The sequence below is a fragment of the Synechococcus sp. J7-Johnson genome (assembly GCF_024345795.1).
Lineage (GTDB): Bacteria > Cyanobacteriota > Cyanobacteriia > PCC-6307 > Cyanobiaceae > Regnicoccus_A.
The window spans coordinates 1-53959 of sequence record NZ_JAGQBU010000017.1 but is presented as its reverse complement, the minus strand read 5'-3'; the positions used below and the strand labels follow the sequence as shown (position 1 = coordinate 53959).

Below are 53959 nucleotides of genomic sequence, written 5' to 3'. Positions count from 1 at the left end.
CGCTCGCCCAGGTGGGTGAATTCTCCCTGGTGGCCACCAAGGCCGGCGTGAGCACCGGCCTGCTCGGGCCAGACATCTTCCAGATCGTGCTCGATGTGGCCGTGCTCAGCATGATGCTCACCCCGGCGCTTGTGGCCGCTGGTCCCAGGCTGGCAGCCTGGGTGGCCACCACCCCACTGCGGCGGCTTGAGCGCCGCCGCCTGGTGCCGGTCAGTTCAGGCAGCACCGATGGCCTCAGCGGCCACATCCTGATCGTGGGCTTCGGCGTCACCGGCGCCAACCTGGCCCGCACGGCCCGCCGCTGCGACATCCCCTATGCCGTGCTGGATGTGAACGCCGCGATCGTGCGCGATGCCCTCAGCGCTGGCGAGCCGATTCACTACGGCGATGCCAGCCAGGAGCCGATCCTGCGTCTGGTGCATGCCGATCAGGCCCGCGCCATCGTGGTGGTGATCGATGATCCCGCCGGTGCCCGGCGCATCGTGGAACTGGCGCGCCGCTTTGCTCCCGACGCCTTCATCCTCGTTCGCAGCCGCTACCTGCGCGAGGTGGAAACCCTGCTGGCCCTTGGGGCCGATGAGGTGATCGCCGATGAACTCGAGGTGTCGATCGAGGTCTTCTCCCGCGTGCTGGCGCGGATGCTCGTGCCCCGCGACGACATCAAGCGTCTGATCGGTGAGGTGCGCGGCGACTGGCGCCAGATGGCTCGCAGCCTCTCGCCGGAGTCAACGGCGGTGAGCGACCTGCGCGTGGCAGTTCCCCACCTCACCACCCACTCCCTGCGCCTGGGCGAGCAGTCACCGCTGGTGGGCCACACCATCGCCAGTTGCGGCCTTCGCGCAGAGCACAATGTCACGATCCTGGCGATCACCCGCACCGGCGAACCCATCACGCATCCCCACGGCCACACTCGCCTGATGGCGGGCGACATCCTCTTCGTGATCGGTCCCGAGGCGTGGGATCCAGCAGGTGTGCGCTGAAGTCGCGACATACGGGATCAACGCATGGAATGGAGCCCGATCGGATTGCCCTCCGTGTCGAGCACCACCGAGATGAAGCCGAATTCGCCGATCGCCATTTTCGGGCGGCAGACCTGACCGCCGGCGGGCACCACGCGGCTTTCTTCCACGGCGCAGTCGTCGCAGCTGAAGTACACCATGGTTCCGCCCTTGCCGGGCTCGCAGCCGGCCATGCGCATCAGCGCGCCTCCGGCGCCCATCTGCTTGTCGTCCATCGGAAAGCACCAGTAGTCCATCTCAGGGTTCGACATGTCCTGGAACTCCACCTGGAAAACCGCGGCGTAAAAAGCCTTGGCACGTTCGATGTCGTGCACGTTCAGCTCGAACCAGGTGACGGGATTGATCGGCATCTCTCGTCTGGCCAAGTGCAGGACCAGCCTAAGCGGCGTTGTGAGACCCTTTGGTCCCAGGTGCTGTCCGCCCTCCCGCTGGGCCGGGTTCACCAGGGCGCTGGCGGACCGTTTGTCAGCATGATTCGGCTTCTGGTGGCACGTGGCATCCGATGAACATCGACGGCAAGGCCTGGCGCACGATCTGGCTGGAGCAGGGTGGCCGCTCGGTGGGGGTGATCGATCAGACCCAGCTGCCCCACAGCTTCAGCATCCGCTCGCTCGCCACGCTCGATCAGACCGCCGAGGCGATCGCCACCATGGTGGTGCGCGGCGCCCCCTTGATCGGTGTCACCGGCGCCTATGGGCTGATGCTGGCCCTGCAGGCGGATCCAGGCGATGCCTCGCTCGCTGCCGCCTTTGAGCAGCTCAACGCCACCCGCCCCACCGCCATCAACCTGCGCTGGGCGCTGGAGCGGGTGCGCGATCGGGTGGCGCCGCTGCCGCCTGCCGAGCGGGCCGCCGCGGCGGCGGCGGAGGCTGCCGCCATCGCCGATGAGGATGTGGCCATGTGCGAGGCGATCGGGGATCACGGTCTGGCCCTGTTGCGGCAGCTGGCGGACGAGCGGCCTCCCGAGCGGCGACAGGAGCCCCTGAATGTGCTCACTCACTGCAACGCCGGCTGGTTGGCCACCGTCGACTGGGGCACCGCCCTGGCCCCGATCTACAAGGCGCACCGCGCCGGGCTGGCCATCCATGTCTGGGTGGATGAAACGCGCCCCCGCAACCAGGGTGCCAACCTCACGGCTTTCGAACTCGGCCGCGAGGGGGTGCCCCACACCGTGATCGTCGACAACGCCGGCGGCCACCTGATGCAGCACGACCTGGTGGATGCGGTGATCGTGGGCACCGATCGCACCACCCGGACGGGTGATGTGTGCAACAAGATCGGCACCTACCTCAAGGCCCTCGCTGCCTTCGATAACGGCGTGCCCTTCTACGTGGCCCTGCCCGCCTCCACCATCGACTGGACCCTCGCCGATGGCGTGGCCGAGATCCCGATCGAGGCCCGCTCCTCCGAGGAGGTGACCCACATCCAGGGGCTGTCCTCGGTTGGATCCGCCGCTGGTGAGCTCGTCACGGTCCAGCTCTCGCCTCAGGGCAGCGAGGGCTTCAACCCCGCCTTCGATGTGACGCCGGCACGGCTGGTGACGGCATTGATCACAGAGCGGGGCGTGGCCCCGGCGAGTGAGGAAGGGCTTCGAGGGCTGTATGGCGAGTTTGTACCCCCACCCACCACATCCGTGCTGCGCCGTCACAGCAGGCGTCGGCGAATACATGGGAGTGGCGCGTGATCGTGTCGGGTACGAACGCCCGGATCGCGGCCGGCGGCATCCGCTTGGCGGCATCGATCCGAAAGCCCCGCACCCCCAGGTTGTGAGCGCTTGCAGGTAGGCCCGCCGCTGCGTGTTCACCCAGCTGGGCCCCGAGGCGGTATTGAGCAGGCCGCCAGCGAAGCCAGGGCGCAACGCTATGCCCTCAGAGCCACTTCCGACGTTTGAAATACATCACCAGTACTGCCCCGATCAACAGCATCACGGCCAGGATGGCGTGGTATCCGAGCGGCCACTTCAGTTCCGGCATGTTCTCGAAGTTCATGCCGTACACACCGGCGATGAACGTGAGCGGGATGAAGATCGATGACATGATCGTGAGGGTCTTCATCACCTCGTTCATCCGGTTGCTGATGCTGGAGAGGTAGGTGTCGTGCATGCTGCCGAGAATATCGCGGTAGGTTTCCACCATGTCGATCACCTGGATGCTGTGATCGTAGAGATCACGCCAGAACACCTTCGTGACGGGCCGAAGAATCGTTGATTCGCTCTTCTCAATCGCTCCAAGCACTTCGCGGCACGGCCAGGCGGCCTTGCGCAGGCCCAGGATGCCGCGTTTTAGATGGTGAATCTCATTCATGTCACCTTTCTGCGGATTATCCAGGATCCGGTCGTCGATCTCCTCGATGCGATCGCCAACGCGCTCAATCGCCAGGAAATAGTGATCCACGATCGCATCCATGAGGCTGAAGGCGAGATAGTCGGCCTTCATCAGGCGCACCCGCCCCTTGACAGCGCGCAGACGCTCCCGCACGGAATCGAACACGTCCCCCTCGTCTTCCAGAAAGGTGAGCAGATAGTTGCTGCCTAGGACCATGCTCACGTTCTCTGTAGCGATCGTCTGGCTTGCCTCACTGAACTCCATCATCTTGAGCACGATGAAGAGATAGTGAGGGAAATCTTCGAGCTTGGGGCGTTGTGCCGTGTTCACGAGATCTTCCAGCGTCATCGGATGGAGGCCGAAGTGCTCTCCGATTGCCTGGATCACGCCGATGTCGTGAACTCCGTTCACGTTGATCCAGACCACGCTGCTCTCATCGATGTTGAGGTCGAAGCAGTCATGTAGCCCGACATCCGGAAGTTCTTTAAGCGTCTCTGCGTTGAAGTCGAAGATCTCGATCCGCGGTCTGGCGAGCTTCTGCTCGCCGATGAACACCATCGTGCCCGGGGCCATCCCGGCCTTGTGGGAGCCTCGCCTGATCGTCTGCGCGATGCTCTCGCCTCGCACTTTGCGCTTCTGGTCTCCAACTGGGCTCGAACGTTTTCGCGAGGAACCTGGCATGGCGTGTTCTCCGGGTTCAGCTTTCATTCGAGACCACCAGCTTGCCGATGGTGGATCCGGTTTCGAGCTGGGCGTGGGCCCGCCTCAGGTTGGCGGCATCGATCGGCCCGAGCACAGAGGTGAGTGTGCTGCGCAGCTTGCCGCTGTCCGCCAGGGTGGCGATGGCCGCCAATATCTTGCCCTGCTCCGCCAGATCGGGAGTGGCGTAGAGCGAGCGGGTGAACATGAATTCCCAGGCGAAGCGCACGCTCTTGTTCTTCAGTTGGTCGAGATTCACGGGCTGGTTGCAGCTCACCAGTGCCGTGATCGCCCCCTGCGGCCGGATCACCTCTGCCATGGCGTCCCAGTAGGCAGCGGTGTCGTGGAGGTTGGCGATCGCATCCACCTGCGGCAGGCCTAGCTCTGCCAGTTGCGGCGGCAGCGCGGCGTTGTGGTCGATCACGAAGTCGGCCCCAAGTTCGCGCACCCAGGCCTGACTTTCGGGTCGCGAGGCGGTGGCGATCACGGTGAGGCCGGCCTGCCTGGCCAGCTGGATGGCGATCGAGCCCACCCCACCGGCCGCGCCGATCAGCAGCAGTGAGCGGCCAGCGTCGCCGCCGTCGGGATCCAGCCCCAGCCGCTCGAACAGCGCCTCCCAGGCCGCCAGGCCCGTGAGCGGCAGGGCTGCCGCCTCGGTGAAGGAGAAGGAGCGCGGCTTGCGGCCCGTGATCCGCTCGTCGACCAGCGTGAATTCGGAATTGGTGCCGGGCCTGTTCAGGGCTCCGGCGAAGATCACCGCATCACCGGCCCGGAAGCGGCGCACCGCCGGACCCACGGCCTCCACAACGCCGGCTGCATCCCAGCCGAGCACGCGCGGTTCAGGGTTGCCGCCGGCGGGCAGTGACACCCGCACCTTGGTGTCGATCGGGTTCACGCTCACCGCCGCCACCCGCACGAGCAGGTCGTGCTCGCCGGGCACCGGCAGCGGCAGTTCCAGATCGATCAGGCAGGCGGGATCGCCGCTAGGCAGGGATCGGGTGGCGGCGACGGCTCTCATCGGCTCAGCTCGAAGGCCTCCGGGCCTGACGGCGCGAAGTTGACGCTACGCCCCCCGGCCCGGCCTGCGGCGGCAGCCTCCGTAACCTCTTGGTCGCCCTCCACCGCTTGCCATGTCCGTGCTCGATCGCTGGTCGGACGCCGAGGCCGCCGCGGCGGTGACGCGCTACGCCGCCGAGGGCGTGGGGGAGGACTTGGCTCTGCGCACCTATTCGGCCCGCCTGCTCGGCGCCGACCCTGCCCTGGTGCTGCATGGCGGCGGCAATACGTCCGTCAAGACCACCGTCACGGGGCTCCTGGGCGAGACGATCCCGGTGCTGTGCGTGAAGGGTTCCGGCTGGGATCTGGCCACGATCGAGCCCCCCGGCCACCCGGCGGTGCGCCTCGAGCCGCTGCAGGCCCTGCGGGCCCTGCCGGCCCTCAGCGACGAGGAGATGGTGGCGGCCCAGCGCTGCAACCTGATCGACCCGGCGTCCCCCAACCCTTCGGTGGAGGCGCTCCTGCATGCCTTCCTGCCCCACAGGTTCGTTGACCACACCCATTCGATCGCCCTGCTGGCGCTGGCCGATCAGCCGGACGCCGCCGAGCTGTGTCAGGCGGTGTATGGCGAGCGGGTGGCGCTGGTGCCGTATGTGATGCCTGGCTTCGATCTGGCCCTGGCCGCGGCCAGCGCCTACGAGCAGGCCGCAGACCGGGCCCGCTCCGCTGGTGTGGAGCTGGAGGGGATGGTGCTGCTCAAGCACGGCCTCTTCTCCTTCGGCGCCACTGCGAAGCAGAGCTACCAGCGGATGATTGCGCTGGTGAGGCAGGCCGAGCGGCGCATCGAGCAGGCGCGGTGCGCCGGGGGCTTCAGCCTGCCGCCGTCCGTGCTGGAGCCCGCGGGTGGCGCGGCGGCGGTGCTGCCGCTGCTGCGCGGGGGGCTCAGCCGGGCCGCCGAGGCGGAGGGGGCACCAGGCCGCTGGCTGCTGGCGCTGCGTGACACGCCGCTCACCCGTGCCGTGAGCGACGATCCCCGTCTCAGTGACTGGGCCGGCCGTGGTGTCGCGACCCCCGACCACGTGATCCGCACCAAGGCCCGGCCGCTGGTACTGCCTGCCGGGCTCGGGGCTGGCGCAGGGGCCGCGATCGAGGCGGCGCTCGCGGCCTATGGAGCCGACTACAGCAGCTATTTCGCGCGCCAGAACGCCCGCGCCGGAGGCCAGAAGAAACCGCTTGATCCGCTGCCGAGACTGGTGGCGATCCCCGGCCTGGGGCTCGTCGGCATCGGCAGATCAGCCGCTGAGGCGGCCGTGGTGGCCGACGTGGCCGAAGCCTGGGCGCAGACCCTGCTGGCTGCCGAGGCCGTCGGCCGTTTCGAGCCGGTGAACGAGGCCGACACCTTCGACATGGAGTACTGGAGCCTGGAGCAGGCCAAGCTCGGCAAGGCAGCTGAGAAGCCCCTGGCCCGCCAGGTGGTGCTGGTGACAGGCGGGGCCGGCGCCATCGGCGAGGCCACCGCCCGCGCCTTCGCCCAGCGCGGCGCCGATGTGGCGGTGCTGGATCGCCAGGGGGAGCAGGCGGAGGCGGTGGCCGCCGCCTGCGGGCGCCGCTCCCTTGGTCTGGCCTGTGATCTCACCGATCCCCAGTCGGTGCGTCAGGCGCTGGCGGCGGTGGCGGCCCACTTCGGTGGCCTCGACATCGTGGTCAGCAATGCCGGTGCGGCCTGGAGTGGTGCCATCGCCGAGCTCAGCGACGCCGACCTGCGCGCCAGCTTCGAGCTCAACCTCTTCGCCCATCAGAGCGTCGCCCAGGCGGCGATGGCCATCTTCCGAGCCCAGGGCATGGGTGGTCAGCTGCTCTTCAACGTCAGCAAGCAGGCGCTCAACCCCGGCCCCGGCTTCGGCGCCTACGGCATCGCCAAGGCGGCCCTGCTGGCCCTGATGCGCCAGTACGCCCTCGAAGGTGGCAGCGAAGGGGTGCGCGCCAATGCCATCAATGCCGATCGCATCCGCTCCGGCCTGCTTGATGAATCCATGATCCAGGAGCGGTCGGCCGCCAGGGGCGTCAGCGAGGAGGCCTACATGGCCGGCAACCTGCTGGGCGAAGAGGTGCGGGCCAGTGATGTGGCCGAGGCCTTCGTGGCCCTGGCCCTGCTGGAGCGCACCACCGGCGCGGTGCTCACCGTTGATGGGGGCAACGTGGCGGCGATGGTGCGCTGAGGGCCTCAGCTGGCGCTTCGGGAGCCGGCCATCAGGCCCAGGCCCAGGCTGACCCAGATCAGCACCAGGACCAGGCAGAACCCGGTCCAGGCCGGCAGGCCCCAGTTACTCACCGCCAGCGGAGCCACCACGGTGATCACTCCCCCGGCCACGAACGGTTGCAGCATCAGTTGCTTGATCGAAAACGGCTGCAAGGCCTCGCTCTGATCCAGTGGATCAGCCATGCGCAGCAGCAGCAAGCCGCTGGCCGCCACGCCGGTGGCCTGGCCGAACTCGAGGATCCCCCGCTCGAACCAGGCCGAGGGCAGGATCCGCGGACCCAGCAGCAGCACGACCCCCAGATTCCAGGCCAGCCCTGCTAAGGCCAGGGCCGTCAGCGACTTCCAGTCGTGGGCCAGCAGGGACAGATCCAGGCAGGCCGTGGCCGCCGCGATCAGCAGATCAGCCGACACCGTTGCCAGGCGGTTCTGCACCCGGGTCGAGACCCAGTGGTCCTTGCCGAAACGCTCCAGCAGCCAGCGCACCAGCAGCGATCCCACCAGGGCCAGTGGAAACACAGGGAACACATCGACCACCAGCGCCAGTCCACCGCCCACGTGGTCGGCCACCAGGCGCAAGCCGGCCAGAGCCACCACGCCGATCGCCACGGCGATCCCCGTCAGGGCCAGGTTCAGGGCCAGGGCCGGAAATCTCAGCTCTGGCGGTGGTGGCAGCGGCAACATGGCCTGGACTGGAGCGGCTTCCCCCGGATCGGAGCTTGCACCGGGCTCTGCTTCGGGGAGGGGCGCCACTCCTGAGGCGATCGTGGAGCCCCCCATCAGCCAGCCACGGCTGCGAGCCAGCAGCACCACCAGCCCCCCCACCACCGTGGAGATGAGCAATCCCACCGTGGCCATGGCCAGACCCAGGGCCTCACCGCCTTCGAAGCCCAGGCTGGCGTAACTGGCGCCCATCGCGGCAGCCGAGCCGTGCCCACCCTCGTAGGCCACTTCGATCAGGCAGGCCATGAGGGGATGGACCCCCAGCCAGGGCTGCAGCACCAGCAGCACCACCAGCCCTCCCACCATGTACTGGCCGAAGGCCAGCGTGAGGGCCAGCAGCACCTGGGCCGACAGCGGCCGCCAGAGCCCCGCCAGCTTGGGCAGGGGCTTGGCCAGCAGCAGCGTGCCGAACACCAGGGTGAGCAGCACCATCGGCAGCTGCTCCCAGATTTCGATCACGGGTTGGCTGAGCAGGGGTACCAGTCCCGCCGGTGCCACCAGCAGGCCCAGCACGCCGGCCAGGAGAGCTTCCGGGATGCCCCAGTGGCGCAGCCCCAGCACGTGGCCCAGGCTGCGGCCCACCACCAGCACCAGGCCCAGGGCCACCAGCGCCACGGCTGGGGTCTCGACAGCCTCAACCAGAATCCTGATGCTGACGGGTAAGTAGGGCATCAGAGGGCGAGGTGTTTCCGGAAGAAGGCTTCCGTGGACTCCAACACCTCAATCTGCACGGCGCCGCTGCGGAATCCATGCCCTTCAGCGGCAAATCGATGCAGCTCCACCGGAATCCTGTTGGCGGCGAGCGCCGCGACGATCCGCTCGGTCTGCTCCGGGGGCACCACCTGGTCCTGGAGTCCCTGAAAGAAGATCACCGGGCAGCGGATCCGATTGGCATGGCGCAGGGGCGAGCGAGCCTCATAGGTGGACCGCTCCGCCGGCCACGGTCCCACCAGACCATCCAGGTAGCGGGCCTCGAAGCGGTGGCTGCTGCTGGCCAGGCCGGCGAGGTCGGCCACGGCGTAGCGGCAGGCACCCACACGGAACCCATCGCTGAAGCAGAGGGCGGCCAGCACTGTGAATCCGCCGGCGCTCCCTCCCTCGATTGCGACCCGCTCTGAGCTGGCACGGCCCGCCGCCACCAGGGCGTGTGCCGCCGCGGCGCAGTCGGCCACATCCACCACGCCCCAGAGCCCATCGAGCCGTTCGCGATAGGCCCGCCCGAAACCCGTGGAGCCGCCGTAGTTCACATCCACCACGCCCCAGCCCCGGCTGGTCCAGTACTGGATCGCCGGGTTGAGGCCGGTGTGGGCCATGCCCGTGGGTCCGCTGTGACCCTTCACCAGCAGTGGCGCGTCGGCGTGGTCCCCCCCCTTGGGCGGGTGATACCAGGCATGGGTGGGGCGGCCGCCGTAGCCCTCGAACCAGAGCGCCTCCGCCGGGCTGCCGCTCACCGCTGCCTGGCCCGGCGCCGCCGGCTGGTGCCGCCAGCGGTTGCTGTTCAGATCAAGGCTGAGTAGGCCAGCCTCGGTGCTGCCGTTGGCGGCCACCGCCACCAGCTGGCCGTTCTCGGCCCAGAGCGCCTCGAGATCATCGAAGGGACAGGGGATCGGCTCCCAGCGCGCCAGGGGCCCATCCTTCGAGCCACCTGGGCCTGGGTCGTTGAGCAGCACGCGGCCCAGCTGCCAGCGGCCCTGCACGCAGGCAGCAGCCACCAGCTGCTGGCCATCACAGACGGTGGTGCGCATCCCGTACACCCACTGCGGCATGGCGAACTCCGCCTCCATCGGCAACAGCCGCTGCCATGGACCCGAGCCGGCGGCCTCCAGCCGCTCAAGGTTCCACCAGCCATGCCGGTCGTTGGCCACCACCAGATCCCCGTTCGGCAGCCACAGGGGCTGGAAGACCGAACAGGCCTCCGGCTGCCCAGGTGCGCCTGAGCCTGCGATCAGGCGAGCAGGGCCCAGTCCTCCCCCGGGCTCCACGTCCGCCAGCCACAACTGGCTGCGGTCCCAGGGCATGTGCGGCTGCTGCCACTCCACCCAGGCCAGCTGGGCGCCATCGGGGCTGAGCGCGGCATAGCCGCAGAAGTCGAGGGCCTGGCGCAGCAGCTGCGGTTCACCCCCCTCCAGCGGCACGGCCACCAGCTGATCGAGCCCACCGGCCTCCATCACTCCGATCCAGCGCCGCCGCCGTCCATCGATCAGCCCATCGGCGAAGGCCCGCTCCCCCGGCTCGGTGAGCCGCCTGGGCTCCCCTCCCGGCTGGTCGGTCTCCAGCCGCCAGAGGCAGCGATCGCGATCGTTCACCACCACCACCACCAGCTCGCCCGTGCCAGCTCCATCGGGCCCTCGGTCCACGGCCACCACCCCGCCGCCGTACTCATGGACGCGGCTGCGCAGGTTCCACTCGCCGGGGGTGAGCTCGATGGCCTCCGCTCCCGGCGAGGGCCTCAGCATCAAGGTGGTTCGTCCCTGCTCGGCAGGGCGTTGCTCCAGCCAGAACAGCCGGTCTCGGTGCAGCTGGGGCTCCTTGATCCGGGGTGTGCGACCCACCACAGCCCTTGCCGGCAGGGGCCGACCCGGGTTGGCGTCTGAACCCTGGCTTGAACCGTGCCCCACCAGCGGCTCCTACAATCACCACATCGTTTCAGGTGACGCTTTTTGGCCAGCAGCTTCGCCAAGATGGCCCGTCAGGCGGAGCAGACCAGCCGCACGGTCCAGGTTCCCAAGCAGGTGCTGGATGCACCACCGCTGACGATCCACAAGCTCGGTGATCAGGTGTTGCGCCAGCCCGCAAAGCGCATCAGCAAGGTGGATGAATCGGTGCGCGAACTGGCCCGCGACATGCTGCGCAGCATGTACAGCGCCCACGGCATCGGCCTGGCCGCTCCTCAGGTGGGCGTTCACAAACAACTTCTGGTGATCGACCTCGATCCGGAGAATGCGGCCACGCCGCCGATGGTGCTGGTGAACCCGGAAATCAACGCCACCAGCGCTGCGCTCAATACCTACGAGGAGGGCTGTCTGAGCATCCCCGGCGTGTACCTCTCCGTGGTGCGCCCGAGCGAGGCGGAGGTGAGTTACCGCGATGAGCAGGGCCGTCCTCGTCGCATCAAGGCAGATGGCCTGCTTGCCCGCTGCATCCTGCACGAGATGGACCACCTCAAAGGTGTGCTTTTCGTCGATCTGGTCAGCGATGAGCTCAGCCTCAACGAGGAGCTCAAGGATCACGGGTTCCGCCGTGATGATGTCCACTCCCAGCGCTGATCCCCCATGCCGATGCAACCCCTCGCCGGGGTCTTTCTCGGACTGGCCTGCCTGCTTGGCATCGCCGCCACCGGTTCCGTCTTCGAGCTCTCCTACGGCGACCCCGACCTGGGCGTCCTCACCACCAGGCTGATCCTGGCGGCCTGTCTGCCGGGCACGGTGATCAGCCTGCTGGTCGCAATTCGTCTCAACAAGGCCAGCTGACCCCCCCTGGCGTCGCTGGATCTCACTTCTACGATCGGGCTCACCTTGCCTCGTCCACCGATGCGCGTCGCGCCATTGCCGCTCTTCCTGCGATCGCTCAGCTCGCTGGTGCCGTCCCTGTCGGTGTTGCTGGGCCTCGCGGCTGTTGGACCCGTTGCGGCCCAGGGGGCTCTCTTCAGTGCCCGTGATCTGGATCAGTCGAAGTTCGTGCTGGTGGCGGCACCTATCGGTGATGGTGTGCGCGCCCAGCTGAACATCTACGAGCAGGTGAGCGATCGCCGCCCCTGTTTTTCCACCAGCGGCTCGTCCCCGGCCCGGGTGGAGCCCCTGCTGGGCAGCTTTGATTTCACCGGAATCTGCTCCCGCTACATGGATGCCAACGGCTACTCCCTGCGGGTGGGTGGCAGCGATCTGGCCACTGTGTACAGGCTGAGCGTTGTGCGGCAGGGCAGCGACAACATCCTGCTGGCGGCACCGGGCCGCAACCAGGCGGGTCCCGAGGTAGTGGTGGCCCGCACCCAGGGTCACAGCGATGGCTTTCTGCAGTTCGTTCCCGAACCGGGCTGGAAGCTCATGCGCCGCCACTACGGCAACCGCGCCCTCGGCCACGTCTACATCTACCGGGACACCTGGCCCGGCCAGGAGGCCTCCCTGCCCGAGGCTCAGGCCCCAATAGCCAATCCGCCTGTCGTTGGCGCTCCTGCAACCAATCCTCCTGCTTCCGCTGCGCCTGGGGCCCCTTCACCGATCGCCATCCCCAGCATCAAGGCCCAGCCGTGATTGGGGCCCGCTGAGCCGATTGCTACATTGACGTTCAACTAGCCCCACTGCGTGGTTCATGACCCAGGTCACCGTCGGCGAAAACGAAGGCATCGAATCGGCCCTGCGCCGCTTCAAGCGGCAGGTGTCCAAAGCCGGCATCTTCGCCGACCTCAAGCGCCTGCGTCACCATGAGACGCCTACAGAGAAGTACAAGCGCAAGGCCCAGCAGCGCCGTCGTCGCCGCTGATCACCTTCCTCTGAACCGTGTGCACTCACCTGCGCTCGGCTTCATGCCTGCCAGCCGTTTTCAACGATGAGTCGTTGCCGATCTGGTCGAACGATCGGTACGACAGCGCTTCACCCAGGTGCTGAGCGCTCACTGCCTGGGTGTCCTCCAGATCCGCCAGGGTGAGGGCCACTCGCAGCAGGCGTTCTCCAGCCCGGGCACTCAGACCCCGACGGGTGATCGCCTGTTGCCAGAGCTGCAGGGACCCTTCACTGAGCTGCACCACGCTCCTGAGGCACCTGCCCGTCAATTGGCCATTGGCCCTGCCGTCAGGATTGCGACGGACCATCCTTTGTCGTGCTTTCAGTACCCGCGCTGCCACCACAGCCGAGTTCTCGGGCCGCTTCCCCCTCCCGGCCGCCCGCTCTGCCTCCAAGCCGTAGCTGCGTGCCAGGGCGCCGGGCTCCAGCCTGCCCATCACCACCTGCAGATCGAGGCGATCGAGCAGAGGGCCTGAGAGCCGTGACCAGTAGCGCCGCTGCTGAGCCTCGCCGCAGACACAGGTCCGCTCAGGATCGCCGAACCAGCCGCAGGGACAGGGGTTTGTGGCTGCCACCAGGGTTGCGCGGCAGGGAAAGCGGCTCTGCTGCCTTGAGCGGCTGATCCACACCTCTCCCTCCTCCAGGGGTTGGCGCAGCTGCTCGAGCACCTCGCGGCGAAACTCCGCCAGTTCATCGAGGAAGAGCACGCCGTGGTGGGCCAGCGACAACTCCCCCGGTCTTGGCGTGGCGCCGCCGCCCACCAGGGCCGTGGCCGTGCAGCTGTGGTGGGGCGAGCGGAAGGGCCTTGAGCACATCAGGGCGCCACCCTCAGGCAGCAGTCCTGCCACCGAATAGAGCTGGGTGAGCTCCAGAGCCTCCTGGCGTGGCAGGGGCGGCAGCAGGCCCGCCAGGCGTCGAGCCAGCATCGTTTTGCCGCTGCCCGGTGGACCCACCAGCAGCAGGTGGTGGCCACCGGCCGCGGCGATCTCCAGGGCCCGCCGGCCGTGGGCCTGACCGATCACCTCGGCGAGGTCTGGTTGGCCTGAGCCCGGCTGGGCCAGGGCGGGCACCGGTACCGGTATGCCCCGTAGATCCGCCAGCCAGCCCATCAGCTGCGCCAGGTCATTCGCCGGCCACACCGCCAGCTCCGTCACCAGCGCCGCCTCGCCGCCATTGGCCTGGGGCACGACCAGGGCCCGAGCCCCGCCACGCCTGGCGGCCAGGGCCAGGGCCATCACCCCTCGCACGGGCCGCAGGCTGCCGTCGAGGCCCAGCTCTCCGGCGCTCCAGATCCCCTTCATTCGCTCGGGCGGAAGCTGGCCCGAAGCCAGCAGCAGCCCCAGGGCGATCGGCAGATCGAAAGCCGGCCCCTCCTTGCGCAGATCCGCCGGGGCCAGGCTCACGATCACCCGGGTGAGGGGCACGCGAAAGCCGCTGTTGCGCAGGGCGGCTCGCACCCGCTCGCGGGCGTCGCGCACAGTCGCTTCCGCCAGACCAACGATCTGGATCCCGGGCAGACCTGGGGCGATGTCCACCTCAACCGCTACCTCTCGGCCTTCCAGTCCCTGGAGGGCGGCGCTGCTGCAGCGTGCCAACATCAGCTTTGGGGCATCGGACACCCAGTGAGTGCCCTGCCTGTCTCATCCCCATCCGTTGCCGGGTTCCGGCGGAGGCGCCATGGCCGAGAGCGAGACGATCTTTGCGCGCATCCTGCGCGGTGAAATCCCCTGTGATCAGGTTCATGCCGATGAACTGTGCCTGGCCTTCCGCGACATCCAGCCCCAGGCACCGGTGCATGTGCTCGTGATTCCGCGCGAGCCCCTGGTAAACCTCGCCGACGCCGAGCCGCGCCATCAGGCCCTCCTTGGCCATCTTCTGCTGGTGGCGGCTCAGGTGGCGAAGCAGGAGGGTCTTGTCGGCTGGCGCACCGTGATCAACAACGGCGCTGAAGCCGGACAGACGGTCTTTCACCTGCATGTGCATGTGATCGGAGGCCGCCCCCTGCTCTGGCCCCCCGGCTGACCCCCGCCAGCGGCGACAATGAGCCGACTCGTAAACATTCATGCGACCCCTCAAGGCCCTTCGCGAGCAGTTGGCCAAGCTGCAGCGCCTGGCCCAGCCCTACTTCCTGCCTCTTGACGAAGACGGCGGTGGCAGCGGCCAGTTCCTGCTTCTGGTGGTGGCCCTGCTGGCGGTGGTGGTGGGTTTCACCCTGCTGCTGCTCACCGGTGTGGTCGCCGCGGCCGGCGCCTGGATCCCCGAGCTGCGCAACCGCTTCCTGCCCGGGGTGCCCGAGCAGGTGGCCGCGGTCTGGGGCGGGCCGATCGGCATCGTGGTGATGGTGCTGTTCGCGGCTGGGCTTGCCGCCTTCATCAGCCTGCGGGCCAAGCTGCGTCAGGGGCGCTGGCTGCCCTGGTTGCTGCTCGGTGTGATCGCCCTGCTGATCCTGGTGATCAACGGCATCAACGTGGGCATCAGCTACATCGCCCGGAATATCGAAAACGCCTTGGTGGCCTACAAGGCGGAGGAGTTCTGGAAGATCGTCGCGATCTACGCCTTCTGCCTGGTGCTGGCCCTGCCGATCCGCGCCATCCAGAGCTATCTGATTCCCAAGCTCGGTCTGCTGTGGCGGGAGTGGCTTAGCGGCCGCATGCTGGGCCGCTACCTCACCAACCGGGCTTACTACGTTCTCAACCCCAACGATGAAAGCGTTGAGGAGATCGATAACCCGGACCAGCGGATCTCCCAGGACGCGGCCAGCTTCACCGCCACCAGCCTGAGCGTGACGGTGGAGATCATCTCCGCCTTGCTCACCTTCTTCAGCTTCATCATCGTTCTCTGGAGCATCAACCAGACTCTGGCTCTGTGGCTGCTGGGCTATTCGGTGGGCGGCACGGCCCTGATCGTGTTCGCCAGCCGCAAGCTGGTGAACCTGAACTATCAGCAGCTGAAACTGGAGGCGGATTTCCGCTACGGCCTGGTTCACATCCGTGACAATGCCGAGTCGATCGCCTTCTACCAGGGCGAGCGCCAGGAGCAGAAGGAGGGCGAACGCCGCCTTGACGGGGTGATCGTCAACTACAACCGACTGATCATCTGGGAGGCGCTGATCAGTGTCATCCAGCGCTCCTACGACTACTTCTCCCGCTTTCTTCCCTGGTTGGTGATTGCGCCGATCTACTTCGCCAAGCAGGTCGACTTCGGTGTCTTCGGCCAGGCCAGCATCGCCTTCTCACAGGTGCTGTTCTCGGTCAGCTACATCGTCAATAACATCGATCGGCTGGCTGCCTTCTCCGCCTCCATCAGCCGCCTCGAAGGCTTCCAGGGCAAGGTGGAGGCGATCACTGCCGAGATGGCTGAGTTCGTGGCCGCCGAGCAGGCCTCCGCTGGTGGTTCTATTGGCGCCGGGGCCGGTGCAGTGCGGCCCGAATCGATCCTTGTGAGCCACGTGGATCTGGTGCCGCCCCGCACCAACCGTCTGCTGGTGAGCGATCTCAGCTTGGAGGTGACCGCCAACCAACGGCTGCTGGTGGTCGGGCCTTCGGGCTGCGGCAAGACCTCCTTCCTGCGGTTGGTGAGTGGGCTCTGGCCTCCGGCCGCGGGCCATGTGCAGCGCCCTCCGGTGGGCGAGCTGATGTTCATTCCCCAGAAGCCCTACATGCTCCTGGGCAGCCTCAGGGAGCAGCTCTGCTACCCCCAGCCCGCCGATCGCTTCAGCGACGAACAGCTGCGCCACGTGCTTGAGGAGGTGCGCCTGCCCGAACTGGTGGGGCGCTACCCCGATCTGGACATCAAGCAGGACTGGCCCCGGTTGCTTTCTCTCGGCGAGCAGCAGCGCCTCGCCTTTGCCCGGCTGCTGCTCAACTCCCCCCGCTTCGTGGTCCTCGACGAAGCCACCAGTGCCCTTGACGTGGCCACCGAGAAGGCCCTCTACAATCTGCTTGTGGAGCGAGAGATGGCTTTCGTGAGTGTGGGGCACAGGCCCACCCTGGTTGCCTTCCACGACACCGTGCTCGAGCTCGACGGCCAGGGGGGCTGGCGGCTGCTGCCAACCGAGGGCTATGACTTTGGCCGCAACCATGAGACCTGAATGTCCTCCCCAGCTCCTGCCAGTGAACCTGAGGCAACCCTCACCACCAGTGCCACCACCTCTGACGTTCCGGCCTTCGGCTGGAGTGGCTATGCGGAGCGGGTGAACGGGCGCTTCGCGATGCTCGGCTTTGCTGCCGTGCTGCTGATTGAGGCCCTCAGCGGCGACACCTTCCTGCACTGGGCGGGCCTGGTGCCCTGATTTTCAGGGCAGCTCAATCAGGTCTACCTGCCAGAGGCCGCCGCGGCTGACCTGAACGGCTAGCACCCGGCCATCGGCGCTGAGCTGCACCTGCCTGGGCACCCCGGGCGGCTCTAGCGGCAGCGGCTGCAGGCTTTCCCGGCTGCGTCGATAGAGCGCCAGTTCGGTTCGGCCGTCGCGCTGGCGGATCAGGGCCATGCGCTCCCCTGCGGCATCGACACTTACGTTCAGGGGCTGGGCATCTGGGCGGTTCAGGCCCGGCAGGGGTATTGGCCGGTTCTGATCCAGGTTGACCAGCTCAATCCTCTCTCGCCCGTCGCGGCCTCTGATCAGGGCCAGCCAGCGACCGCTGAGGGAAGGGTCGCGGTTGCCGCCACTCTGCTCCAACTGTTGGTTGATGGCGGGCAGGGGCCGCATGGGCGTGGACGCACAGGCTCCGAGCAGGCTGACGGCCATGAGGGCCAGGCCCAGCTGCGCCAGCCTTACCTGGACGATGTCAGATGTCACGGTTGCGCCCCAGGGGTGTCACGGCGGCGCCAATGCTGGAGTGCGCAGCACCTCTCCAGCCGGCGGGTCGATCTCAAGAACCCCTCCCAGATCGAACAGCTCCACTTGCCAGCGGCCAGCGGCCACCAGTTGAAGGGCCAGACTCTGGCCGTCAGGCGCCAGGCTCAGCCTCACCGGTTCCAGTCCGCCCGGCAAGGGCAAAGGCACAAGCCGATTGGTGAGCCGGTCTTCAATCACCGCAAGGCGCCGGTCACCCCGCTGCACGATCAGGGCCAGATAGCGGCCCCTCCAGCTGAGGGAAGGGGAACTGTGCGGCTGCCAGCGACTGAGGTGGCGCAGAGGCAGCACCCGCCCACTGATGCGCTCCTGCAGCAGCACAGTCGATCGGCCTTGGCGTTCGATCATGCTGGCCAGGAGGCGACCGTCACCGCTCAGGGCTGGATCCTGACGGCTGAGGTTCGATTGCCAGCCAGGCGATGGAGCCGGACGGGAACGGCCGGACCAAGGCAGTGAGCAAGCACTCAGAAAAGTGGCCAGGGCTGCTGCCACGATCGCCGCCAGGGAGGCGGTCCTCGGCAGTCTGATCAGCTGTCGAACCGGGAGCTGTTGTCCCGAGGGCGGCTGCTGGAGGGGGCAGGACGCAGGGGGGTGTAGTCGGCGTCGCTCACGGGGGTGGCCGGGCTGGCAGCAGGGGCGGATCCCGTTGCGGAGCTTGAGATCGGGCTGTTGGTGGCTGCGGCGCTGGGGCGGCTGCGGATCGGTGTGCCCTGGGGAACTCCAGGGGGGGTGCCGAGGGGTTCCGTGGCACCAGCAGGGCCAGGTCGGCGGCTGGAGCGGGGCATGGACTCGGAGCTGGGCATCGGACGGCTGCCGCGGCGGGGCTCTACTCCGCTGTCGCGCTCGCGCCGGCGGGAGCCGAAGGCCGCTCCCGAGGCTGCGGCACCGGAGGGCGCAACGCTGCGGCTGCCGTAGGACTCAGGTTCACCGCGGGGGCTGGGCTCGGCTGCATCCCAGCTGCTGTCGGTTGAAGGGCGACGGCTGGCGGCCCGCTCGGGAATGGCAGGCCTGGCCGCCTCACGACGGGGCCGGTAGAAACTGGCATCGTCCTCCACCTCTTCGGTGAGTGGGGAGCGGATCCGCCGCCGCAGGGGCTGGGGTTCCTCGAAGCGGTCAGTGTCGTCATCCCAGCCGGCGCGGCCGCCCATCCTGGGCTTGGCAGGCAAGGGTTCGTCGTCGTCGAAATAGGAGGAGCGCCTGGCCTGCTCAGTGGTGACGCCCCGCAGGCGAACGCTTTCGTAAGCGAAAAAGACCGTGGTACCTGCCAGCAGGAACTGGCCGAACTGAAGGATCGGATCGAGCCGCCAGCCCTGGAAGAAGAGAATCCCGCCGCACAACAGACCGATGGCGGCGAAAAAGACGTCGTAGTCGCGGGCGAGGGCTGGCTTGAAGCTCCTCATGAAATAGAGGAACGCACCACCGACGGCCAATACGATGCCGACGATGCTGGCCCAGTTCAGGCTGGCATTGACCACGTCTGAAACCTCAGGCGAACAACTTGTTCCGTCCGCCAGGGGTGAACGGTTGATTCCAGTTTAGGGACCTTGACCCGCGATACCAGCGTCAGCTCAGAGCTTGCGATCAACCTGGTCGTTCTGGCTGATCAGTACCAAGGCGATGCTGATCGGAATCACCACGATCATCGCTCCGTAGACGAGGCTGCTCAGGAAGTTGGAGAGGGAGGGGGTCATGGCGCCATGAGATCCGATTGGGATCTTAGGCAGCAGCGCCCACTTCCTACGATGGAGTTGCCCCTGCTTACCGCTTTGTGACGGCCGTTTCCGTGCTGGCCTCTGGCCTGCCGTTGCTGCATGCCGTGTTGGCCCTGGCCCTGGCGGCCTGGACCCTGCTGTTCCTGTTCCGCATCGTGCTCACCTGGTATCCGCAGGTGGACCTGAATCGGGGAGCGATGCAGTTGATCGGCTGGCCGACGGAGGGTCTGCTGCGCTTCAGCCGGCGGTTGATCCCCGCCATCGGCGGTGTCGACGTGACACCGGTGATCTGGGTGGGGTTGATCAGCCTGCTGCGGGAGCTGGTGGTGGGTCAGCAGGGACTGCTCACCCAGGTGCTGCGCCACAGCCATTCCCTTTCCTGAATCCTGGCGTTTCGTGGCCGAATCGGGCCGTGGATCAGCTGGGCGGCAGCATCTCCTGCTCCACGAACTTCGTGTGAACATCGCCGCGCTGGAACTCGGGCCGATCCAGCAGGGCCAGGTGGAACTCGATCGTGGTGGGGATGCCCGTGATCGCACATTCACTCAGGGCCCGGCGCATGCGCTTGATGGCCGCCTCTCGATCGACCCCCCAGACGATCAGCTTGCCGATCAGCGAGTCGTAGAAGGGGGGGATTTCGTAGCCCGTGTACACGTGGCTATCGACCCGCACGCCTGGCCCCCCCGGTGGCAACCAGCCGGTGATGCGCCCCGGGGCCGGCCTGAAATTCTGCTGGGGATCCTCGGCATTGATGCGGCATTCGATCGCATGGCCCCGCAGCTGCACGTCCTCCTGGCGCATGCTCAGGGGCTCACCTCCGGCGATGCGCAGCTGCTCGGCAATCAGATCGAAACCGGTGACCATCTCGGTGACGGGATGCTCCACCTGGATGCGGGTATTCATCTCCATGAAATAGAAGCTGCCGCTGCGATCCACCAGAAACTCAACGGTGCCGGCGCCTTCGTAGGTGATGCTCCGGGCCGCAGCCACCGCTGCCTCGCCCATGCGCCGACGCAGCTCCGGATCCAGGGCTGGGCTTGGGGCTTCCTCCAGCAGCTTCTGGTGGCGCCGCTGGATCGAGCAGTCGCGCTCGCCGAGGTGAACCACGTTGCCGTGGCGATCGGCCAGGATCTGCACCTCGACGTGGCGGGGCCGCTCGATGAACTTCTCCATGTAGAGGCCCGGGTTGCCGAAGGCCGCTTCCGCTTCACCCTGGGCCGCCTTGAACAGGCCCTCGAGCTGCTCGGGCTCCTGCACCAGGCGCATGCCACGGCCGCCACCGCCGGCCGTGGCCTTGATCATCACGGGGAAGCCCATGCGTGCCGCCAGCACGGAGGCCTCCTGGCTGTCCTCCAGCAGACCTTCACTACCGGGGATGGTGGGAACCCCCACCCGCTGCATGGTGGTCTTGGCGGTGGATTTGTCCCCCATGGCCCGGATCGCCTCTGGGGAGGGACCGACGAAGGTGAGGCCGTGGGCCGCGCAGATCTCCGCGAAGCGGTCGTTCTCGGCCAGGAAGCCGTAACCGGGGTGGATCGCATCGGCGCCCCGGGAGATCGCCGCGGCAATGATGTTGGGGATATTGAGATAGCTCTTGCTGCTGGGAGCTTCCCCCACGCAGACCGCTTCATCTGCCAGCTGCACGTGCAGGGCGTTGCGGTCGACGGTGCTGTAGACCGCCACCGTGCTGATGCCCATTTCGCGGCAGCTCCGCAAAATGCGGAGAGAGATTTCGCCACGGTTGGCGATCAGCAGCTTGCCGATGGGCATCCGTGGTTGGTCCAGGCCGCTGCGGACTGTATCAGCGCTGACCCTTGCCGCCTCAGTGGGGCGGAGTCTGGAACGGTTGATGGGTATATTGACGAGCCGGAGGGAGTGCAGACTCCTGACGGCCACGCGGATGTGGTGGAATTGGTAGACACGCACGTTTGAGGGGCGTGTGGCTTCGGCCTTGCGAGTTCAAGTCTCGCCATCCGCATTTTTCTTTCCCACAATTTGAGAGAGCCGCCCCCGAGCCTCCCGCCCACCACAGCGATCGTGCTGGTGTGCAACGGACCGGGCGAGCTCACCACCTGGGTTCGGCCCCTGGCCCAGCGCCTGCACAGGCAGCTGGCGCTTCAGCCCGTTGTTCCTGGAGCGGCCTGCTCTCTGGAGCTGGTGCTGGTGCCCTGTCCCAACGCCACCGGATCCGAGGCGCGGGTGGCGCGCGACCTTGGTTTCTTCTCCCGCATCGTGCCCGCTCGCCGGTTCTGGGGACTGCTGCTCAGCCCCCGCCGCCATGGGCCCTGGCCGGCCCATGGGGTGGTGGTGTTCCTGGGGGGTGATCAGTTCTGGACCGTGCTGCTTTCGGCTCGCCTGGGTTACCGCCACCTCACCTACGCCGAATGGGTGGCCCGGTGGCCGCGCTGGAACGACCGCATCGCCGCGATGGGTCCCCAGGCCGCTACCCGGTTGCCTCCCCGCTGGCGTCAGCGCTGCACCGTGGTGGGTGATCTGATGGCTGATCTCTCCGAGGAGGCGCGGGCGGTGGCCCCCCTGCCCGAAGGGGAATGGGTGGCCCTGCTGCCCGGCTCGAAACGGGCCAAGTTGCAGGTGGGTGTTCCCTTCCTGCTCGACACAGCCGATCGCCTTGCCCGCCTGCGGCCGGGGTGTCGGTTCCTCCTGCCGGTGGCGCCCACCACCAGCGTGGCCGATCTGCTGGCCTACGGAGACAGTGGTAACCCGATTCAGCGTTATTACGGCGGCCAGCCGCCGCGGCTGCTGGCGCCGGAGCCGGATTCCGGCCAGCGCTGGCTGATCAGCGGTGCCGGCACGCCCATCCTGCTGTTCGAGCAGCACCCGGCCCACGCCGCCCTCAGCCAGTGCGCTCTGGCGCTCACCACCGTGGGGGCGAACACCGCCGAGCTGGGGGCCCTCGGGGTGCCGATGATCGTTCTGGTGCCCACCCAGCATCTGCAGGTGATGCAGGCCTGGGACGGCTGGCTCGGTCTGGTGGCGCGCCTGCCCCTGTTGCGCTGGTTGCTGGGCCTGGCGCTGACGGCCTGGCGCATGCGCCAACGGGGGTTTCTGGCCTGGCCGAACATCTCGGCTGGCCGTGCCGTGGTGCCTGAGCGGGTAGGAGCGATCACGCCGGCGGAGATCGCCGCCGAGGCCAACGAGTGGCTGGCCCATCCCGAGCGGCTGCGGGGTCAGCGCGACGATCTGCGCAGTCTGCGGGGTCAGCCCGGGGCTGTGGCGGCCCTGGCCGCGATGGTGCAGGAGCTTCTGCCCGCTGCCTAAATTGACATCAACGGAACCTTGCGCACCATGACCAGCCCAGATGCGGTTGCCGCCTCGCCATCCCCCTCAGATCCCGACTGGCGCGAGCGCCTCACACCGGAGCAGTACCAGGTGGCACGTTGTGGAGGTACCGAGCGGGCCTTCACCGGCGCTTACTGGAACACCAAGCAGGAGGGCCGCTACGACTGCATCTGCTGCGGCTCTCCCCTGTTCGGCTCCAATGCCAAGTTTGACTCCGGCACGGGCTGGCCCAGCTTCTGGGATGGGCTCGATCCCGCAGCGATCACAACCATTGAGGACCGCAGCCACGGCATGGTGCGAACGGAAATTCGCTGTGCCAAGTGTGAGGCCCACCTGGGTCACCTCTTCCACGACGGCCCCGGTCCCACGGGCCTGCGCTACTGCGTCAACTCGGCTTCTCTGAACTTCAAGCCGGCCTCGTAAGGACTGGCTGGTCCCCTGGCTGGCCGATCCCTGGACTCACCAGGGATCGCTGAACCGCTCCTCATTAGTGCGCGGCCGGGCTGGGGGATCCAGCACCTCCGCTTCCGGGTCCTGCCTTTCCCGGTAGGGCTCGGGCTCCACATCAAGGGGCTGGCGCTCATCTTCCCTGGGGCGCAACGATGCCTGGCGGGGCTGCTGGGGCAAGGGGCTGCGGCGGCGCGGCTCGTCGTCGTATTCGTCCTCGTCGAGATAGCGACGCTGGCGGAGGGGTTCCGACCGGCGGCGTTCCAGCTCCACATACTCAAGTTCCTCCTGCTCCTCCACCTGCACGGCGCGGCTGGAGGCGGGCTGGATTCGGCGTTGTTCCTGAACATTGGGCTGTCCGGAAGCCAGCTGGTTCTCCACCGGCACCATGGTCTGGCGGAAGCGATCCCGCTCCTCCTGCTCCCAGCTGGGGCCACCGATGCCCAGTTTCTCGAGCAGGCCGCTGCCCAGTTGTTTGAGTTTCTCTTCGGCACCCTCGTAGACAATTATCCGATCAGGGCCGCTGCTGACGATCTCCTCGACGTTCAGTTCCCAGGTGCTCAGTACCCCTTCGCCGAGCAGGGGAACACCGAGGGCCCCCAGCACCAGGGTGGTGAGCTCGCCGGTTTCGATGTCGAAGCTGAAGCCGAGCACCCGGCCCAGTTGTTCGCCCGATTCGCTGATGACCTGGCAGTTGATCACTTTGCTGTAGCGGTCGGGGTTGAACCCCTCGGCCAGGGAATCGGCGGAGTCGACCAGCACCACATCGCCCACCTGGCGTATCCGGTCCAGCGGCATCCAGCGGGGCAGGCCCGGCAGGAAGCGGGTGAGGGGGTTGTCGCGCAGGCCGAGTGCCACGACCTCACGCCGGTCGATGTCGACCACCACTTCGCCAACCACTCCCAGCCGACGGCCGGTGTCGCGGGTGATCACCTGAGTCCCCATCAGCTCGGAGCGCAGCCAGAGCCTGTCGCTGGGGGCGCCGCCGGATGGGTCGGCGGACGGAGGGAAAGAAGAGGTCAAAGGCCAGTTCCCGGGCGGGTGTCGGCAAGGTGGGTGCTCAAGTCATTGTGGCCCACGGCACCCGTTCAGGCGGCGGTGGGCATCCCGACCACCTGGGTGTGGGCGCCGCGGGCCTGGGTCACCCCCACCGTGCGGGTGGCTGCGGCGATCATCGGCCGGCGGTGGCTGACCACCAGGAACTGGGCCTGGTCGGCCTGGCTGGCGATCAGAGCGGCCAGCCTCTCCACATTGACCCCATCGAGAAAGCTGTCGACTTCATCGAGGGCATAGAAGGGAGAGGGGCGGAAGCGCTGCAGGGCGAACAGGAAGCTCAGGGCTGTGAGCGATTTTTCCCCACCCGACATCGAAGCCAGGCGGCGCACGGTCTTGCCCTTGGGGTGGGCCACCAGGGTGAGACCTCCCTCAAGGGGCTGGGCCTCGTTCTCCAGCTGCAGGTGGCCTTCGCCTTCGGACAGCCCGGCGAAGATTGTGCGGAAATGGCCATCCACGGCGTGGAAGGCCTCCAGGAAAGCCTCCTGGCGCAGGGTGGCAACGGTTTCGATGCGCAGCAGCAGCTCCTCCCGTTCGCTGGAGAGCACCTCCAGCCGGCCGGCCAGGTCGGCCAGGCGCTGCTCCAGCTGCTCCAGTTCCTCCAGGGCCAGCATGTTCACCGGCTCGAGCGCTTCCATGCGCTGCTGCAGCCGCTGCAACTCCTGCTGCAGCGCCTCCAGGCCTGCTGAGCGCAGCTCCTCGGAGATCTCGGGGAGAGGATCGGGCAGGGCCCGTTCCATCGCCTCCAGCCGCAGGGCCAGCGCCCGCTCCTGCTCGCTGAGCGACAGGCGCTCCTCCCCCAGCCGCTGCAGCTCCCACTGTCGTTGCTGGACGGCCTGCCGCTGCTGGCCCAGCTGGGCTTCGGCGGCATCGCGAGCCCGGCGCCGTTCGCCGAAGCGTTCCTGCAACTGCTGCTGTTGCACCTCCAGTTCCGCCCGCCGCTTCTGGCCCTGGCATTCCTGCTCGCGGCGCAGGCGGTGTTCCTCGGCCAGGTTGACCACGGCCTGCTGAAGCCGCGCTTCCTCCAGGGTGAGGGCTTCGAGTTGATCACCGAGACGGGTGAGGCTCAAGCTGCGCTCCCGCTGGGCCAGCAGCAGACCGTCCCGCTGCTCGCGGGCGGCGGCCAGCCGTTGATCGGCCGTCTCCAGGTCGTGCTGCAGGCCCTGCCAGCGGGCACTGTCTCCCGACTCCTGGGCCTGGGCCTCGGCCACTTCCAGTCCGGCCAGCTCCAGCAGCAAGGGGGCCAGCTCGCGCTCCAGCTGCTGGCTGCGCTGCCGGCCGCTCTCCAGGCTGGCCTGGTGATGGCTGCACCGTTGCTGGAGCTGCTCCAGCCGTTGCAGCTGGGGCCCCAGTGCGCGCTCTGCCGCCGCCCGCTCCGCCGTCAGAGCGGCCCGGCGCTGCTGGCCCTCCTGCAGCGCCGGGCGCAGCTGCTCCAGCTGGCGGCCCAGGTCGGCCTCGCGGCGACGGCAGGCCACCAGGCTCTCCCCCAGCTCCAGCAGGCGCTGCCGGTGGGGCTCCGCCTCGTCCTGCTCCCCCGCTCGCCCGAAGCTGAGCTGGCCGGAGCGTTGCTGCAGGCTGCCGCCGGTCATGGCCCCGCTGCGTTCCAGCAGTTCCCCCTCCAGGGTCACGGCCCGGCAGCGGCCGAGCTCGCGGCGCGCGCTGGCCAGGTCTTCGAAAACCAGGGTGTCGCCGAAGACGTGGCGGAAGACCTCCGTGTAGACGGGCTCGAAGCGGAGCAGATCGACGGCGCGCCCCACCAGTCCGCCACCGCCGGAGCGCCCACCGGCACCGCCCCGCTCCAGGGCGGCGCTGCCGCCACTGCCACTGCTGCTGCCACTACCGCGGATCTTGTTGAGTGGCAGAAAGGTGAGTCGACCGGCCCGGCGGCTCTTGAGTAGCTCGATCGCCGTTGAAGCGATGCGGTCGTCGTCGACCACCACCTGGGCCAGGCGGCCGCCGGCGGCCACCTCCAGGGCCAGCCGGAAGCGCTCCTCCACCTCGGCGAGCTGGGCCACTGGACCATGCAGCCCGCCGAGGCCGGCCTCCAGCAGCAGGCGCAGGGCGCCCGTGCCACGGGTTTCCTGGAGAGTGTCGCGGCGGCTTTCGATCCGGGCAATCTCCCGCTCCAGCTGGGTCTGCTCCTGCTCTAGTCGGGTGCGGGTGCGTTGCTGCAGCGCGAGGGCTTCGGCCAGGTCTTGGGCCTGGCGCTGTTGCTGGTCCACCAGGTCCTGGACGGCTTCGGCTTCGCTCAACAGCTCCTGCAGGCGCCGCTGCTGGTCGTGGTCGGCGCTGTCCCCGCTGGCCAGCTCCGCCTCCAGTTCCATCAGACGCTCCTCGGCCTGGCGCAGCCTCTCGGTGAGCTGCTGCTGTTCCGCCAGCAGGGGAGCCACTGCCTGCTGCAGCTCCTGCCGCCGCTGGCTGCGGCGCTTCTGCTCCTCCAGCCAGGTGCCGGAGCGGCCCGCCACCTCCCCCAGCCGCCGGCGGGAGAGCTCCACGGCAGCTTCGGCGCTCAGGCAGGCCTGAGCAGCTGAATCCAGGGCGGCGGCGTGCTGCTCATCGGCGCTGAGCTCCAGCCGCTGACGCTGCAGTTCCTGGCGCTGGCGCTGCAGGCCCTGGCGCTGGCCCTGCAGCGCCTCAGCCTGCTGCTGCTGTCGCTCCGCCTGGCGCTGCAGCTCGCGGGCGCTGGTCTCCAGGCCGGCGAGCTCCGCCTGCACCACCAGCAGGCTGTCTTCTCCGAGAGCCTTGACTTCGGCCTGGAGCAGGGCGAGCTCACTGCTGGCCTGCTCCATGGCTTCCTGGGCGGTGGCCAGAGCCGTGCGGTCGCTCTGTTCCTGGGCCTCGAGGGCCTGCTGACGCCTGCGCAGGGCCTCCAGCTGGCCGCCTGCCTGCTCGTGGGCGAGCACCTGCTCCTGCAGGCGGCCGAGCTGCTGGCGCAGGCGCAGCTCCTGGTAGGTGCGGGCCTTGGCGCAGTCGCGCTCCAGCCGCTGGCGGCTCCCCAGCAGCTCCTGCTCGACGATCCGGCAGCGTTCCTGGCGCTCCTGTACCTCATCGAGTTTGGCGCGGGTCTGCTCGATGCGGGAATCAAACAGGGCAACCCCGGCCAGTTCATCGATCAGGCCGCGGCGGTCGCGGGCACTCATCGACACGATCCGGGTCACATCCCCCTGCATCACCACGTTGCTGCCCTCGGGATCCACCCGCAGCCGGCGCAATTGGGTCTGCAACTGCTGCAGGTTGCAGGGGACCCCATCGGAGCTGAAGCTGCTGCTGTAGGTACCGCCGGGAGCCAGCCGCAGCCGCCGGCTCACGGTCCATTCCTTCTGCCCGGTCTGAATCCAGGGGCCCTCCGCCGGGGCCTCCAGTCCCGCTTCAGCTGGGTCGGGCTGCCAGTCGCTGAGGTCGAAGCGCACACTCACCACCGTTTCGGCAGCTTTGCCCTGTCGAACCGTGGCGCTGTTGATCAGGTCGGGGAGTCGCTCGGCGCGCATGCCGCGGCTGCTGGCCAGCCCCAGGCAGAACAGAACGGCATCGAGGATGTTGCTCTTGCCTGAGCCGTTCGGACCGGTGATCACTGTGAAAGATGGCTCCAGCCGGATCGCCATCGCTCCACCGAACGACTTGAACTGGGCGAGTTCGACCTGATTGATGTAAACCAACAGGCCCGCGTGCAGTGCTGAGCAGCTGAAACCTAGCGGAGCTGCTGACGATCTCAAGCCCCTACCTATCGTGGGAGCAAGAGTCCCCCCAGGATCGTCACGTCATGGAACCTGAAACCCCCACCATCAATCGGGATCGCTTCAGGGAGCGCTTCGACGCCCTGCTGCCCACCATCCAGCGTGAGTGGCCCCAGGTGGCCCGCGAAACCCTGGAGGCCACCCGCGGCAGCCTCGATGAAGTGGTGTCGGTGATCGCCGAGCAGACCGGCCGCACCGCCCACGGTGTGCAGGAGCAACTGCTCGACTTGGTCCATGTGGCCGGTGACCGCACCCGCGACCTGGTGGATCGCATCGGTCCGCTTGAGGAGCAGCTCGAGAATCTTCTCGACGAGCTCAACACCAGCCTCAGGCCCCGGATCGAGAAGCCCGTGCGCGAGCGCCCCCTGCTGGCGGTCGGCGTGGCGGCGGCGGTTGGCCTGATCGTCGGGCTGCTCCTGGCTCCGGGCCGGCGTTCCTCATGAGTTCGGCCGACGACGAGCGCCGGGGTCGGCGCTCCGCCGGCGCCGGTGTGGGCCGAGTGGCAGCGGGTCGCGTCACAGCCCTGGTGACTTCTGTGATGGACCTGCATGTGCGCATCGCCCTGCAGGAGGTGGACCAGGAGAAGCGAAGGCTGATCAGCGGAGGCGTTCTGCTGGCGGCCGGCGGCACGCTGATGCTGCTGGCCTCGGTGGCCGGCCATGTCGCCCTGGTGTTGTGGCTGCACCAGAGCTTTGGCTGGGGGTGGCTGCAGGCGGTGCTGCTGCTGTTGGTGGGGGATCTGGTGCTGGCGGGTGTGCTGCTGCGTATTGGCGGGCAGCTGATCAAGGGCCCCTACCTGCCCCAGACCACCGCTGGTCTCAGCAAGACCACCCGGGCCCTGCTGGGCCGCTGAGGCTGTCGAGGTTCACGAAGCGATACCCCTGCTGCTTCAACTCCGGCACCACCTGGCCCAGGGTGGTGAGGGTCTGCCTGTTGAGCTCGGGCGTGTCGTGCAGCACCAGGATCCCGCCGGGGTGGGCGTTGGCGAGGATGAACCAGCGCTGAAACCAGGTCGGCGGCCGAAAGGTGTCCCAGGGAAAGATCGAACCCAGCACCAGGCGGTAGTTCCGTGCCGCCGCCCAGGCCAGCAGCGGTGGATGGAACCAGCCACCGCCAGGACGCAGCCAGTGCAGTGGGGGCGTCAGCGGTGAGGCGCTGCGGCGGATGCGGCGCTCGGTGCCGTCGCACTGGCGCTGGAACTCTCGCCTCGGCAGCAGGGCCGAGCGCGAATCCACCCAGAGATGGTTCCCCAGCTGGTGTCCCTCGGCCACCGCCCGCCGCGCGAACTGGGGATTTCGGCGCAGGTTGGATCCGATCAGAAAGAAGGTGGCCGACACCCCCAGCTCCCCCAGCAGATCCAGCAGGGCGTCGGAGCCCTCGCCGCTCGGTCCGTCATCGATCGTGAGCGCCAGCTCAAGCTCGGCAGCGGAACCGCAGAAGGTCACCCCGGGGGCCAGGGGGGCCAGCACGTAACGGATCAGCAGCGATGGCAGCAGGACAGTCAGGGCGATCAGCACCGCCACCACCAGCAGGGCCACCAGCGGACCAGCCGCCATCAGCCCCTGGCTGAGCGGCAGGAGCCGGCTGAACCAAGGGGTTCCAGCAGAGGTCATCGCCCCTAGGTTCAGGGTCACGGTGATCGCCCATCGAGCCGATCCATGCTCTCCTGCCCTGCCTCGCCGGCCTGCCGGCAACTGGCCAGCTACTTCGTGGACAGCGGCCGGGTGGTGCCGGGCCTGGTGGTGGATCCCGACGGCCGCCTGCGGGCCCAGTGGTGGCCGTTGCCCGCTGCCGCCGACCGCGAACTGCTGGCGGCCCATCTCTCTGGCGACAGCCAGGAGGAGGAGCAGCAGCTGGCCGAATACCTGGCTGATGCCGTGGATTGGCTCGTGCGCCGCCGCCTCGACGGCTCCGCCGCGCCGCCGCCGCCCCCTGCCCGCTGTCGTCGCCCCGGCCCGGCGACTTTGCCCCAGGCCTGGCTGGCGGCCCTGGTGGGCTCTGATCCCCATCTGGCGGCGACGGCCGATCTCGCTGCTGAGGCCGCCTTCGTCACCGGGCTGCACCAGTGGGTGCGGGAGGGGGCCGGCGGCGGCGGCGCGCTGCAGCTGTGCCTGCGGCTGCATGAACCCAGCAGCCCCCGCGTCCGTCGCTGGCCGCTCGAGCTGCTGCTGCGCTCAACGACCGACCCCAGCCTGATGGTGCCCCTGGCGGCGTTCTGGGACGGTGAAAGTCCCTTCCCGCTGGATCGTTTCGATGCGGTGCTGGCCCATCTGGGCTTGCTCACCCGCCTGGCCCCCGAACTGGCTGGCCTGCTCGAGCAGCAGGCCCCCGCCAGTCTGGACGTGGAGGAAGGGCCCCTGCTGGCCCTGCTGCGGCAGCGGGCGAGTGTGCTGGATGAGGCGGGCTTCGGCCTTCTGCTGCCCAGCTGGTGGCGCCATGGCCACCGCCTGGGCCTGCGCGCCAACACCAGCCGGCGCTCGTCCACCACCACCCCCGCCGGCGAAGGGGCTGGCCTCAACCTCAACGCCCTGGTGTCGTTCCAGTGGCAGGCGGTGCTGGGCGATCGGCCCCTCAGCACCGCCGAGCTGGCCAGCCTGCAACGGGCCGCCGCGGCCAAGCGCAGCCTGGTGCGATTGCGGGGCGAATGGACGCTGATCGATCCCGACGCGATCGCCTCCCTGCTGCGCCACGCCGGCCTGGAGGGTGAGGCCAGCGGCACGGAGTTGCTGCACGCCAACCTCGGTCTTGCCCGCCTCGACCTGCCGGACGACCTGGCCCTGGTGGGGGTGGAGGCCAGCGGACCCCTCGGAGAGCTGATCGGCGGCGAGGTCCACAGCCGTGCCACACCGATCCCCACACCGGCCGACTTTGAGGGGGAGTTACGGCCTTACCAGGAACGGGGCCTGGGCTGGCTGGTATTCCTGGGCCGGCTGGGTCTGGGCGCCTGCCTGGCCGATGACATGGGCCTCGGCAAGACGGCCCAGCTGATCGCCACCCTGCTGGCCGATCCGCTCGAGGCCCCCACGCTCGTAGTGGCGCCGGTGTCGCTGCTGGGCAACTGGAGCCGGGAACTGCAGCGCTTTGCGCCCCAGCTGCCGGTGCTGATCCACCACGGCCCCGGCCGCTTCTGCGGCAGCGCCGCCGCCTTCACGCGCCAGCTGGCGGGCGAAGGCGGCAAGGGCCGGCCGGCGCCGGTGCTGCTCACCACCTACGGCATGGTGAGCCGGGATCTGCCCCTGCTGGCGGAGATGGACTTCGGGCGGCTGGTGTTCGATGAGGCCCAGCAGCTCAAGAATCCCTACACGGCCCAGAGCAAGGCGGCGGCGGCGCTGCGGGGGGAACGCCGCATCGCCCTCACCGGCACGCCGGTGGAGAACCGGCTCAGCGAGCTGTGGGCCCTGATGCAGTTGCTCAATCCGGGCCTACTCGGCAGCCTGCGGCAGTTCCGCGACCAGTTCGCCCTCCCGATCGAACGCGACCACGATGCGGAGGTGGCCGCCCGGCTGCAGCGGCTCACGGCCCCCTTCCTGCTGCGCCGCCTCAAGAGCGACCGCGGCATCCTGCCCGACCTGCCGGGCAAGATCGAGCAGAGCGAAGCCTGCACGCTCAGTGCCGAGCAGGCCAGCCTTTATCAAGCAGTGGTGGAGGAACTGCTGGCTGCGGCCGAGAGCAGCGATGGCATCGAACGGCGCGGCCTGGTGCTGGCCGGTCTCACCCGGCTCAAGCAGGTGTGCAACCACCCTGCCCACTACCTCGACGACGGCTCGGCCCTGCCGCGGCGCTCCGGCAAGCTCGATCGCGTCGAGGAGCTGATCGATGCCATCCTCGACGCCGGCGAGAAGGTGCTGATCTTCAGCCAGTTCGCGGCCTGGGGGGAGCGGCTGCGGGCCCACCTGCAGGGTCGTTATGGCGGCGAACCGCTGTGGCTGCACGGCGGGCTGACGCGGCGGGTGCGGGACGCCATGGTGCAGCGGTTCGCCGAGGCCGATGGTCCGCCGATCTTCCTGCTCTCGCTCAAGGCGGGCGGCACCGGCCTCAACCTCACCGCCGCGGCCCATGTGATCCATTTCGATCGCTGGTGGAATCCGGCTGTGGAGGATCAGGCCACCGACCGGGCCCACCGCATCGGCCAGCGGCGCACGGTGCATGTGCACAAGCTGGTGTGCAGCGGCACGATAGAGGAACGCATCGACGTCATGATCCAGAGCAAGCGCGACCTCGCCGAGCGGGTGGTGGGCACGGGGGAGCAGTGGCTGACCGAGCTCTCCACTGCCGAACTGCGGGAGGTGATCAGCCTGCGCTGGGAGGCGCTCACCCCATGAGTCCGCGCAAGCAGCCCCCGGCCCGGCGCTGGTGGTCGCAGAGGTTCATCGACGTGCTCGAAGGCTACGGACTGGGCGGCCGGATGGAGCGGGGCCGGCGCTACGCCAGAAGCGGCCAGGTGCTGAGCCTGGAGGTGTGCCCTGGGTTGCTGAAGGCCCGGGTGCAGGGTTCGCGGCGCACCCCGTACAAGGTCACGGTGGAAACAGAGCTGCCCGATGAAGAGGAGTGGCAGGCGATCGAGGCGGTGTTCCGCCAGCGGCTGGGCTGGGCGGCGAAGCTGCTGGCCGGCGAGGTGCCAGAGGATCTCGAAGCAGGCTTCCGCCAGGCGGGGGTGGATCTGTTCCCCGCGGACTGGGCCGACCTAGAGGCCGAGTGCAGCTGCCCGGACTGGGAGGTGCCCTGCAAGCACATCGCCGCCAGCCTGCATTTGTTCGCCCAGCGGCTCGATGACGACCCCTGGCAACTGGTGCTTTGGCGCGGCCGAGAGCGGGAGGCGCTGATGCAACGGCTGCGGCCGACCGCGAAGGCCGCGGCGGCCGCCGAGTCTGAGGAGGGGTTGCCCCCGTGGTGGCCCCGGGGTCTTGTGGCCCGCCCTGGCGAGCGCCTGGTGGTCCCCGACGCCCTGCCGCCGGATCCACCGGCTCGGGTGCTGGAGCGCCTGGGGCCGATCCCTGTGCCGGAGCCGTTGGCGCAGGGGCTGGTGGAGCTGTATGGCGTGATCACCACCCCGCCGCCGGAGCTGGAGCCAGAACCGGAGCCGGACGTCGGGGCAGAGGGCTGAAGGCCATGGCGAGGCCTACCCCCAGGCCGCTTGCAGAGAGGTGACGAAAGCCCAGATCACCATTCCACAGCCGGTTCGCGCCGCCCTGCACCTCCAGCCCGGCGATGAACTGTTGTAAGCAAAAGTCCACCAGCGCGTGGTCCTGACCAAGGCCAGCCGCACATCCGGTGCCTGCAGCAGGCCGCCCTGATCCAGGCCGATCAATATCGCGTCGGGATGATCCCGGTTGAGCTCCACGACCATGTCGTGTTTGGACTGGCGCAGAGCCTCGGCTGGATTGTTCTTCAGGCCGCTGAGCTGACGGCATGCACGGCCATCCTCCAGGGAGGATGCAGATGGGATCTCTTTAGGGGTTTTTGTGAAGGGTTCAATAGTGCCGGCCACTGCAATTCAGCGGATCTCGTAGCGCAGCCACCTGCAGTCGATGCCACCATTGCTCACCGGGATCCGGCGGCTAGCCTTCATTCGCAGCGCTGCGGTGAGGTCGGCGTTGCCGCTGAGCAGCCACAGCGTCCAGCCGCAGCAGCGCTCCCTGGCCATCCGACCCAGATCGGAGTAGAGCGCCTCTAACTCCTCACCACCGCCGAGCCGCTCGCCGTAGGGGGGATTGCACACCAGCAGCCCCGGGACACCGCTGGGCGGCTCGAAGCTGCGGAAATCGCCCGGCCGCAGATCCAGCCAGCGCCCCACTCCGGCCGCTTCGGCATTGGCGCGGGCCTGCTCCAGCACAGCCGCTTCCGCCTCCATGCCCACGATCGGGGCAAGCGGGTGACCATCGGCCAGCCCGTCGCGGGCCAGGGCTGTGGCGGCCTCCACCTCCTGCTGCCAGAGAATCGGATTGAAATCCGGCCAGCGCTGCAGGGCGAAACTCCTGGCGCGTCCCGGCCGGTTCGCCCCGCCGCCCTCCAGGCCTGCAGAGCGGCCCAGGGCCATGCAGGCCGCCTCGATCAGCAGGGTGCCGGAGCCGCAGAGGGGGTCGGCGAGGGGCACACGGCCATCCCAGCCGGTGAGGGCGATCAGCCCGGCGGCCAGGTTTTCCTTGAGCGGGGCCAGGCCCATGGCGGCCCTGTAGCCGCGGCGGTGCAGGCTGGCGCCACCACCATCGAGGCTGAGCACCGCTTCGGCCGCCGCCCCCCAGGGACCGGCGCCTCCTCTGGAGGTGCCCCCTTTGGGGGTGCCCAGGTGCAGGTGGAGCACAAGGTCGGGGTCGTCCAGGTCTATGGATGATCGCTGCCCCCAGTGCTGCCTCTGCAGATCCACCAGGGCGTTCTTCACCTGCAGGGCGCTGTAGTGGCTGTGGCTGAGGCCGGGCGCGCTGCCGCTGGCCTCCACCTTGAAGCTGCGCTCCGGGGGCAGCCAGTGCTGCCAGTCAGCAGCCAGCTGTACGCCGGCGTGGAGATCCTCGCGGCCTCGGCAGGGAAAGCGGGCCAGCTCGCGCAGGAACCGGAAAGGCAGCCGTGCCTGCAGATGCAGGCGGTAGAAGCTGGCCAGGTCCGCGCGGCAGGCCACGGCCCGCCGCAGCGGCTGCACCGCTTCAGCGCCGAGGGCCGCCAGCTCGATGGCGCTCGCCTCCTCCAGACCCGGCGGCACCACGGCGATCACATCGAAAGGCAGATCGGGGCGTGGGGTCTCCATCGCTCCATGGTGGCCTTCGGCCTCGGTTCGGGGATTCCCACCTGCCCGGCGGTGGGCGCTCAGCAGCCGCAGGTGCCACAATGCATATGTCCGTCTTCGGGCGGACTAGGTGGCTCACACCGGTTCTTCGGACAGCGGTTCGATTCCGCTCAGCTCCACTTCAAGGGGCTGCAATGGTTTCGACGGGGTATGAGGAGGGTGACTGAAGCCTGCTCGGTAAGAGCAAATCCGTAACAGCGAACAACATCGTTGCTTTCTCCCGTCAGCCCGCCCCTGTGGCCGCCTGACTCCTTAGGGAGATGGGGTAAGTCAGCCTTATCACCCAATTGACTCACGGGGGCTGGAAGGCCCCCATTTCAATGGCGATAGCAAGGCTCAGTGGGGCAGAAGTTCGATGGCCACCTCCGGCTCGAAGTTGACGACCTCGCCATAGCGGCACAGAAGGCCCAGGCAGTGCTCATGCTTTCTAGTGCTCTCCAGTCGTGAAATGGCCGTGCGGGTTGTTCCCATGCGTTGGGACAGTTGTCCTTGCCAGCGGCAGAGGTGGTGTCGGGCGCTGATCAGCTGGTCGAACAAGACGAACGGGTGAATAAACCATGCCTTCAGCCCCGCCGGCCACTGTTGAACACGATCGATTCGCTGGAGCGCTTTGCGGTCGAGATGGTGCAGCGCTCGGCGGAAAACCTGCGCAAGGAGAAGCGGGCGAGATTCGGTTGATCAAGGCCGTTTGCCCTCGCTCTTCAGCGATCAGAACTTCCGCAATTCCCGCCGGGGATCACGCTGGCTGCCCTCTTTCCAGTGGAATACCTGCACCGCCAGTCCCAGTCCCAGGAGCAGTAGGGCCAGTATTGGCCAGGGATTACCGCGGCGTGAAGCCATCGAGCCAGGTGCGGGAGACCATGCTGCCTGAGCGCGGTCCGCGCCCCCTCAACTCTCGGGGTTCTGTGGGTTGATGATCCGGGCCAGCGTCCGCTCCAGGGGCTCCAGGCTGATGTTCTCGCACGAGGAGAACTCGCCATGGCCGAAGGGATTGTCCAGATCCCAGATCATCAGCAGGATGAACACCATCAGAAAGGCGATCGCACCGAGATAGAAGAAGATCTCCGCCCAGCCCTCCATGTGGGTCAGTACCAGGCCGGCGCACAACACGGTGGTGCTGGTGGCTGATAACCAGTACACCGTGGGGACGAAGGGAATCGAACGGATCGTCTCCATGCGCAGCAACTGGCTCCGAAGCGACGCCAGCTCTTGAAGCAACCGTGTCATGAAGGGTGACTCACAGTTGTCGCGGAGCTGCGCCAGGTCGGCATTGAGCCGATCCATCAGCTCGAACAGCTGGTTGGCGCAGGTGGTGCCATGGAACCAGCCCAGGAAGCCTGGCCCGAGCTGAGCCAGGGTGCCCAGGGCCGCCGACGGGTCGGCTTCTGGCCGTGCCCAGCCCAGCGCCTGTAACTCCGCAACCAGGCTCAACAGGGTTTCGGCGAGCTGGGCGGGACACTTCTCACTTTCCTTGTAGTCGGTGAGCACGCCGTTGAACAGGAAGCCGATCAGAAAGACATTGGAGGTGATCAGTCCGGCGAACAGGGGTGTGGCCGCGAGCACCTCCCAGCCCCGGGCCATGGCCAGCACCTTGAGCGCTACCAGGGGCACCAGAACCAGAACCAGCTTCAGCAGCATGCCCAAGCGGCGCATCACCATCGCGATCGGCCCCCTTGATCCTTCACGGTGTCGCGAACCGGTCTACTCAAGGGAGTATCGGCCCAAATCAGATGGGCATTGGCCCACCCAGCTCAGAGCATCGCCAGAGCCAGCATGGACGGGGTGAGCGGAAGGGTTGCCCGGATGGTCATGGCAGGTGCTCCTTGGCTTTTGATCAGCATCACAGGAAGGTGTTGGCGGAGGAATGGGTGAAAGCTCTCAGGACATCAGCGAAGACAGTTGATGGGAGGGCCCAGTCATGACGAGGAATTCAGGGAGGCAACTGAGCCTGCATGGGCGATCATCGTATGTCTCAACTTTGACAGGGTCTCCGTCATTTGCAGGAGTGCTGAGAATTTGGTTGTTTGCTGCCTTGCTGCAATTTTCAATGAGGTTGTTGTAGCCATGCCATCAACAACGGGCCGGCATGCACGGTTCGCAGGCCCAACATGAGGCTGTCAGTCTATGCGTTTGTGATGAAAAGGTTTCATTCATCGCGAAAATTTTTCTTTATTCCACCAAAATGCAGCAATTTGTGGGCGGGGCGCTCCAGCGGCCTAGGCTGAGCTTGACTCCGCTCACAGTGTTCCACTGAGGCCAGGGTCATCATGCCCTCAACGAGTCAATCGAGAAGAATGTCAACAAGATTTTTGAGCATGTTCAAGCAGCCTGGCCGTGGCCTCCGTGCTGGGGCTTGTGCAGGTCTGCTTGCTATTGCTGCAGGGGCGGTTGGCCTCCCCGGGGCGAGTGCGGCAGAGGCTGAAGCCCTGGCGTTGCTCAAGGGGATGACCACCTACATGGCAGCTCAGCAGACCATGTCATTCCGTTACGACGCCGATTTTGATGTCGTTACCACGCAACAGCAACGACTCACGTTGGCCAGCTCTGGAACGGTGTCGCTGGCTCGCCCCGGTCGCATCCGTTCCACCCGTTCCACCGGTTTCGCCGACATCGAAACGGTCTTCGATGGCTCGACCTTCACCCTGCTTGGCAAAAGGGCCAACGTCTACATGCAGGTTCCTTTCAAGGGCACGATCGAAACCCTGGTGGATGAGCTCAAGGACAAGTACCGCAGACCTCTCCCCGCAGCTGATTTGCTGCTGCCTAAGGCCTACGCCGAACTCACTGAGGGCGTCACGGATGTCAAGGATCTAGGCAGCGGCGTGGTCGGTGGTGTGGAGTGTGATCACCTTGCGTTCCGCAAAAAGGATGTCGATTTCCAGATCTGGATTGCCCAGGGACAGCGCCCCTATCCCTGCCGCTACATGATCACCTCCACGACGGTGCCTGGCTCACCTCAGTACAGGGTTCAGATCAGCAACTTTCAGACGGGATCGGCGGCTATCGGCCAAAGCTTCACCTTTGTGCCACCCCAGGGGGCCAGGGCCATCAGCAAGGATGAGTTGAAGACGATCAAGTCCATGGTCGAACTGCCCAGTCACTTCACTCAAGGAGGAACTCCATGACGACCACCCGCAAAACTGCTGCTCTGCTTGCTGCCCTTGCCCTGGCTGGCTCAGGCTCGCTGCAGGCGCTCCCAGGTCAACTCCTGAATGCCTTGGCGCCGTCGGCGCAGGCCCGCGTCGGCCGTCCTCTCACGCCCGTCAGCGTGGCTGGAGTGGCCCGGCGCACCGTGCGTCGCTGCGCCGTTGGTGTCTACGACTGCTGAACCAACGGCCCGCTATGAGCCGTCCTGAGCTTCCCCTCCTTCCCGATTGGTCCGCCCTGCCGGAGGATCTGAGGAAGCAGGTGGAGCAGTGCAATCCCGAAACCCAGTGGTTCTGGAAGGGACTGGAAGACAGCGATGGTTTTGAGCGGTTATTGATCACCATCCGCCATGCCCTCGCTGAATCCGGCTGAGCCGCAGCCGCGCACCAGCTGGAATAGCCCCCACTTTGACGACATACTTGGCGGCAGGACAGCGCCATCGCTTCCTCACTCAACGGTCTGCCCAGGCTTTAGGCCGCCATTCCCCCAACCCCATGACCAGCGCGGCCACGCAAGAAAAGCTGCTGAGGCTTCAAACCGTCGGTATCTTCGCGGCCACGCCGGCTGAAGTGCTGCTTCAGCTGGCTGAAGCGCTGGAGGAAGTGCATCTCGCTGCCGGTGAGCAGCTTTTTGCCAAGGGGGATCTCGGCACCTCCATGTATGTGATCGCGGCCGGCAAAGTGCGCATCCACATCGGTGAGCAGACCGTGGTCGAACTCGAGGATGGCGAAATCGTGGGAGAGCTTGCCGCCCTCGATCCGGAACCTCGCTCGGCTTCCGTGAGCGCGATCGATCCCACAACGCTTTATCGCATCGAGCAGGCCACCTTGCAGGCCCTGATGGCCGATCACCCCGAGATTGTTCAGGCCGTCATCAAGGAGCTGGCCCAGCGGCTGCGCGACACCACCGCTCCCTACGGCTTCAGCTGATCGTTTCAGCGGCTGCTGGAGCTGCCCCCGGCCTTGGTCTTGAAGCCACTCCAGACAGCCAGTTCCTCGATGGTCAACGTGCCTTCACGGCGCTCGCCATCGAGATCCCAGGTGGGAAAGGCACGGATCTTGGCCGACTGGCAGCGTTCTCGCCCGGCCTGGTCTTTGTCGCATTCCACGTAGGGCAAGCGCCGACCCGCTTCAGTGCCGAACTGATTCTTTTGGTGAAAGCAGGCGGGACACCACCAGGCGCCATAAAAGATCGCTCCGCGGGTGCGCAGGTGCTCCACCAGCGCCTTCTGCTCCGTCGTGGAGGGGCTCACGGCTTCGCCCAGGCTGCCGCTGCTGCTGCCCGATGGACTGCCACCACGGGCGAGAGCCAGGTTGCGGCTGCTGCCGACGGCGCCCACCAACGCCAGACTCAGGCTTATCAGCACCAGGGGGAGCAGCCGAATCGGCTGGCGGGATCCCAGGGTGGCATCAGGCATGAAAATCCCAGTCTCAGATACTCCGAGATTAGGGCTGCGTTCGGGCTTCCGCCCTTTTGGGGGCCACCTGTTCGAACCTTTGGCTGGGACACTGGAGCTCATGCGACGAATCGCGTACCGATGGGCTTGCCTCGATGAATGCCAACGGCTACCGCGACTACTTCAAGGTGCTGGGCGTCGAGCGCAGTGCTGATGCCGATGCCGTCAAGCGCTCGTTTCGCAAGCTGGCCCGTCAGTACCACCCGGATGTGAACCCAGGTGATGCCACGGCCGAGGCCAAGTTCAAGGAGATCAGTGAGGCCTATGAGGTGCTCTCCGACCCCGACAAGCGTCGGCGCTACGAGCAGTTCGGCCAGTACTGGAGCCAGGCCGGTGCAGGTGCCGGCGCAGCCCCGGGCTTCGATGTGGATTTCGGCCGCTACGGCAACTTCGACGAATTCATAAACGACCTGCTCGGCCGCTTCGGCGGGGCCCAGGGAAGTTCCGGTTTCGGGGCAGGCCCCGGTGGGTTCGGGTTCTCGGGCGGTTTTCCCGGAGGCTTCGCCAGCGGTTTCGGCGGGCCAGCGACAGGCCGAAGTGGCGTCCTCAATCTGGATGCGGAAGCCACCATCAGCCTCAGCTTCGCTGAAGCCTTCCGTGGCTGTGAGCGCACCTTGGCCGTCAACGAGGAGCGGGTGCAGGTGCGTGTTCCGGCCGGGGTGCGGAGCGGCAGCCGCCTGCGGCTCAAGGGCAAGGGCAACCTGCAGCCCGGCACCGGCCGCCGCGGCGATCTCTACCTCAATCTTCAGCTCCAGGACCACCCGATCTGGCGCCTGGATGGCGATCAGCTACGCGCCGATCTGCCTCTCAGCCTCGATGAGCTGGCTCTTGGCGGGGAGGTGAGGGTGGCCACCCCCGATGGGGAAGCCACCGTGCAGGTACCCCCCGGTGTGGCCCTGGGTCGCAGCCTGCGACTCAAAGGCAAGGGCTGGCCAATCAAGGATGGGCGGGGTGATCTCCTGCTCAGCCTCACCCTCAAGCTGCCGGAGTGCTTCAGCGACACAGAGCGGCAGCTGCTGGAGAAGCTGCGTGAGGCCCGCAGCCTTGATCCCCGCCGTGACTGGATGAAGGCCGCCAGGCTCTGAAGCCACGCGACGGACCATCGGTTGATCCAGCAGACTTCTCCCTAGAGAGATTGTTCTGAGCTTGGGTCGGCAACGGTGGTGGCTTTGGTTGGCGCTCCTGGTGATAGGAGTCTTGGTGGCCCTGAAGGCAGTTGTTCCGCCGGAGCGAGGTTTGCCAACGGGACTGGTTCACGAAGAGTCCAGGTTGGTGAATCCTGGGACGGAACTTGTCGACTCGAACGCAATCGGGATCGAGGTCGGCACGTTTATCGAGAACCTTCACAGCTTGTCCTTGCGGCAGAGGATCTTCAATGCTGAGGGGTTCTATTGGCTGGAATGGCCAAGGCAGGTGCAGAACCTGATGGAGGCTAAGGGAATCACCCCGCTTCAGCTGGTGGAGATTACCAATCAGGTGAACTCGTCGTCGGCCCTGATCCAGCCGGATGCGGCGGCCCCGGTGGCCAGGCCTGGAGATCGTTTTTATCAACTCTTTCGTTTTTCCACGAGTCTTTACATTCCCGACGTTGATCTCAGGCGGTCACCTTTTGAACGCTTGGTGTTGCCACTGGTTCTTGAAGTTGTTCCTGACGCATTGGCGCGCCAACTGGGGAATGTTGTGCTTGTTCCCGATACCGATTCAGGCAACAGCAAGGTTGGTAGTTATGCATCGATCAATGGTTATGATATTGAGTCAGTTCGATCTGTATCGTCGCTCCATTCCTACGGGACAAACTGGGGGCTGGATCAGGGTGATCTGGATTACTCGCGCCTCAGTGTTCAGGTGGTGATGAGGGGCGATCCGTTCTCCAGTTTCGTGACCTGGATCCTGCCGCTTCTGATCGTGATGCTGATTGTGTTGCTGGCCCCCCTGCTGGATGGGGAACTCGGTGAGATCCGCCTGGCCATTCCTTCTACCGCCCTACTGACTCTGATCTTCCTCCAGCAATCATACAAGGCTGAGTTGCCATCCCTGAGTTATCTTACCTTCCTCGATTATCTCTATGCATATTCCTATATTGTTGCGCTTGTGTTGTTTGTGTTCTTTCTGTGGGGCAGCAATGTTTATGCGACATCGCTTGATCATCAGAAAGGTGACGCCTTGAAGAAAATTAATAGTGTAGATAAAATATTTCAACTAAGTGCACTGACTGGATTCTTTGTTGTCGCCATTCTTGCCTGGCTTGTTTGAAGGCAAATTGCCTCACGTTGTTTTTACAAGTTATTCTGAGCCTGTGGGGCTTTACGATCGAGATACCCATTCCGGTTGCATGGAACTCACCTACCGTCCGCGGCGCCTGCGCCGCACGCCAGCCCTCAGGGCCATGGTGCGCGAGTTCCAGCTCAGCCCCGCCGATTTCATCTACCCCCTGTTCGTGCATGAGGGGGCCAGCAACGAGCCGATCGCTGCCATGCCCGGTGCCCAGCGTTGGAGCCTGGACGGGCTGGTGGAGGAGGTTGGCCGTGCCTGGGATCTCGGCATCCGCTGTGTGGTGCTCTTTCCCAAGGTCGCCGACGGCCTCAAAACCGAGGACGGCGCTGAATGCTTCAACGAGGGTGGCCTGATCCCCCGCGCGATCCGGCGGCTCAAGCAGGACCATCCCGGCATGGCGATCATGACCGATGTGGCCCTTGACCCTTACTCCTGCGACGGTCATGACGGCATCGTCAGCTCTGAAGGCGTGGTGCTCAACGACGACACTGTCGCGATCCTCTGCCGCCAGGCGGTTGCCCAGGCCAGGGCAGGAGCTGATCTGATCGGCCCCAGCGACATGATGGATGGCCGTGTCGGCGCCATCCGCGAAGCCCTCGATGAGGAGGGTTTCGAGCACGTGGGGATCATCAGTTACACCGCCAAGTACGCCTCCGCGTATTACGGCCCCTTCCGTGAGGCCCTGGATTCCGCCCCGCGCACCGACTCCAGCAAGCCCATTCCCAAGGACAAGAGCACCTACCAGATGGATCCGGCCAATGGTCGGGAGTCGCTTACCGAAGCCCTGCTTGACGAACAGGAGGGGGCCGACATCTTGATGGTGAAGCCAGGCCTGGCCTACCTCGACATCATCCACCGCCTGCGCGGTGAAACCGAACTGCCGATCGCCGCCTACAACGTCAGTGGTGAATATTCCATGGTCAAGGCGGCCGCCGAGCGGGGCTGGATCGATGAGCGGGCTGTGGTGCTGGAAACCCTCCTCTGCTTCAAACGGGCCGGGGCCGATCTGATCCTCACGTATCACGCCTGTGAGGCAGCCCGCTGGTTGCGGGAAGGCTGAGCACGGCAGCGTGCAGAGACGCCGGACCAGCCCCGACGGGCCCACCGGCCGATCAGAATGGCGCCAGCGACAGGGATGGGCCATGGCCGTACAGCGACTGGGCCATGTGGCCGTGCAGGTGCAGGACATGGCCCGGGCCAAGGCCTTTTATGAGGCGCTCGGTCTGCGTGTCACCTGGGATGCCGACGACTGGGCCTATCTCCAGTCGCCCGAATCCGGCGATGGCATCGCCCTGCTCGCCCCCAGCTACCGCCAGGCCGGACCCCACTTCGCGTTCCATTTCGAGGACCGCGCCGGGGTGGATCAGGTCCATGCCCAGCTGGAGGCCTCAGGGCACCGGGTCGGGCCCATTCATGACCATCGCGACGGCACCGCCTCCTTTTATCTGCAGGATTCCGAGGGCAACTGGCTGGAGATGCTTTATGAGCCACCCGCCGGCATCGCCTCCAACACCGGCCAACCGGTGATGCCGCTCAAGGCGCGAGGGCAGGCCGCGCCAGGGCAGGAGCCGGTTTGAGCCCCTCCGCCACGACGGCGATTGCCGCCGAAACCCTCGAGCTGCTCGAGTGGGAGCGGCTGGGGCAGCACCTGGCCAGCTTCGCGAGCACCAGCGCCGGCGCTGCCCACTGCCGGGCCCTGCCCCTCGCTGATGATCGCGCCGAGAGTCTGCGCCTGCTCGCGGAAACCAGCGAGCTGCTTGACCTCGATGGCCTGATCGAGGGCGGGCTCAGCTTCCAGGGTGCCGCCGATCTCAGCGGCACCCTGCGCCACTGCGCCAAGGGAGGCACGGCCGGAGGCGAAGACCTGCTGGCGGTGGCCTCCACCCAGGCGGTGGCCCGACGCCTGCGCCGACAGATCGAGGCTCCCGAGCTTCGCCCCGTCTGCGGCCTGCTGATGCGCGATCTGCGCACACTGCCGGATTTGGAGCAGCGCCTGCGCTTCTGCCTGGAGGAGGGCGGCCGGGTGGCGGACCGCGCCAGCCCCGAGCTGGCCGGCGTGCGTCAGCAGCTCTCTGGCCTGCGTCAGCAGCGGCGGGATCGCCTCCAGGAGTTGATGCGCCGCCAGGGAGGGCTGCTGCAGGACAGCGTGATCTCCGAGCGCAATGGCCGCCCGGTGCTGGCAGTGAAGGTGACAGCTGCCTCCCAGTTGCCGGGGCTGGTGCATGACAGTTCCGCCTCGGGCAGCACGGTGTTCATCGAGCCGAAGGCCGTGATCACTCTCGGCAACCAGATCCGGGAGCTGGAAGGACGGGAGCGCCAGGAGGAATGGCGGGTGCTCTCCAGCCTCAGTGCCCTGGTGGCCGAAGAGGTGCCAGCCCTTGAGGAGCTGCACCGGGTGCTTTTGGCCCTCGACGTCGCCCTTGCCAGAGCCCGCTACGGCCGGTGGCTGGGTGCCGTGTGCCCAGAACTCTCCGCCGACCCTCAGGCGCCGGTTCTGCTGCGTGACCTGCGCCACCCGCTGCTGCTCTGGCAGGAGCACCGCGGCGGGGAGGCCACGGTGGTGCCCGTCACGGTGTCCGTGAGCGCGGAGTTGAGGGTGGTGGCGATCACCGGCCCCAACACCGGCGGCAAAACCGTGACCCTCAAGAGTGTTGGCCTGGCTGCCTTGATGGCGCGGGCCGGGCTGTTCCTGCCCTGCTCCGGCACTCCTCAACTGCCCTGGTGCTCCCTGGTGCTGGCCGACATCGGTGATGAGCAGTCGTTGCAGCAGAACCTCTCCACCTTCAGCGGCCACGTCCGTCGCATCGCCCGCATCCTCGAAGCGCTGGACGCCCCCCCGTCGTCGCCTGGAGCCACTCTGGTGCTGCTGGATGAGGTGGGTGCCGGCACCGATCCCACCGAAGGCACAGCCCTGGCGATCGCCCTGCTGCGCCACCTGGCGGAGCGGGCCCGACTCACCATCGCCACCACCCACTTCGGTGAACTCAAGGCGCTCAAGTACGCCGACAGTCGCTTCGAGAATGCCTCGGTGGCCTTTGACAGCGACACCCTCTCCCCCACGTATCACCTGCAATGGGGCATCCCTGGCCGCAGCAACGCCCTGGCGATTGCCAAGCGGCTGGGGCTGGATTCGGCGGTGATCGCCGAGGCCAACAGCCTGCTCGCGCCCCGGGGCGAGGGGGAATTGAATCAGGTGATCCGGGGCCTCGAAGATCAGCGCCGCCGCCAGCAGGAGGCAGCAGAGGAGGCGGCGGCCCTCCTGGCGCGCACCGAACTGCTGCATGAGGAGTTGCTGCAGCGCTGGCAGCAGCAGCAGGAGCAGTCGGTGGAACTGCAGGAGCAGCGGCGTCAGGCACTGGAACACTCGATCCGCGACGGGCAGCAGGAGGTGCGCCGGATCATCCGGCGCCTGCGCCAGGGCGGTGGCGATGGCGAGCGAGCACGCCAGGCGGGCATGCGGCTCAAGCAGCTCCAGCTGGAGCACACCCCCCAGCCCCAGCGCCGGGCCACCAGCGGCTGGCGGCCGGTGGTGGGGGAGCGCATTCGCCTGCTTTCCCTGGGCAAGGCGGCCCAGGTGCTGGCGATCAGCGCCGATGGCCGCGAACTGAGCTTGCGCTGCGGCGTGCTGCGGCTGCAGGTGGATCTCTCCGGCATTGAGAGCCTGCAGGGGGAGAAGCCCGCTCCGCCAGAGCCGGCTCAGCCGGTGATCGAGGTGCGCGCCAGCGGGCGCCACCTGGGCGGCTCAGGCCCCCAGGTGCGCGGCGAACGCAACACCGTCGATGTGCGCGGTATGCGGGTGCATGAGGCGGAAGCCGCTGTGGAGGAGCAACTGCGTAACGCCAATGGCCCGCTCTGGGTGATCCATGGCATCGGTACGGGCAAGCTCAAACGCGGCCTGCGCCAGTGGCTGGCCACCGTGCCCTGGGTGGAGCGGGTCAGCGATGCCGAGCGTGGCGATGGCGGCCAGGGCTGCAGCGTGATCTGGCCGAAATGAGGCGTCGCCTCAACCCAGTTCCGGCAACACCACCTCCATCTCGTCCTGGTGTCCCTTGGCGCCGCCCTTCACAGGCATGGGCTCGAACCTGGGCAAAGCCTCGCCGTCGGCCTCGAAGAAGCGCCATCCCTGAGGATCGATCTCCAGGTGGATCCTCTGACCTGCCTTCAGGCGCTGGTCAGGGTCCGTGCGCACCTGAATCAGATGGCTGCCATCGATCAGGCGGCAGCTGATCAGCAGTTCGTTACCCAGGGCCTCGAGATGGGTGACTTCCGCCGCCAGGTTGCGGTTGGTGGCGGGCGCCAGCTTGAAGTGCTCCGCTCGCAGCCCGGCTGTGAGACTGCCGCCCCCACCACCACCGGCGCGGGCTTCGAGGGCGAGGGCCATCTCCCCTTCCACCAGAAACCGACGACCGGCGAGCTGTACCTGATCGGCTCCGACCTGCTCCACAGGCAGCAGGTTCATGGGCGGGCTGCCGATGAACTGCGCCACGAACAGGTTGGCGGGATGCTGGTAGAGCTCCATCGGCGTTCCCAGTTGCTGGAGCCGTCCCTGGTTCAGTACGGCGATGCGGTGGCCCATGGTCATCGCCTCCACCTGGTCATGGGTGACGTAGAGGGTGGTGATGCCCAGCTCCCGCTGCAGCGCCACGATCTGGGCCCTCGTGCCGGTGCGCAGCTTGGCGTCGAGGTTGCTGAGCGGTTCATCCATCAGGAACACCTTCGGCTGACGGGCGATGGCCCGGCCCAGGGCCACCCGCTGCTTCTGGCCGCCGGAGAGTTCCTTGGGCAGACGCTCAAGCAGCGGGGTGAGCTCCAGTTGCTCGGCCACAGCCTTGATCCGCTCCTCAATCCGCCGCTCCCGCTCGGACGGGACCCGCAGCCTGGCGGGCAGGCGCCGCGTGAACTTGTGAAGTCCGTCCTGCAGCTGCTGGACGGTGTTTCTGGGCCGGCTGCGCCGCAGCCCGAAGCCGATGTTGTCGGCCACGCTCAGGTGGGGGTACAGGGCGTAGCTCTGAAACACCATCGCCACATCGCGCTGGGCCGGCCGTAAGCCGCTCACGGCGCGCTCCCCCACCCGGATCTCACCGCTGCTGGGAGTTTCCAGGCCCGCCAGGATGCGCAGCAGGGTGCTTTTGCCGCAGCCGGAGGGACCCACCAGCACCAGGAATTCACCGTCGTGCACGGTCAGATCCAGCTGCCGCAGCACCTCCACCGGTGCACTCCCCCGCCGGGGAGGGAAGGTCTTGCTGACCTTCTGGAAGCGCACCTCAGCCAAGATCAGCCCTCTGACCGGCCGATCCTAGGGTTGGTGATCCATCTGGCCCAGTCCCTGCGGTCTTCCCTTGCAGTTCATTGATCAAGCCCGCATCGCGGTCCAGGGCGGCCGTGGCGGAGATGGCATCGTCGCTTTCCGACGTGAAAAGTATGTGCCCGCCGGTGGCCCCTCCGGCGGTGACGGCGGCAATGGCGGCACAGTGTGGCTCGAGGCCGATCCGAACCTGCAGACCCTGCTCGACTTCAAATACAAGCGGTTGTTCGAGGCCCCGGAAGGTCGCCGCGGAGGCCCTAACAAACGCAGTGGTGCCAGCGGCGACGACCTGGTTATCCGGGTGCCCTGCGGCACCGAGGTGCGTCTGCAGGAGAGCGAGCAGTTGCTCGGTGACCTCACCGAACCCGGCGACCGGCTGCGGGTGGCGGCCGGGGGCCGCGGCGGCCTCGGCAATGCCCACTACCTCAGCAACCGCAACAGGGCGCCGGAGAAATGCACCGAAGGCAAGGACGGTGAGGAGCGCCAGCTCCAACTGGAGCTCAAGCTGCTGGCTGAGGTGGGCATCATCGGCTTGCCTAATGCCGGTAAGAGCACCTTGATCAGCGTGCTCTCCGCCGCCAAGCCCAAGATCGCCGACTATCCCTTCACCACCCTGGTGCCCAACCTGGGGGTGGTCCGCCGCCCGAGTGGCGATGGCACCGTCTTCGCGGATATCCCCGGCCTGATCGCCGGCGCTGCCCAGGGAGCCGGTCTGGGCCACGACTTCCTGCGTCACATCGAGCGCACCCGCCTGCTGGTGCATCTGGTGGATGCCTCCAGCGCCGATGTCACCATTGACCTGGCAGTGGTGGAGCAGGAGCTGGTGGCTTACGGCCATGGCCTCGATCAGCGCCCCAGGATCCTGGCCCTAAACAAAAGTGAGCTGCTGCTGCCCGATCAGCTTGAGGCAGCCCGTGCCGCCCTGGCTGCTCTCTGGGGCGGCGAGGTGCTGCTGATCTCGGCAGCCACCAACTGGGGCCTTGATGGACTGCTTGCTGAGGTCTGGAAAGAACTGGGAATCCAGTGAATGCCAGGAGACCAGCATGGGGTTCCATCAAAAAACCCCCGCTCAGGGGGGTGATGTCCGCATTTCAACGGTCTGGAGACCAGGAGGACGAGAGGCTGGTCAGTCGTCGTAGACCCGGCACTCGGGAGCCTCGGGGTTGAGATCGCAATAGACCTCAAGTGAATTGGGATCGTGATCGTCTTCGGGGTGATGCGATTTGTATTCCTCGAGCGACTTGAGCTCGTCTTCAAGGTGGCGGACTTTCGCCACGTTGCCGACGGCCTTCGCCGTTTCGATTTCGATCTGATCCTTGCGGATGTGCTCGTCGATGGAAGTCATAGGAAGGCCGGCCTTCGGCTACCGGGGCTTATCGGGTCCACCATACGGGGCGCCTCCCGGGCTCTGGGGGCAATGTGATCCAGAGCTGATCAAGCTCCCAGCTCACTGAGCTCCAGCCAGCGCTCCTCACCGCGCTCGATGCGCTCCAGCAACGCGGCCAGGTCGTGGGTGAGGCTCTCGAGACGGGAGTAATCGCCGCCTGCTCCGACTGACAGCTCCTGCTCCAGCTGCGTCCGTTGCGCTTCCCACTCCGGCAGCGACCGCTCCAGCTCCTCCAGTTCCCGGCTTTGCTTGAAGCTGCGCCGCCTGGTATCTGGGGTCACCGACCCTTTGAGGGCCGCTGCCGAGGATCTTGATGGAGTAGCTGCCATCGGCTTGCTCGCTCCGGCCCCTGCTGCCGTCCGTTCCAGGTAGGCGCTGTAGTTGCCCTCATGACGCCTGAGCTCACCGGCTTCGAAGCAGAACAACCGGTCCACGGTGCGATCGAGGAAGTAGCGGTCGTGGGAGACAACCACCACACAGCCGCGGAAATCCTCCAGGAAGTCTTCGAGCACCGTGAGGGTGTGCACGTCGAGGTCGTTGGTGGGCTCATCGAGCAGGAGCACATTTGGGGCGCTGATCAGCAGCCTGCAGAGGTACAGCCGCCGCCGTTCGCCGCCGGAGAGTCGCCCGATCGGGCTGTGCTGCTGGGCAGGGGGGAACAAAAACCGCTCCAGTAGCTGGGAGGCGCTGACGGCCACTCCATCGACCTCGATGCGGCTGGCCTCCTCCTGCACGTAGTCGATCAGTTTGCGCTCCAGCCCCCGGCCGCTGGAAAGTCCCTCGGCCTGCTGATCGAAGTAGGCCAGCCGCACCGTGCTCCCCAGCTCCAGACGTCCCTGCTGGGGTTGGCGGCGGCCAGCAATCAGATCGAGCAAGGTCGACTTTCCTGAGCCGTTGGCCCCGATGATCCCCACCCGGTCTTCGGGACTGAAGTCGTAGCTGAAATCGCGCAGCAGGGGGCGGCCAGTTTCTGGCGCCCCGTTGGCAGGGACGGGGCCCGGTTCGGCCCACACGCTGAGATGCTCAGCCGTGATCGCCTTCTTGCCGAGACGGCGATGGGCGCTGACCAGGCTGAGCTGCCCCTTGCTCTGGCGCTTCGGGGCCTCCTGCATCGCCTCGATCCGCTGGATCCGGGCCTTCTGCTTGGTGCTGCGGGCCTGGGGACCGCGGCGCAGCCACTCAAGCTCCCGCCGCAGGGCACCCTTGAACTTCGTGGCGCTGGCGGCTTCGATCGCCTCTTCTTCGGACTTGGTCTGCAGGTAGGTGGCGTAGTTACCGGGATAGCTTCGGGCCACGCCTCGGTCCACCTCGACGATGCGGCGGGCAACCCGGTCGAGCACGTAGCGGTCGTGGGTGATCAGCACCAGGGCACCGGGGAAGCGCTCCAGCTGCCCCTGCAGCCATTCGATGCACAGGGCGTCGAGGTGGTTGGTGGGTTCATCGAGTAGAAGCACATCGGGTTCAGCCACCAGGGCCGCCGCCAGGGCCAGCCGCTTGCGGAATCCGCCGGAGAGCTCCCCCACCCGCCGGTGCACGTCGCTGATGCCCAGGCGCTCGAGCACCTCATGGCACTGCTGCTCCAGGCTCCATGCGTTGGCCTGGTCCATGCGCGCCTGCAGATCGCTGAGCTTCCCGAGCAGGGCCTGATTCCCGGGGTCGTTCGCCAGGTCCTGGCTCACTTCGGTGAAGCGGCGCAGCAGCGCCATTTTCTCGCCGCTGTCCTCGAACACCTGCTCCAGGACGGTGCGCTCGGGATCAAGATCCGGCTCCTGGGCCACCATCACCACCTTCAGCCGTCCGGAGCAGCGCCGCTCCCCTTCCCCCGGAGGCTCCAGGCCTGCCAGCAACCTCAGCAGGGTCGATTTGCCGGCGCCATTGGGGCCGATCAGCCCCAGACGGTCGCCCTCCTGCAGATGCAGGTTGAGGTCTTCAAAGAGGGTGCGAAGGCCGAAGTCCTTGCTGACCCCCACCAGGCTGATCAGGGTCACGCTTGCGAGGGAGGCCTCTGGCTCTCCAGATAAGCAAAGACGCTCTTGTCGCCCACATCGGCGGCGGCCTGCATCGGGAATTTGCGCAGGGTCAGGATCAGCAGCAGCGCCGCCTCGATGGACAACAGGGTGAAGGTGGAGCGGTCATCGAGCAGGCCCACCAGGCGGCCCAGCAGCGCCACCGGCAGCAACAGGGTCACCCCGATCGCTTCGGGCCGCTGGAAGCAGAAGAATTCCTTGAAGCCCACCCCCGCCAGGGCCGCGAAGAACGGCCCCACAGCCCAGATCCAGCGGGAGTCTGCCGCCAGGGTTTCGAGCATGGCGTCCTGTCCCGAGAGCAGGGCCAGGGCCACCCCGCCGGCACAGCCCAGCAACCAGAACAGCTGCAGGGCGCGGTGCAGCGGCCGCAGGTAGATGTGAATCCAGCGCAGGGCCAGCCCCAGTCCCACGGCCATCAGCACCAGCCACGGCCAGAGACCCTGGCTGCCCCATAGCGCCCACTGCAGCAGCAGCCCCGCCTGGGCCAGGGCCAACCCCAGCAGGGCCAGGCGGTAGCCAAGCACCTCGCGCCGGTCGAGGGACGTGATCGTGAACGGTCCATAGACGCCCTCGAACACTGGATCGTCAGGGCTGCCCTCGTTCTGGGATCGATCGGTCATGGCTGGGGTCGCGAGGGAGCTGGGCCTGCCACCAGTGTGGCCAGATCCGCCCCTGCCGGAACGATCCCTGATGGGTGGAGGGGAAAGAGGGCCCCGAAGTAGTCGCTGCGCCATGACTGGGCAAAGCAGGTGGCCGCCACCCCGGGGAGGGCATGGAGTCGGGCGCGCCAGCTCATCAGGGCAGGGAAGCTCCAGAGGGGGCGGCGGCTGCAGCCGAACAGGGGGGCATAGACCAGCTCCAGGCGGATCAGGGTCGGAAAGAGCACCACATCCGCCAGGGTGAGCCGCTCACCGCACAGCCAGGGACCTCCCTGCTCCAGGGCTGTCTCCGCCGCCTCCAGGCTGGCGAACAGTTCAGCTTCGGCCCGGTCGTAGGCGGCCTGGGTGCGTGCGAAACCGCAGCGGTAGACCCCATCGTTCACCGTCCCCTGCAGCCGCTGCCGCCAGTGGCTGATAGCCTCCGCCTGCTCCTCTGGCAGCAGATCCGGAGCCCCCTCTGGGGCGGGCCAGCGGTTGAGCAGTTCGATCAGCCGGGCGCTTTCGTTCACAAGGATCCGGCGGCCGGGGCGGTCGTAGAGGGCGGGCACCGTGGCACGGGCTTTCGGGTCACCGCCACTGCGCCTGTAGAGCTCCACCAGGGCGTCTGCCCCCTCATAGGGGGTGTCGAAGCGCCAGCGGCCCGCTTTTGGATCGGGTTCCACCACCACCAGCTCCAGGCTGGCGGCGAGCTGGCGCAGGCTCCACACCAGCCAGGCCCGGTGGGCCCAGGGGCAGCTGCGCCCCACGATCAGCCCATGGACGCCAGCTGTGGCGGCAGTGGCAGGCAATTCTGGGGTGGCGGCGAAGGCGCTTTCAGGCCGCCGGTAGTTCCCGGCGGCGTCGGCTGGGCCCAGGCCCTTCATCAGCTGGCGCCACTGGCATCGCCAGGCAGCACGCACGCCGGCGACCAGCGGGGGAGGAACGGCCATGGCAGGGTTCAGCGCTGCCTCCGACTCTGGCCCGCAGCGGCCTCACGCTGCGCCAGGCTGGCGGCAAATATGTTCCGCAGGAGGCGTTGCAATGGGCGCGGCACAGGTTCTGGTGGTGGCCGGCACCCATGGCAATGAGCGCAACGCCCCCTGGCTGCTGGAGCACTGGCTGGCTCACCCCGGCGCCCTCGATAGCTCCGGCCTTGGGCTGCAGCTGGTGATCGGCAATCCAGCAGCTTTCGCGGCAGGACGTCGCTACCTCGATCGCGACCTGAACCGCTCGTTCACCAGCGTCCTGCTCGAGGCCCCTGGACCAGCTGATCGGGAGGTGCAGCGGGCCCGTGAGCTGCTGGCCCTGCACGGGCCAGCCGGAACCCAGCCCTGTGCCCTGGTGCTTGATCTGCACAGCACAACCGCCGCCATGGGCAATTCCCTGGTGGTGTATGGGCGGCGGCCAGCGGATCTGGCTCTGGCGGCGGGCATCCAGGCGTTGCTTGGCCTGCCGATCTATCTGCATGAGGACGATGCCAACCAACAGGGGTTTCTGCTGGAACGCTGGCCCTGTGGCCTTGTGATCGAGGTGGGTCCGGTACCGCAGGGGGTGGTCAACTCCGCTATCTGCCATCAGACCCAGCGGGCCCTGGAGGCGGCCCTGATGGTCCTGGCCTCAGCAAGGCGTGGTGATCTGGTCCTGCCCCGGGGGCTCACGGTGCACCGCCACCTGGGCAGCCTTGATCTGCCGCGGCACCCCGATGGACGCCCGGCCGCTTGCCTGCATCCGCTGCGACAGCATCGCGACTGGCAAGCGATCCGCCCCGGCGATCCCCTCTTCGTCACAGCAGGCGGTGAAACCCTCGGTTATGAGTCCGCCGATCCTGGACCGCTCTGGCCGGTATTCATCAACGAAGCGGCCTACGGGGAGAAGGGCATCGCCCTCAGCCTCACCAGACGAGAACGCTGGCCATGCGAGTCAGCCTGGGCAGAGGGCCTGCAGCAGCTAGCGAAACCGCTGATTGCTGCACCTGGTTGAGCGGCCAGCGCTCAGATGGCCGGCCCGCCTGGGTCAGGCTCAGCCGTTGGTGTCTGCAGGGGGCTCTTCTCCGCAGGCCGGGGGGCACCGTTGTAGATCAGCTTCACAACGGAGCGTCCATCGGCTGAAACTTCGATTTCGCTTTCGGCCGTTGGAGCCAGCCCGAGGATCTGCCAGCCCGGAGGCCCCCCCAGGAAGCGGAAGATGTAGCCATTGGTATCGCCCTTGACCAGGCAGGCGCCACCACCACGGTTGTACATGCAGGCGTCAGGCCTGTAGACAGTCAGGCCACCATTCAGCCGTTCGGCGTACATGCGGGCCACATTGGTGGCCCGCTGGCGGGTGAAGGGGAAGAGCTCGTAGCTGTCCTGGGCCACGGATGGTCTGGCCGCCAGGAGTGCGAGGCAGGCCGTGAGAGCAAGAAATGGGCGCATGCCAACCACGATGGATCAGGTGTGCTCGGCTCAGGGGCGGGGCGTGTTCAGATCAGCCACAGGCCCAGGTCCCCTGCTCCTTGGTGCAGGGAAGATCGGTCGAGCTGCCATCGGCCCAGTAGATCCGCAGGCGGTCGTCCTGGCTGTCCATTCGGAAAGTCAGCGACTTGACCACACCTGCAGGGGGGTTGCCGGAGGGGTCAGCGGGATCGGGGCGCGCCGGACTCGCCAGGCGCTGTTCGATCTGCTGGAGCCGTTGCTCCAGCTGCTCCAAGCGTTGACTCTCCTTCGAAGGGGAACTGGGACAGCCGGCAAGACCCAGGGCAAGCAGTGCCAGGCCTCCAGCAAGAAGTGGTCTTGAGGGGCGTGAACGCAAGGGCATCTCGGCGGCAGACCTGATGGGATTCCGCACAACTAGCAAGACCGTCAGGCGTTGACCAGACGCTCGCTCCAGTAAATGACTGCCCCGAGGCTCTCCAGATGAAGACGGCGCCTACGCACCTGGTTCACGGGCAGGGTTTCGGTGGAGCGGTTACCGCCCAGATCCCAGCAGATCAGGACCATGGGATCACCTCGATGAAAAGTGCTGAAGAAAACCTTAAGCCTGTTTGGTGTGCGTCGGTACGGATTCCTCGAGGAATGTCGTGAGGGCGACACATGGCCGGGCCAATCGGGGTCCCACTCAAAAGCCGCCTGCCGCTAGTGTGCCGTCCCGGAAATAACCTCTAGAATGCGGAGTATCTCCCGAGGTGCTCCGTGGCGCTTGGTCGTCCGATGCCACCGCTGGTCCTCAGCGATGGCGAGGTTCAGCAACTGCAGGCCATCGCCAGCTCTCGCTCGCTCCCGCATTCGATCGTGCAGCGCGCCCAGATCGTCCTGGCCTGCGGTGCTGGCGAAACCAACACGTCCATCGCC

At 67.0% G+C, this 53959-nt stretch carries 55 protein-coding genes and 1 tRNA gene (1 of these 56 cut by a window edge); 29 read left to right on the top strand and 27 right to left on the bottom strand.

The annotated features are described in order from the left end of the window. Window positions 1–980, top strand: partial view of a monovalent cation:proton antiporter family protein gene (locus tag KBY93_RS10050; protein WP_255094229.1) — the 3' portion only. Its footprint begins 988 nt before the window's first position; only the last 980 of its 1968 coding nucleotides appear in the window; its start codon lies beyond the left edge, outside the window; it ends in the stop codon at window positions 978–980. A 17-nt stretch (window positions 981–997) separates the two neighbouring features. On the opposite strand, the gene KBY93_RS10045 is transcribed toward KBY93_RS10050, so the two are convergent. Then, a complete protein-coding gene (locus KBY93_RS10045) occupies window positions 998–1369 on the bottom strand; it encodes a VOC family protein (RefSeq protein WP_255094228.1) in 372 nt (123 codons plus the stop codon). Window positions 1370–1521: 152 nt separating this feature from the next. Between KBY93_RS10045 and mtnA the strand changes: the two genes are divergently transcribed. Then, a complete protein-coding gene (gene mtnA, locus KBY93_RS10040) occupies window positions 1522–2703 on the top strand; it encodes an S-methyl-5-thioribose-1-phosphate isomerase (protein ID WP_255094227.1) in 1182 nt (393 codons plus the stop codon). 184 nt (window positions 2704–2887) lie between these two features. On the opposite strand, the gene corA is transcribed toward mtnA, so the two are convergent. Beyond that, window positions 2888–4024 carry a magnesium/cobalt transporter CorA gene (corA, locus tag KBY93_RS10035; RefSeq protein WP_255094225.1) on the bottom strand — a complete coding sequence of 379 codons (1137 nt, stop codon included), beginning with the start codon at window positions 4022–4024 and terminating at the stop codon, window positions 2888–2890. 16 nt (window positions 4025–4040) lie between these two features. Continuing rightward, window positions 4041–5060, bottom strand: coding sequence for a zinc-binding alcohol dehydrogenase family protein (locus tag KBY93_RS10030; RefSeq protein WP_255094224.1), 1020 nt, complete (start codon window positions 5058–5060; stop codon window positions 4041–4043). A 112-nt stretch (window positions 5061–5172) separates the two neighbouring features. Here KBY93_RS10030 and KBY93_RS10025 point away from each other — a divergent pair, with 112 nt between their 5' ends. Then, window positions 5173–7257, top strand: coding sequence for a bifunctional aldolase/short-chain dehydrogenase (locus tag KBY93_RS10025; RefSeq protein ID WP_255094223.1), 2085 nt, complete (start codon window positions 5173–5175; stop codon window positions 7255–7257). Between the two features lie 5 nt (window positions 7258–7262). Here the strand turns inward: KBY93_RS10025 and KBY93_RS10020 are convergent, their stop codons facing one another. Together KBY93_RS10020 and KBY93_RS10015 are read right to left on the bottom strand one after the other, a co-directional pair. After that, window positions 7263–8690 carry a sodium:solute symporter gene (locus KBY93_RS10020; RefSeq protein WP_255094222.1) on the bottom strand — a complete coding sequence of 476 codons (1428 nt, stop codon included), beginning with the start codon at window positions 8688–8690 and terminating at the stop codon, window positions 7263–7265. Beyond that, window positions 8690–10573, bottom strand: coding sequence for a prolyl oligopeptidase family serine peptidase (locus KBY93_RS10015; protein WP_255094241.1), 1884 nt, complete (start codon window positions 10571–10573; stop codon window positions 8690–8692). Before KBY93_RS10015 ends, KBY93_RS10020 begins: the two co-directional genes overlap by 1 nt. 105 nt (window positions 10574–10678) lie before the next feature. Between KBY93_RS10015 and def the strand changes: the two genes are divergently transcribed. From def to rpsU, 4 genes are read left to right on the top strand one after another with little or no spacing between them, the layout of a single operon-like run. Next, window positions 10679–11284 (top strand): peptide deformylase, encoded by a 606-nt coding sequence (gene def / locus KBY93_RS10010; RefSeq protein ID WP_255094221.1) that lies wholly within the window; start codon window positions 10679–10681, stop codon window positions 11282–11284. A 6-nt stretch (window positions 11285–11290) separates the two neighbouring features. Beyond that, window positions 11291–11488, top strand: coding sequence for a hypothetical protein (locus KBY93_RS10005; RefSeq protein ID WP_094556336.1), 198 nt, complete (start codon window positions 11291–11293; stop codon window positions 11486–11488). A 60-nt stretch (window positions 11489–11548) separates the two neighbouring features. Further along, window positions 11549–12268, top strand: coding sequence for a DUF3747 domain-containing protein (locus tag KBY93_RS10000; protein ID WP_255094219.1), 720 nt, complete (start codon window positions 11549–11551; stop codon window positions 12266–12268). A gap of 58 nt (window positions 12269–12326) precedes the next feature. Next, window positions 12327–12497, top strand: a complete 171-nt coding sequence (rpsU, locus tag KBY93_RS09995; protein ID WP_006172073.1) for a 30S ribosomal protein S21 — start codon at window positions 12327–12329, stop codon at window positions 12495–12497. A gap of 25 nt (window positions 12498–12522) precedes the next feature. Here the strand turns inward: rpsU and KBY93_RS09990 are convergent, their stop codons facing one another. Then, window positions 12523–14115, bottom strand: a complete 1593-nt coding sequence (locus tag KBY93_RS09990; protein WP_255094218.1) for a YifB family Mg chelatase-like AAA ATPase — start codon at window positions 14113–14115, stop codon at window positions 12523–12525. Between the two features lie 79 nt (window positions 14116–14194). Between KBY93_RS09990 and KBY93_RS09985 the strand changes: the two genes are divergently transcribed. The 3 genes from KBY93_RS09985 to KBY93_RS09975 are packed head-to-tail and all read left to right on the top strand — an operon-like array spanning window position 14195 to window position 16808. Then, entirely contained in the window at window positions 14195–14539 is a 345-nt protein-coding gene (locus tag KBY93_RS09985; protein WP_255094240.1) for a histidine triad nucleotide-binding protein, read from the top strand. 40 nt (window positions 14540–14579) lie between these two features. Next, the gene (locus KBY93_RS09980) at window positions 14580–16607 is read left to right on the top strand and encodes an ABC transporter ATP-binding protein/permease (protein ID WP_255094216.1); all 2028 of its coding nucleotides are present in this window, start codon (window positions 14580–14582) and stop codon (window positions 16605–16607) included. Beyond that, a complete protein-coding gene (locus KBY93_RS09975; protein ID WP_255094215.1) occupies window positions 16608–16808 on the top strand; it encodes a chlorophyll a/b-binding protein in 201 nt (66 codons plus the stop codon). Window positions 16809–16811: 3 nt separating this feature from the next. Here the strand turns inward: KBY93_RS09975 and KBY93_RS09970 are convergent, their stop codons facing one another. From KBY93_RS09970 to psbX, 4 genes are all read right to left on the bottom strand, one after another. Continuing rightward, on the bottom strand, window positions 16812–17315 hold the full coding sequence (locus KBY93_RS09970; protein WP_399222960.1) for a TolB family protein: 504 nt from the start codon (window positions 17313–17315) through the stop codon (window positions 16812–16814). An 18-nt stretch (window positions 17316–17333) separates the two neighbouring features. Next, window positions 17334–17840: a Tol biopolymer transporter periplasmic protein gene (locus KBY93_RS09965; protein ID WP_399222973.1), complete on the bottom strand. Its 507-nt coding sequence runs from the start codon at window positions 17838–17840 to the stop codon at window positions 17334–17336. 59 nt (window positions 17841–17899) lie between these two features. After that, a complete protein-coding gene (locus KBY93_RS09960) occupies window positions 17900–18847 on the bottom strand; it encodes a Ycf66 family protein (RefSeq protein WP_255094214.1) in 948 nt (315 codons plus the stop codon). Between the two features lie 93 nt (window positions 18848–18940). Continuing rightward, window positions 18941–19063, bottom strand: coding sequence for a photosystem II reaction center X protein (psbX, locus tag KBY93_RS09955; RefSeq protein WP_006172065.1), 123 nt, complete (start codon window positions 19061–19063; stop codon window positions 18941–18943). Window positions 19064–19155: 92 nt separating this feature from the next. Here psbX and KBY93_RS09950 point away from each other — a divergent pair, with 92 nt between their 5' ends. Then, window positions 19156–19467 (top strand): YggT family protein, encoded by a 312-nt coding sequence (locus KBY93_RS09950; protein WP_255094212.1) that lies wholly within the window; start codon window positions 19156–19158, stop codon window positions 19465–19467. A 34-nt stretch (window positions 19468–19501) separates the two neighbouring features. Here KBY93_RS09950 and accC read toward each other — a convergent pair whose 3' ends face one another. Next, window positions 19502–20854 (bottom strand): acetyl-CoA carboxylase biotin carboxylase subunit, encoded by a 1353-nt coding sequence (gene accC, locus KBY93_RS09945; protein ID WP_255094211.1) that lies wholly within the window; start codon window positions 20852–20854, stop codon window positions 19502–19504. Window positions 20855–20980: 126 nt separating this feature from the next. Here accC and KBY93_RS09940 point away from each other — a divergent pair. From KBY93_RS09940 to msrB, 3 genes are all read left to right on the top strand, one after another. Next, window positions 20981–21062: transfer RNA gene (locus tag KBY93_RS09940), tRNA-Leu, on the top strand. A gap of 17 nt (window positions 21063–21079) precedes the next feature. Then, entirely contained in the window at window positions 21080–22363 is a 1284-nt protein-coding gene (locus KBY93_RS09935) for a glycosyl transferase (RefSeq protein ID WP_255094210.1), read from the top strand. A gap of 27 nt (window positions 22364–22390) precedes the next feature. Continuing rightward, the gene (gene msrB, locus KBY93_RS09930) at window positions 22391–22807 is read left to right on the top strand and encodes a peptide-methionine (R)-S-oxide reductase MsrB (RefSeq protein WP_255094208.1); all 417 of its coding nucleotides are present in this window, start codon (window positions 22391–22393) and stop codon (window positions 22805–22807) included. 36 nt (window positions 22808–22843) lie between these two features. Here msrB and KBY93_RS09925 read toward each other — a convergent pair whose 3' ends face one another. Next, window positions 22844–23854 (bottom strand): PRC-barrel domain-containing protein, encoded by a 1011-nt coding sequence (locus KBY93_RS09925; protein WP_255094207.1) that lies wholly within the window; start codon window positions 23852–23854, stop codon window positions 22844–22846. A 65-nt stretch (window positions 23855–23919) separates the two neighbouring features. After that, window positions 23920–27540 (bottom strand): chromosome segregation protein SMC, encoded by a 3621-nt coding sequence (gene smc, locus KBY93_RS09920; RefSeq protein ID WP_255094206.1) that lies wholly within the window; start codon window positions 27538–27540, stop codon window positions 23920–23922. A gap of 104 nt (window positions 27541–27644) precedes the next feature. Between smc and KBY93_RS09915 the strand changes: the two genes are divergently transcribed. Both KBY93_RS09915 and KBY93_RS09910 read left to right on the top strand, forming a co-directional pair. Further along, window positions 27645–28061 carry a YqjD family protein gene (locus KBY93_RS09915; RefSeq protein WP_255094205.1) on the top strand — a complete coding sequence of 139 codons (417 nt, stop codon included), beginning with the start codon at window positions 27645–27647 and terminating at the stop codon, window positions 28059–28061. Then, a complete protein-coding gene (locus KBY93_RS09910; protein WP_255094204.1) occupies window positions 28058–28471 on the top strand; it encodes a phage holin family protein in 414 nt (137 codons plus the stop codon). The genes KBY93_RS09915 and KBY93_RS09910 overlap by 4 nt, the downstream gene beginning before the upstream one ends. Here KBY93_RS09910 and KBY93_RS09905 read toward each other — a convergent pair. Further along, the gene (locus tag KBY93_RS09905) at window positions 28437–29231 is read right to left on the bottom strand and encodes a polysaccharide deacetylase family protein (protein ID WP_255094201.1); all 795 of its coding nucleotides are present in this window, start codon (window positions 29229–29231) and stop codon (window positions 28437–28439) included. The two genes, KBY93_RS09910 and KBY93_RS09905, sit on opposite strands and share 35 nt — an antisense overlap. Window positions 29232–29276: 45 nt before the next feature. Here KBY93_RS09905 and KBY93_RS09900 point away from each other — a divergent pair, with 45 nt between their 5' ends. Together KBY93_RS09900 and KBY93_RS09895 are read left to right on the top strand one after the other, a co-directional pair. Next, window positions 29277–31940 carry a DEAD/DEAH box helicase gene (locus KBY93_RS09900; protein ID WP_255094200.1) on the top strand — a complete coding sequence of 888 codons (2664 nt, stop codon included), beginning with the start codon at window positions 29277–29279 and terminating at the stop codon, window positions 31938–31940. Then, the gene (locus tag KBY93_RS09895) at window positions 31937–32722 is read left to right on the top strand and encodes an SWIM zinc finger family protein (RefSeq protein ID WP_255094199.1); all 786 of its coding nucleotides are present in this window, start codon (window positions 31937–31939) and stop codon (window positions 32720–32722) included. Before KBY93_RS09900 ends, KBY93_RS09895 begins: the two co-directional genes overlap by 4 nt. Before the next feature lie 15 nt (window positions 32723–32737). Here KBY93_RS09895 and KBY93_RS09890 read toward each other — a convergent pair whose 3' ends face one another. The 4 genes from KBY93_RS09890 to KBY93_RS09870 form a co-directional block, all read right to left on the bottom strand. Beyond that, window positions 32738–32965, bottom strand: a complete 228-nt coding sequence (locus KBY93_RS09890; RefSeq protein WP_255094197.1) for a hypothetical protein — start codon at window positions 32963–32965, stop codon at window positions 32738–32740. A gap of 147 nt (window positions 32966–33112) precedes the next feature. Next, a complete protein-coding gene (locus KBY93_RS09885; RefSeq protein WP_255094196.1) occupies window positions 33113–34357 on the bottom strand; it encodes a class I SAM-dependent RNA methyltransferase in 1245 nt (414 codons plus the stop codon). A 375-nt stretch (window positions 34358–34732) separates the two neighbouring features. After that, on the bottom strand, window positions 34733–34867 hold the full coding sequence (locus tag KBY93_RS09875) for a hypothetical protein (protein WP_255094194.1): 135 nt from the start codon (window positions 34865–34867) through the stop codon (window positions 34733–34735). A gap of 417 nt (window positions 34868–35284) precedes the next feature. Beyond that, window positions 35285–36055, bottom strand: a complete 771-nt coding sequence (locus KBY93_RS09870; RefSeq protein ID WP_255094192.1) for a hypothetical protein — start codon at window positions 36053–36055, stop codon at window positions 35285–35287. A gap of 608 nt (window positions 36056–36663) precedes the next feature. Here KBY93_RS09870 and KBY93_RS09865 point away from each other — a divergent pair. The 4 genes from KBY93_RS09865 to KBY93_RS09850 all read left to right on the top strand — a co-directional run bounded on the left by KBY93_RS09865 (window position 36664) and on the right by KBY93_RS09850 (window position 38472). Continuing rightward, complete coding sequence (locus tag KBY93_RS09865) at window positions 36664–37521, top strand: DUF2092 domain-containing protein (RefSeq protein ID WP_315856402.1); 858 nt, start codon at window positions 36664–36666, stop codon at window positions 37519–37521. After that, complete coding sequence (locus KBY93_RS09860; protein ID WP_255094189.1) at window positions 37518–37724, top strand: hypothetical protein; 207 nt, start codon at window positions 37518–37520, stop codon at window positions 37722–37724. Before KBY93_RS09865 ends, KBY93_RS09860 begins: the two co-directional genes overlap by 4 nt. A 14-nt stretch (window positions 37725–37738) precedes the next feature. Beyond that, window positions 37739–37915 (top strand): hypothetical protein, encoded by a 177-nt coding sequence (locus KBY93_RS09855; protein WP_255094187.1) that lies wholly within the window; start codon window positions 37739–37741, stop codon window positions 37913–37915. Window positions 37916–38037: 122 nt separating this feature from the next. Continuing rightward, window positions 38038–38472 carry a cyclic nucleotide-binding domain-containing protein gene (locus KBY93_RS09850; protein ID WP_255094186.1) on the top strand — a complete coding sequence of 145 codons (435 nt, stop codon included), beginning with the start codon at window positions 38038–38040 and terminating at the stop codon, window positions 38470–38472. Window positions 38473–38477: 5 nt separating this feature from the next. On the opposite strand, the gene KBY93_RS09845 is transcribed toward KBY93_RS09850, so the two are convergent. Continuing rightward, the gene (locus tag KBY93_RS09845; RefSeq protein WP_255094185.1) at window positions 38478–38960 is read right to left on the bottom strand and encodes a hypothetical protein; all 483 of its coding nucleotides are present in this window, start codon (window positions 38958–38960) and stop codon (window positions 38478–38480) included. Between the two features lie 134 nt (window positions 38961–39094). Here KBY93_RS09845 and KBY93_RS09840 point away from each other — a divergent pair, with 134 nt between their 5' ends. The 5 genes from KBY93_RS09840 to KBY93_RS09820 all read left to right on the top strand — a co-directional run bounded on the left by KBY93_RS09840 (window position 39095) and on the right by KBY93_RS09820 (window position 45267). Then, complete coding sequence (locus tag KBY93_RS09840) at window positions 39095–40084, top strand: DnaJ C-terminal domain-containing protein (RefSeq protein WP_255094184.1); 990 nt, start codon at window positions 39095–39097, stop codon at window positions 40082–40084. Window positions 40085–40196: 112 nt separating this feature from the next. Beyond that, window positions 40197–41252: a hypothetical protein gene (locus KBY93_RS09835; protein ID WP_255094183.1), complete on the top strand. Its 1056-nt coding sequence runs from the start codon at window positions 40197–40199 to the stop codon at window positions 41250–41252. Window positions 41253–41331: 79 nt separating this feature from the next. Next, on the top strand, window positions 41332–42333 hold the full coding sequence (hemB, locus tag KBY93_RS09830; RefSeq protein WP_255094182.1) for a porphobilinogen synthase: 1002 nt from the start codon (window positions 41332–41334) through the stop codon (window positions 42331–42333). An 82-nt stretch (window positions 42334–42415) separates the two neighbouring features. After that, a complete protein-coding gene (locus KBY93_RS09825; RefSeq protein WP_255094180.1) occupies window positions 42416–42850 on the top strand; it encodes a VOC family protein in 435 nt (144 codons plus the stop codon). Then, complete coding sequence (locus KBY93_RS09820; protein ID WP_255094179.1) at window positions 42847–45267, top strand: endonuclease MutS2; 2421 nt, start codon at window positions 42847–42849, stop codon at window positions 45265–45267. The genes KBY93_RS09825 and KBY93_RS09820 overlap by 4 nt, the downstream gene beginning before the upstream one ends. A gap of 9 nt (window positions 45268–45276) precedes the next feature. Here the strand turns inward: KBY93_RS09820 and KBY93_RS09815 are convergent, their stop codons facing one another. After that, a complete protein-coding gene (locus KBY93_RS09815) occupies window positions 45277–46545 on the bottom strand; it encodes an ABC transporter ATP-binding protein (protein ID WP_255094178.1) in 1269 nt (422 codons plus the stop codon). 67 nt (window positions 46546–46612) lie between these two features. On the opposite strand from KBY93_RS09815, the gene cgtA reads away from it, so the two are divergent. Next, window positions 46613–47605, top strand: coding sequence for an Obg family GTPase CgtA (cgtA, locus tag KBY93_RS09810; protein ID WP_255094177.1), 993 nt, complete (start codon window positions 46613–46615; stop codon window positions 47603–47605). 99 nt (window positions 47606–47704) lie between these two features. Here cgtA and KBY93_RS09805 read toward each other — a convergent pair whose 3' ends face one another. The 4 genes from KBY93_RS09805 to KBY93_RS09790 form a co-directional block, all read right to left on the bottom strand. Next, window positions 47705–47923: a Calvin cycle protein CP12 gene (locus tag KBY93_RS09805; protein ID WP_255094172.1), complete on the bottom strand. Its 219-nt coding sequence runs from the start codon at window positions 47921–47923 to the stop codon at window positions 47705–47707. Between the two features lie 89 nt (window positions 47924–48012). Further along, window positions 48013–49953 (bottom strand): ribosomal protection-like ABC-F family protein, encoded by a 1941-nt coding sequence (gene abc-f, locus KBY93_RS09800; RefSeq protein ID WP_255094171.1) that lies wholly within the window; start codon window positions 49951–49953, stop codon window positions 48013–48015. Further along, window positions 49950–50612 carry a DUF2301 domain-containing membrane protein gene (locus KBY93_RS09795; RefSeq protein WP_255094170.1) on the bottom strand — a complete coding sequence of 221 codons (663 nt, stop codon included), beginning with the start codon at window positions 50610–50612 and terminating at the stop codon, window positions 49950–49952. Before KBY93_RS09795 ends, abc-f begins: the two co-directional genes overlap by 4 nt. Then, window positions 50609–51580, bottom strand: coding sequence for a glutathione S-transferase C-terminal domain-containing protein (locus tag KBY93_RS09790; RefSeq protein WP_255094169.1), 972 nt, complete (start codon window positions 51578–51580; stop codon window positions 50609–50611). The genes KBY93_RS09795 and KBY93_RS09790 overlap by 4 nt, the downstream gene beginning before the upstream one ends. A 91-nt stretch (window positions 51581–51671) precedes the next feature. On the opposite strand from KBY93_RS09790, the gene KBY93_RS09785 reads away from it, so the two are divergent. Continuing rightward, window positions 51672–52610 (top strand): aspartoacylase, encoded by a 939-nt coding sequence (locus KBY93_RS09785; RefSeq protein ID WP_255094168.1) that lies wholly within the window; start codon window positions 51672–51674, stop codon window positions 52608–52610. Between the two features lie 11 nt (window positions 52611–52621). On the opposite strand, the gene KBY93_RS09780 is transcribed toward KBY93_RS09785, so the two are convergent. From KBY93_RS09780 to KBY93_RS09770, 3 genes are read right to left on the bottom strand one after another with little or no spacing between them, the layout of a single operon-like run. Next, window positions 52622–53044: a hypothetical protein gene (locus KBY93_RS09780; protein ID WP_255094167.1), complete on the bottom strand. Its 423-nt coding sequence runs from the start codon at window positions 53042–53044 to the stop codon at window positions 52622–52624. A gap of 52 nt (window positions 53045–53096) precedes the next feature. After that, window positions 53097–53426, bottom strand: coding sequence for a carbohydrate porin (locus KBY93_RS09775; protein WP_255094165.1), 330 nt, complete (start codon window positions 53424–53426; stop codon window positions 53097–53099). Window positions 53427–53470: 44 nt separating this feature from the next. Beyond that, complete coding sequence (locus tag KBY93_RS09770; RefSeq protein ID WP_255094163.1) at window positions 53471–53608, bottom strand: hypothetical protein; 138 nt, start codon at window positions 53606–53608, stop codon at window positions 53471–53473. Between the last annotated feature and the right edge of the window lie 351 nt (window positions 53609–53959).

Excerpts from the sequence above, each read along its gene's own strand:
- KBY93_RS10045 (WP_255094228.1), bottom strand. The coding sequence starts at position 1,369 with ATGCCGATCAATCCCGTCACCTGGTTCGAGCTGAACGTGCACGACATC.
- mtnA (WP_255094227.1), top strand. The coding sequence starts at position 1,522 with ATGAACATCGACGGCAAGGCCTGGCGCACGATCTGGCTGGAGCAGGGT.
- corA (WP_255094225.1), bottom strand. The coding sequence starts at position 4,024 with ATGCCAGGTTCCTCGCGAAAACGTTCGAGCCCAGTTGGAGACCAGAAG.
- KBY93_RS10030 (WP_255094224.1), bottom strand. The coding sequence starts at position 5,060 with ATGAGAGCCGTCGCCGCCACCCGATCCCTGCCTAGCGGCGATCCCGCC.
- KBY93_RS10025 (WP_255094223.1), top strand. The coding sequence starts at position 5,173 with ATGTCCGTGCTCGATCGCTGGTCGGACGCCGAGGCCGCCGCGGCGGTG.
- KBY93_RS10020 (WP_255094222.1), bottom strand. The coding sequence starts at position 8,690 with ATGCCCTACTTACCCGTCAGCATCAGGATTCTGGTTGAGGCTGTCGAG.
- KBY93_RS10005 (WP_094556336.1), top strand. The coding sequence starts at position 11,291 with ATGCCGATGCAACCCCTCGCCGGGGTCTTTCTCGGACTGGCCTGCCTG.
- KBY93_RS10000 (WP_255094219.1), top strand. The coding sequence starts at position 11,549 with ATGCGCGTCGCGCCATTGCCGCTCTTCCTGCGATCGCTCAGCTCGCTG.
- rpsU (WP_006172073.1), top strand. The coding sequence starts at position 12,327 with ATGACCCAGGTCACCGTCGGCGAAAACGAAGGCATCGAATCGGCCCTG.
- KBY93_RS09990 (WP_255094218.1), bottom strand. The coding sequence starts at position 14,115 with ATGTTGGCACGCTGCAGCAGCGCCGCCCTCCAGGGACTGGAAGGCCGA.
- KBY93_RS09985 (WP_255094240.1), top strand. The coding sequence starts at position 14,195 with ATGGCCGAGAGCGAGACGATCTTTGCGCGCATCCTGCGCGGTGAAATC.
- KBY93_RS09980 (WP_255094216.1), top strand. The coding sequence starts at position 14,580 with ATGCGACCCCTCAAGGCCCTTCGCGAGCAGTTGGCCAAGCTGCAGCGC.
- KBY93_RS09975 (WP_255094215.1), top strand. The coding sequence starts at position 16,608 with ATGTCCTCCCCAGCTCCTGCCAGTGAACCTGAGGCAACCCTCACCACC.
- psbX (WP_006172065.1), bottom strand. The coding sequence starts at position 19,063 with ATGACCCCCTCCCTCTCCAACTTCCTGAGCAGCCTCGTCTACGGAGCG.
- accC (WP_255094211.1), bottom strand. The coding sequence starts at position 20,854 with ATGCCCATCGGCAAGCTGCTGATCGCCAACCGTGGCGAAATCTCTCTC.
- msrB (WP_255094208.1), top strand. The coding sequence starts at position 22,391 with ATGACCAGCCCAGATGCGGTTGCCGCCTCGCCATCCCCCTCAGATCCC.
- KBY93_RS09915 (WP_255094205.1), top strand. The coding sequence starts at position 27,645 with ATGGAACCTGAAACCCCCACCATCAATCGGGATCGCTTCAGGGAGCGC.
- KBY93_RS09910 (WP_255094204.1), top strand. The coding sequence starts at position 28,058 with ATGAGTTCGGCCGACGACGAGCGCCGGGGTCGGCGCTCCGCCGGCGCC.
- KBY93_RS09905 (WP_255094201.1), bottom strand. The coding sequence starts at position 29,231 with ATGACCTCTGCTGGAACCCCTTGGTTCAGCCGGCTCCTGCCGCTCAGC.
- KBY93_RS09900 (WP_255094200.1), top strand. The coding sequence starts at position 29,277 with ATGCTCTCCTGCCCTGCCTCGCCGGCCTGCCGGCAACTGGCCAGCTAC.
- KBY93_RS09895 (WP_255094199.1), top strand. The coding sequence starts at position 31,937 with ATGAGTCCGCGCAAGCAGCCCCCGGCCCGGCGCTGGTGGTCGCAGAGG.
- KBY93_RS09890 (WP_255094197.1), bottom strand. The coding sequence starts at position 32,965 with ATGGTCGTGGAGCTCAACCGGGATCATCCCGACGCGATATTGATCGGC.
- KBY93_RS09885 (WP_255094196.1), bottom strand. The coding sequence starts at position 34,357 with ATGGAGACCCCACGCCCCGATCTGCCTTTCGATGTGATCGCCGTGGTG.
- KBY93_RS09875 (WP_255094194.1), bottom strand. The coding sequence starts at position 34,867 with ATGGGAACAACCCGCACGGCCATTTCACGACTGGAGAGCACTAGAAAG.
- KBY93_RS09870 (WP_255094192.1), bottom strand. The coding sequence starts at position 36,055 with ATGGTGATGCGCCGCTTGGGCATGCTGCTGAAGCTGGTTCTGGTTCTG.
- KBY93_RS09865 (WP_315856402.1), top strand. The coding sequence starts at position 36,664 with ATGCCCTCAACGAGTCAATCGAGAAGAATGTCAACAAGATTTTTGAGC.
- KBY93_RS09860 (WP_255094189.1), top strand. The coding sequence starts at position 37,518 with ATGACGACCACCCGCAAAACTGCTGCTCTGCTTGCTGCCCTTGCCCTG.
- KBY93_RS09855 (WP_255094187.1), top strand. The coding sequence starts at position 37,739 with ATGAGCCGTCCTGAGCTTCCCCTCCTTCCCGATTGGTCCGCCCTGCCG.
- KBY93_RS09850 (WP_255094186.1), top strand. The coding sequence starts at position 38,038 with ATGACCAGCGCGGCCACGCAAGAAAAGCTGCTGAGGCTTCAAACCGTC.
- KBY93_RS09845 (WP_255094185.1), bottom strand. The coding sequence starts at position 38,960 with ATGCCTGATGCCACCCTGGGATCCCGCCAGCCGATTCGGCTGCTCCCC.
- KBY93_RS09840 (WP_255094184.1), top strand. The coding sequence starts at position 39,095 with ATGAATGCCAACGGCTACCGCGACTACTTCAAGGTGCTGGGCGTCGAG.
- hemB (WP_255094182.1), top strand. The coding sequence starts at position 41,332 with ATGGAACTCACCTACCGTCCGCGGCGCCTGCGCCGCACGCCAGCCCTC.
- KBY93_RS09825 (WP_255094180.1), top strand. The coding sequence starts at position 42,416 with ATGGCCGTACAGCGACTGGGCCATGTGGCCGTGCAGGTGCAGGACATG.
- KBY93_RS09805 (WP_255094172.1), bottom strand. The coding sequence starts at position 47,923 with ATGACTTCCATCGACGAGCACATCCGCAAGGATCAGATCGAAATCGAA.
- KBY93_RS09795 (WP_255094170.1), bottom strand. The coding sequence starts at position 50,612 with ATGACCGATCGATCCCAGAACGAGGGCAGCCCTGACGATCCAGTGTTC.
- KBY93_RS09790 (WP_255094169.1), bottom strand. The coding sequence starts at position 51,580 with ATGGCCGTTCCTCCCCCGCTGGTCGCCGGCGTGCGTGCTGCCTGGCGA.
- KBY93_RS09785 (WP_255094168.1), top strand. The coding sequence starts at position 51,672 with ATGGGCGCGGCACAGGTTCTGGTGGTGGCCGGCACCCATGGCAATGAG.
- KBY93_RS09780 (WP_255094167.1), bottom strand. The coding sequence starts at position 53,044 with ATGCGCCCATTTCTTGCTCTCACGGCCTGCCTCGCACTCCTGGCGGCC.
- KBY93_RS09775 (WP_255094165.1), bottom strand. The coding sequence starts at position 53,426 with ATGCCCTTGCGTTCACGCCCCTCAAGACCACTTCTTGCTGGAGGCCTG.
- KBY93_RS09770 (WP_255094163.1), bottom strand. The coding sequence starts at position 53,608 with ATGGTCCTGATCTGCTGGGATCTGGGCGGTAACCGCTCCACCGAAACC.